Genomic DNA, 56,577 nt, shown 5'->3' with positions numbered 1-56,577 from the left:
GCCCGGGTAGACGTCGATGGTGCCCTTGCAGGTGGCGGTGGTCGCGTTCGTCGCGGTGCACTTGGCCGGCTTGTTGCCGTAGAGCATGTTCTCCGGCGCGGTGTAGGAACCCCGGTAGATGATCGGGTCGGTGACGAAGTCGCGGTCGGTGATGTCGACCTCCGCGCCGTGGGTCAGCGTGTAGGTGACCGTGGTGGCGACGTGTTTGGTCGTGCCGGCCTTGACCGCCTTGGCGATCTTGAAGTTGGAGAAGGAGACGTTCAGGGCGTACGGCTTGCCCGCGGCCCTGGCGGACGCGGCCTGACGCACCTTCGCGACGTCCGCGCGGGAGGCGCCGGAGTCGTCGGCCTGGGCGGCCGGGACGGCGAGGACGGAGAGGGCCAGTGCGCCGGAGACGGCGGCCACGGTGGCTCTGATGCGCATGCGTTCCCCTGGTACGGAAAGGGGCCCCGCTGGTCACGTCGGGGCCCGGTGATCGTGAGGCCTGTTGACCCGTGTGATCAGATACGCGACCGGGGTTGGCGGTTGTCTCGCCGGCAGGGAATCTTCGTGACCTTCGTCACGAACCCCCGGACGGCTCCCGGGAGTTCGTGACGCACGGCCTGGCGTACGGACTACTGCACGTCGACGAAGTCACCCGTGGCGTTGACCGCCGGGGTGGTCGTGGTGCCCGCGAAGCTGTAGCGGAAGTAGCCGTCGGTGGAGGCGGTGACGGTCGTCTTCAGCTCGCCCGTCGAGTTCGACTTGATGGTCTTCAGGGTGGTGTAGGTGCTGCTGCCCTTCTTGCGGAACTGCAGCTTCACCGACTGGTTGGTGTAGCCGTGGTACTTGAAGTCATCCCAGTTGGCCCTGGAGAGCTTGCCGGTGACGGTGATGGTCTTGCCCTTCTTCACCGGCTCCGGCGAGGCGTTGACCGTCAGCTTCGAGTAGCGCTGGACCTTGTGGGTCGCGTGGAGGTCGTTCCAGTAGATGCTGCCGTCGCCCGCGAGCGCGCCGGCGGTCACGTGCCAGGTGCCGGCCAGGGCGTTCATGTACAGGTCGGTGCCCGGCGCGGCCGTGATGGTGAGTTTGCAGGTCGACGTGGTGGCGCTGGAGGCGGTGCAGGTGGCGGCCTCCTCGTTCGGCATCAGCAGGCCGTCGATGTCGGTCTCGACGTCGGTGCCGTGCCACAGGTCGACGTAGGCGTCCTGGATGCCGGTGGCGTGGCTGGCGGTCACCGACACCGTGAAGGTCTTGGCGTACGTGGTGCCGACGGCCACGGCCTTGCCGGAGTTGACCGTCACCTTGGACACGACGGGCAGTGCCTCGGCAGCGGCGGCCGCGCTGAAGGCCGACCGGTTCTGGGAGCTGCCGAAACGCTCGGCGGCGCTCGTCCTGTGCGCGCTCACGTCGCTGTCATTGCCGGCCTGGGCGACCGGAACGGCCAGGGCGGAGAGGGCCAGGGCGCCGGAGACGGCGGCCACGGTGGCTCGAATGCGCATGCGTTTCTCCAGGAGGAGAAGGGGGCCCGGCCGCGTTCGTTCCGTGCGGTTCGTCGCCGATCGGGCCCAAATGATCGTGGAGCCAGTTGGCTCGGATGATCAGATCGGCGATGGCGACGAAAGGTTGTACGGGATGTGAAGAAAATATGTACGGGCCCTTCGGTCAGGGCCCGTACCCCTCCGCCTCAGTCGAACCAGCGGTCGCGCGCCAGCTCCCCCGTCCGCGACGGGTCCTCAACAAGCGCCGCGACCTCGAACCGCCGGGGCCACTGCCCCGCCGCCCAGGCCAGCCCCGCGGCGACGCCCTCCAGGGTCGCCGCGTGCAGCACACCGTCGTCGGTGAGCCGCCAGTCGATCTCGACGCCGTCCACGACGAGTTCCTCGTGCTCGACGTACGACGCGGGGGTGCGCGCCCCCAGCAGCACCCGTACCGACTCGGGTACGTCGTGCTCGGTGCCCTCGGAGTCCACCTCACCCGTGACGGACTCGCTCAGCCGCCGCACCTGGAACAGTTCGGCCAGTTCGGCGGCCCGCGCCGGCCGGACCGGGAGCAACGGGACACCCGCGGTGAACGGCAGCAGGTCGGGCGAGTCGACGACCACCGCGTCCGCCGCGTCCACCACCTCGACCCGCCCGTCCACGACGGCCCGCAGCTCGTCCGGCAGGGTCACCTGCTCGGGGTCCAGATCGGCCAACGAGCCGTAGAGGGCGTGCAGTTGGGCGGAGGTCACGGCACGCTCCGGGTCGGCGAGCCGGTCCAGCAGCTCGGCGGCACCGCCCGGCTCGTCGAGCAGCGCGGCGACGGAGGTCCGCACGCCGAGCGCCCGCAGCACCTGCTCGTCGTCGAAGCCGGTCGCGTCGGCCTCGTCGTACAGCCCGCGCAGCAGCGGGTCGCCGCCGGAGGCGAGCAGGCCCGCGGGACGGCGGCCGTCCAGCACCGGGTTCCCCCGCAGCCACCAGGCCGTGTACGGCCGTACGACCTCGTGCGTGCCGTCCGGCAGCAGGATCCGCACCTGCTGGGTCAGCGCGTCCCGCAGCGGCGGCTGCGCGAGCAGCGCGAGGGCTTGGGGCCACTTGTCGTCGTCCACCAGGTCCAGGTCGCGTACGGCGATCAGCTCGGTGGCGACCGGCGGCACGGGCGTGTCCGGGAACCGGTCGAGGATGTCCTCGCACCAGACGTCGACGGCGTCCAGCAGCCCCGCGTCGTCCGGCTCGGCGAAGTCGCCCTCGCGGGGCTCCAGTTCGTCCGGGTCGAGGACGACGTCCGTGGCGCGGACCAGGGCGAAGTTGGCGAGGACGCCGCAGGCCGCCAGCGGCTGCTCGCCCCACTTCTCGGCCAGTTCGGCGTCGACGGCGGCGAGTTCGTCCTCCCGCATGACCTCGGCGAAGGGGCTGCCGGGCAGGACCAGCTCACCGGCCGGCACCAGCTCACCCTCCTCGTCGGGCAGGGCGAGGGCGCCCAGCCACGGCTCGTCGCCGGGCTCCAGGCCCGCGTCGCGCACCAGCGCCAGGACGGTGTCGGCCAGTTCCTCGGCGTCGGGCGCGTCCTCCTCCCAGCTCAGCCCGCCGTCGTCGTCGAGGGAGGCGGCGACCGCGGCGCGCACCTGGGGCGTGGTGAGGACCGCGCGGGGTGTGGCCGGCAGCGCGCCGAGCTTCTCCAGGAGCGGGTGCGCGGCGTCCGGGTGGGCGACCTTGAGGCCGAGGCGGGCCAGGGTCCCGGGTTCGACCCGGGCCGCGTCGGGGGTGGGCAGCAGGATCTGGCGGGGGCCGATGGTGGTGCGGCGGTCGGCGAGCGGCACGGGCAGCCCCGACAGCCGGTCCGGGTCGACGCCGGCGAGGCTGTCGTAGAGCCGCCGCCACCAGCCGGGCTCCTTCTCCAGCCCGGCGAGCCGGTCGATCGCGTCGGTGAGCGGGACGCGGGCGACGCCCAGGGTGCGCAGCTCCACCCGCCGTTCGAGCCCGGCGGGCAGCAGCGTGGGCAGCACCTCGGCCAGCACCCGCACGGTGTCGGCGCCGGCGCCCTCGACGACCTCGGCGTCCCGGGGCCGCAGCGACTCGGGCAGCTCGGAGTCGACCTCGCGCGGCTCGACAGCGGGCGGCAGGAACGACGTACGCGGCAGCCGCTCCAGGATGGCCTGCCGCAGGGCCCCGTCCAGCTCGCCCTTGCCGAGCGGGCCGGGCACGAGGCCGATGACGCCCTCGCTGACCGGGCGCCAGTCGGCGAGCAGCTCGGCGAAGGCGTCGGCCGCGCGCTGCACCAGGAAGTCGGTCAGCGGGCCGGGCGCGGCGTGCCGGCGGGTGGTGTCGAGGGGGAAGGAGGCGATGAGCAGGGCGGGGACGCCGAGGGCCTCGTCGCTGGGCGTCGGCGCGTGCACGACCGGGGCGGTGCGGGGCCGGTCGGGCGTGCTGTCGGCGGCGTTGACGGGCACGGCCCAGGTCAGCGACCAGTGGGGGCGCAGCCGCTCCTCCACGGGCCGGTCGGCGAGGAGTTCGGGCGTGAGCGGGCCGTGCGCGGCGGACGTCCGCCAGTGGGTGACGCCGGCCAGCGAGTCCTCGACGACGGTGAAGGGGCCGTCGACGCGGCGGCGCAGCGTGCGCGGCTCGCCGTCCCCGACCTCGATCACGACCTCTTCCAGACCGGGCAGGGCGAGCAGCAGCGCGTCGTCGACGGCGTTCAGCAGGCGTTCGGCGAGGTCGGCGGCGGCACTGTCGCGCAGGGAGAGGATGACGGCCGTGTCGTACGGGTCGGGGGCGGTGCCCTCGGCGGCGAACGGCAGCCGGAGCAGCGGCACGTGTCCGTCCCGCCGCCGGATCTCGTCCCCCAGCCCCGGGCTGTGCCGCGCGGTCTCCTGGGCGAGCTCCCGCGCTTCGGCGAGCGCCCACCGCACACCGCCGTGCCGCCCGACGACGGCGGGCTCGTCGGTGACGGCGAGGACCGCGGCGAACCCGACGCCGAACCGGCCGACGGCGGCGGAGTCCCGCTTGGCGGAGGCGCGCAGGGTGGACAGCGACTCGACACCGGCGGCGTCCAGCGGGGCGCCGGTGTTGGCGGCGACGAGCACGCCCTCCCGGAGCGTCAGCCGCAGTCTCCCCGCGACCCCCGCACGGGCCGCGGCGTCGGCGGCGTTCTGAGCCAGCTCGACGACGAGCCGGTCCCGGTACCCGCCGAGGACGAGGTCCTCCTCGGCGTTGGCGTCCTCCCGGAAACGGGCCGGACTGGTCGCCCAGGCATCCAGCACGCCGCGACGCAGACGGGCCGTACCGAACGGGTCGGCGCCCTCGGCCGCGGGCCGCACGAACTTGCTCACATTGACTCTCCTCATCGGCGTGATGATGAAGGTACCGCCCACGGGACCCGCCCGCGCCGCCCACCGGCTCCGCTGCGGGACGGCATGCCGCGGACCGGCTCAGCTGCCGGGTCCCGGGCCTCGATGACCGCTTGGCACTGCCGGTGCCGTGCTGACGGCGGTGGGAGGCTCGAACAGCGCCGACGGGGACTGCCACGCTGCCGGAGCGTGGCGGAGCCCGGGAGTCGTATCCAGCTCCCGGGCCCCTGGGGATGCCACCCAATTGCGCACGCCGGCGGCGTTTAAGAGGACGGATCAGTCATCAGGCCGTCGTGTTCTTCCTTTGAACTACCGCACCAGGCCAGAGGTGCAGGCGAGATTCGAACTCGCATCCGACGGCGTTCGTCCGGCCTCGATCGATCCGGCGATCGGCGGCGATGCTGAGACTGGAGCGAGAGTCTGAGATTGATCGCGGCTGCCTCTGCCATATTGGGCTACCCCGGCCCGGACGGGCGTCGTCATGCCGGGGGAAGGATTCGAACCTTCACTGTCACCGCTTCTTCAGGCTGAACTTCAGCTTCAGCTTGCGCTCATCGCGCGAACCGGTCCTCAATCCCGGCCCGCGCCTGTTGCGCACCCCCGCGCTCGCACGCGGGGGCGATCGTGGATGCTACCCGCGGCCGGCGTCAGCCGAACAGGTAGCCGAACACGGCGTCGCCGACCCGCTGGTCGGTGACCTCCGCGCCATTGGCCTCCTCGCGGGCGAACTTCACGGCCTGCTGGAGCTTCTCGACCCGCTCCACCAGTTCGTTGACCCGCCGCGCCGGGAGGGACCCGGAGAACTTCACGGTCGTCCAGTACCCGATGGGCACGTCCTCGTAGTACACCTCGACCTGCGCCGGGTGCTTCTCGGTCGCCTCCGCCTTGACGTGGTTGCGCGGGACCTTCTTGGTACGGATCGTGCGGACCGGGTCCGTCTTCCACCAGTCCGTGGACGGGTCGTGCGACCAGGACTCGGCGGCATCGAGCGTGGGCAGCTTCTTGACGAAGGTGTGCAGGTCGGTGAGCTGCTTCTCCAGGAACAGGAGGTAGCTGACCGGTACGTCGGCGACGATCGTCCGTCCGTCGACCGTGACGTCGGCGCGCGCCGAGCAGTTGGCCCAGTCCTTCGTCGCGGTCACGTCGAACAGCCGGGTCAGCGAGGCGGACATCTCCCGCAGCACGTCCTCCGCCTGCACCTGCACGCGCGTGGACTCCGGCGGCAGCTGCTCGCCCTCCTCGTCCTTCGGCTGGTACGTACGCGAGATACCGGCCAGCAGGGCGGGCTTCTGCACCTTGTGGTGCGCCGCGGTGATGTCCTGGAGCGACTTGCTCTTGACACCCTTTTCGACAGCGATGATCTGGTTCAGCTTCGTCACGTGGTCCCCCTTCGAACAGGCAGGAACGTAGCCCACCAGCTCGAACACCCGCACCCCTTTTTCAGGGGGTCAGCCCCGCGACGCGTACGACACGAAGTCGGCCCAGGCCTGCGGCGCGAGCGCCAGTCGGGGGCTGGTGTCGCGGTACTTGGAGTCGCGGACGTGGATGGTGCGGGGGGCTATCGCGATCTCGACGCAGGACTCGCCGTCGGTGCCGCCGCTGTAGGTGCTCTTGAACCAAGCCAGCTCGGCGGCATCCCCCGCTGAGGCGTTGCGCATCATGTCTCTCCCAGCAGTTTCTCGATGAAGGCCAGCGACTCCCGCGGTGGGAGGGCCTGCGCCCGGATCGTGCCATACCGCAGCTCAAGGATGCGAAGCTGCCTTGGGTCAGAGACAGGCCGCCCGTTGAACTTACCGTCGGAGCGCCCTACCGCCGTACCGTCCGGGAACTTCAGCAACTCGATCCTGCCGTCCAGTCCTGGATGCGGCTCGGTGTTCGTCGGCATGACCTGAAGCCAGACGCTGTTCAACCGCCCCACCTCCAGCAGGCGTTCGAGCTGCTGCCGCCACACCATTGTGCCCCCGACCTGTCGGCGCAGCGGCGCCTCTTCCAGGACGAAGTGGACCGACGGGGCCGGGTCCCTTTCGAAGACAGACTGTCGTGCCAATCGAGCCGCCACCATGCGTTCCACGTCATCCGGTGAGTAGGGCGGCTGCGCCGCCTCGATCACGGCACGAGCGTGCTCCGGTGTCTGCAGCAATCCCGCGATGATGTTGCACTCGTATACGCCGATCTCGACCGCGGCGGCTTCCAACTTCCCCAGTTCCCGAACCTTTTTCGGATACCGGACCTTCCTGATGTCCTCCCAGGCGGCCGCGATGAGCCCACCCGCCCCCAACACCTCGTCCGCCCTGTCCAGATACTCCTGCCTCGGGATCCGCTTGCCGCCCTCGATCTTGTAGACGAGATCCTCGCCGTACCCGACCGCCGCCCCGAACTCCGCGGCCCGCAGCCCCACCGACTCGCGCCGCAGCTTCAGCTGCCGCCCGACGGTCGCGATGACCGCCACGCCCCACTCGTCGTCCGGGTCGACCTCCCAACCCGGCCCGTCCGCCTCCGTCTTGAGCTCCACCGTCATGCCCGGCCCCTCCGTCGTACCGCCGCGATGCAGCAGCGCCCTACCCACACCCAACGCCCCGACAGCCCGGACACCACCGGACAAGCTCCGGACAGTCACCGTACGTACCCGTCGAGTCACTGTTCACTGTAAGCACGCGCGACCACGCTGAGTGACGTGAACAAGCAATCCGCCGATCTCGTCACCCCCGTCCGCAACTTCAGCGTGCAGCTGTCCCCCACCCCGCGCGGCGCCCGACTCGCCCGCCTCCTGGCCACCGAGCAACTCCGCAGCTGGGGGCTGCCGTTGGATCCGGCGGCGCACATCGTGGCGGAGCTGGCGAACAATGCCGCCGCACACGGCCGTGTCCCCGGGCGGGACTTCCGCATCCTGCTCTACGTCGTCGGCGGCACCGTCCGTATCGAGGTCACCGACACCCGCGCCGACCGGCTGCCCCGCCCCGAACGACCCACCTCCGACGCGGAGTCGGGCCGTGGCCTGGCCATCGTCGAGGCGCTGGCCGACCGATGGGGCGTCTGCCAGGGGGCGGCTCCGCGCAAGACGGTCTGGGCCGAAGTCGATCTCTCACCGGAACCCGGGGAAGCGGGCTCCGGCGATACGGGCCGTCCCTTCAAGGAAACAAGCCGGTGAAAGAACCCCACCGAACCCCACCCCTCCCTCCCCCAGCACACGCTCACCTGGCTCCCGGCGTCGCCGCCTGGCTGGAGCGCGACGTCAGCCCCACAGCCGTACGCCACACCCTGACCGCCGACCTGCCGGCAGAGCCCCTGTGCCGACCGGCGGCCCTGCTGGCCCACCGCCTGGCCGCGCAGCTACCGCCCCCGCCTCCGTTCCGCGCCCCGGCACCACGGCCGACCGTCCGCCATCCCTTCCAGACCTGCGACGGCTGCGACCGTCCCTTCCGCGCACCCGGCCCCGGCCGCTGCCGCGACTGCCGAACCAACCTCTTGGAGGCCGCCTAGCATGAAAGCGACGATCCTTGCCCCTGGGCACAGACCACGAGGAGCGAGCGCCATGACCATCGCCCCGGACAACGCGCGACAGGGTGCTTCCCACCTGTACCAAGCCATGCGCGACTTCGTGGAGTCCACGGACAGCACCCTCCCTGGCAAGTTCGAGATCACCAAAGAAGGGATCGTTCACGACATGATGTCGCCGGGAGGACCTCATGAGGTCACGGCCGCGCACGTCAGCCGCCGCTTGGAGAAACTCATGCCGGATGACTTGCTGGCGCACAACGGCACACCCGATGTGGAGGATGTGCCTGAGGGCATCATGCGCCACCCCGATGTCATGGTGATCGCGTGGACCGACCTGAACGTCCAGGGATCCATCGACCCCCGAACAGTTATCGCGGCTATCGAGGTCGTCTCCCGCTCCAACCCGGACAACGACTGGGTTAGCAAAATGCGGGACTACGCCATGATCGGCATCCCCGTCTACGCCATCTTCGACCCCCGCACCGGAACCGGCGCCGTCTTCACCGACATCCACTCCACCCCAGCGGGCCCCCGCTACGCGACCCGCAAGGACTTCCTGTACGGCGAAGACGTCACCATCGCGAACTGGACCATCTCCACCGAGGACCTGCCCCGCTACAAGCCCGAGGGCGAGCAGGCGTCCTGAACGCTACGAGTGCCCCAGCTCCGCCGACTCCCCGTCCACGCCCACCGACACCGACCCCGAGTCCGGCGCCGGACGCAGCGGGAACGGGTCGACGCGGGTCTCGTCGATCACCGGCGGAGCCGGCCGCGGCGGCTTGGGCATGACCGCTGCCTCGGAGTGGCCGCCGCAGCCGTAGGTCAGGGAGACGACCCGGCCGTCCGCCGGGGAGAACTCGTTCGCGCAGACGCCGAAGGCCTGGCCGAGGGAGCCGCCGATCGGGGTGAGGAAGCCGCAGGTGACACAGGACGCCGGGGCCGCCTGGGCCATGGGGGTCTTCGCGCCGTACGACTCCTCCCAGCGGTCCGCGGCCACGTGCAGGCCGTAGCGGGACAGGACGCGGGCGCGGCGCATGCCCAGTTCCTCGGCGACCGAGGTGATCGAGCCACGGGAGGGGGCCATCGGCAGGTTCGCGGGGGCGCCGGCGGTGACCTCCGCGTCCTCCGCCTCGACCAGCTCCGCCATCTCCTCCGAGACCGGAGCGTTCGGTGCCGGCTCGTCCTCGCCGGACCAGCCGGGCTCCAGGCGCAGGTCCTCGGCGTCCGTGGGCAGCAGGTCGCCGGGGCCCATGTCGCCGGGGCGCAGCCGCTCGCTCCACGGCACCCACTCGGGGGCGAGGAGGGCGTCCGGGCCGGGGAGCAGCACCACCTCGTCCAGGGTCACGAACTTCGCCCGCGACGCCCGCGCCACCGTCACCGCCCAGCGCCAGCCCCGGTAGCCGAGCTCCTTGCACTCGAAGAAGTGCGTGACAACGCGGTCGCCCTCGGAGACCAGTCCCGCGTGCTCGCCCACGACGCCGGGCGCGGCGGCCTCCTCGGCGGCACTGCGGGCGAGGTCGACCGCCTCGGCGCACAGACGGTCGGGGGTGCGGCTTCGCGTTGTCGCTGCGCTCACAGGTATCGCTTCTCTCCTACGCCGTCTCTCGGGTGCGGCTGCCTGAAGGCGGCGGAGCGAACGGAGCGGACCTGTGGGCCGCGTCGACGTACGCGTCCGAATCGCGCTCGGGCGCACCTACGTCATCCATTGTGCGGGATGGCTGAGATACGCACGCTACCTGTTCGCGGCCGCTGGGCCTACACCGACGTTGCTTCTCGGCGCTCCGCGCTGCCCGCCGAGAACGAGAGCTTGCCCTCCATACGCGCCGTAACCGCACTACCCACCCCCATCTCGGGGCACTATTGCGTCGTGGCAACCGCGAGGTCGCCCCAAGGAGCCACCGGTGTCGGTGGACCCAAGGGAGGCCGTGACCGAGGTGGCGGAACGAGCCGGATCGGCGGCTCCCTCCGCGCGGTGGGCCGTGCCCTGCACTTCCCGCTCACCGGCCCCGCGCGCGGTATCCGCAAGGCCACGCACGCGCAGGGCGCCGGCGAGTCCGGCCTCGGCAAGCTGATCGAGCTCCACGGCGTGAACGGCGCCGGGGACATGATGATCACCGTCGCCCTCGCCTCCACGGTGTTCTTCTCGGTTCCCACCGACGAGGCCCGCGGGCGCGTCGCGCTCTACCTCGGCATCACGATGGCGCCCTTCACGCTCCTCGCCCCCGTGATCGGCCCCCTCCTCGACCGCCTCCCGCACGGCCGCCGCGCGGCCATGGCGGGCGCGATGCTGGCCCGGGCGCTGCTCGCCCTGGTGCTGTCCAGCGCGGTCGTCAGCGGCGATCTCCAGCTCTATCCGGCCGCTCTCGGGGTACTGGTCGCCTCGAAGGCGTACGGGGTCGTCAGAAGCGCCGTGGTGCCCCGTCTGCTGCCACCGCGCTTCTCCCTGGTGAAGGCGAACTCCCGGGTCACCCTGGGCGGCCTCCTGGCCACCGGTGTGGCCGCGCCCGTCGGCGCGGGGCTCCAGGCGATCGGACCGCGCTGGCCGCTGTACGGCGCCTTCGTGATCTTCATCGCCGGCACGTTCCTGTCCTTCACGCTGCCGCACAAGGTCGACTCGGCCAAGGGCGAGGACACCGCGCTCCTCGCGGCCGACGAGCAGCACCTGCACGGGCCGCACCGCCAGCCGGTCAAGCGGCCCGGGCTGCGCACGGTCGGCATCGCCGTCACGCACGCCCTCGGCGCGAACTGCGCCCTGCGCTGTCTGTCCGGCTTCCTGATCTTCTTCCTCGCGTTCCTGCTGCGCGAGCACCCGATGTCCGGCCAGAGCGCCGCCGTGTCGCTGGGCATAGTCGCGGTCGCGGCCGGCACCGGCAACGCGCTCGGCACGTCGGTCGGGGCGTGGCTGAGGTCCCGGGCGCCGGAGATCATCATCGTGACCGTCGTCGGCTTCGTGGTGGCCGTGGCGGTCACGGCCGCGATGTTCTTCGGCGCCGTCATGGTGGCCGGCCTGGCGGCGGTCGCCGGGTTCGCGCAGGCGCTGGCCAAGTTGTCGCTGGACGCGCTGATCCAGCGGGACGTGCCGGAGCTGGTGCGTACGTCGGCCTTCGCGCGCTCCGAGACGCTGCTCCAGGTGTGCTGGGTGCTCGGCGGCGCCATCGGCATCGTGCTGCCGCTGAAGGGCTCGCTGGGGCTGCTGGTCGGCGCCGCGATCGTCGCCACGGGCTGGCTGACCACCGTCAAGGGCCTGCTCGGCTCGGCCCGCCACGGCGGCCACGCGCGCCCACGGGTGAGCTGACGCGCCCGGCGGCGCGGCGACGCAGGGTCGCGGCGGCACAGTGACGCACACCCCGGCACCGTCGTGACATACGGCACGCCGCCCCCCACGTAGTCGGACGGCTGCACCCGCCCGATAGCCTTCGCCCATGACCACGCTGCAATCCGTTGTGCGACGCCGCCGCGCGCTCGCCGCCGCCGGCGCCGTTTCCGCCGGACTGCTCGTCCTGTCGGCCTGCGACCAGCCGACGCCGCTGGCCACGGTCACCGTCGGCACCGCCTCCGTGCACTCGGAGGCCACCTGCGGTGGTGAGGGCGAAACCCTCAAGACCACGGACCTGGCGAAGTGCCTGAAGAACAAGGACATCGAGTCCATCAAGGTGGACCCGGACGACACCGTGCGCTTCGGTGTCGACCCGGACATCGCCGACGAGGGCTGGACGATCCTGATGAACGGCCAGCCGCTCACCGACTCCAGCACCAAGACCTACCGCACCGTCCCGGGCAGCGTGTTCTTCAACGCCCAGTACGGCGCCAGCGGCGACTCCACGCTGGTGACCATCAAGGAGGGCGAGCAGAACGTGACGGGCCTGTGGTCCTTCAAGCTGGAAAAGGACAGCTGACCACGTCTGTCGTACGTGTTCTCGTGGCCACCGCGGTCCCCGCCGAGCGGGACGCGGTGGCCGGAGCGTTCGCGCTGCCCGGCGCCGAGGTGATCGCCGCCGGTGTCGGCCCCGCGCTCGCCGCCGCCGGCACGGCCACCGCCCTCACCCGGGCCGCCCTCGAAGGCGCCCCCTACGACCTGGTCGTCTCGGCCGGCATTGCGGGCGGCTTCGCCCCCGACGCCCCCGTCGGCTCCCTCGTCGTCGCCGACGAGATCACGGCCGCCGACCTGGGCGCGCAGACCCCGGACGGCTTCCTGCCGGTCACCGAGCTGGGCTTCGGCACCGTCACCCACCGTCCGCCGGCAGCACTCGTAGGGGAGATCGCGGCCGCCACCGCCGCGCGCCCCGGCGCCGTCCTCACCGTCTCCACCGTGACCGGCACCGCCGCGCGGGCCGCGTGGCTGCGTGAGCACCACCCGACCGCCCTGGCCGAGGCCATGGAGGGCTTCGGCGTCGCCGAGGCCGCGGGCGCGCACCGCACGCCGGTGCTGGAGCTGCGCGCGATCTCCAACCCGGTGGGCCCCCGCGACCGCGCCGCGTGGCGCATCGGCGACGCGCTGGCCGCGCTGGCGGACGGATTCGGGAAGCTCGCGCCCGTACTGGAGAGTTGGAACCCACATGACCAGTGAGCCGCTGAAGATCGCGTACTCCCCCTGCCCGAACGACACCTTCGTCTTCGACGCCCTCGCGCACGGCCGGGTCCCCGGCGCCCCCGCGCTGGACGTCACCTTCGCCGACATCGACATCACCAACGGCATGGCCGAGCGCGGCGAGTTCGACGTGCTGAAGGTGTCGTACGCCGTGCTGCCGTACGTCCTCGACGAGTACACGCTGCTGCCCTGCGGCGGCGCGCTGGGCCGGGGCTGCGGGCCGCTGGTGCTGACGCGGGAGGCGGGGGTCGATCTGACGGGCCGCACGGTCGCGGTGCCGAGCGAGCGGTCGACGGCGTATCTGCTGTTCCGGCTGTGGGCCGCCGACACGGTCCCAGGGGTCGGTGAGATCGTGGTGATGCCGTTCGACGAGATCATGCCCGCGGTGCGGGACGGGAAGGTAGACGCGGGACTCGTCATCCACGAGGCGCGTTTCACGTACCAGAACTACGGGCTCCACAAGCTCGCCGACATGGGCGAGCACTGGGAGGACACCACCGGGCTGCCGATCCCGCTCGGGGCGATCATCGCCAAGCGGTCGCTGGGAGCCGGGACGCTGGCCGGGCTCGCGGACTCCATCCGTACGTCGGTACGCGCCGCCTGGGACGACCCCGAGGCCTCCCGCGCCTACGTCATGGAGCACGCCCAGGAGATGGACCCGGCCGTCGCGGACCAGCACATCGGCCTGTACGTCAACGAGTTCACGGCCGACCTCGGCGAGGACGGCTATGCCGCCGTACGCGGGCTGCTCACGCGTGCCGCGGCCGAGGGACTGGTACCGCCCCTCGGCCCGCGTGCACTGGATTTCCTCTAGAAATCCCGGGAATCCGCCAGGTTCTGCCCGCGCTATACGTCGAGCTGGTCGGCGACCGCGCGGAGCAGACCGGCGATCTTCTTGCCGGCCGCCTTGTCGGGATAGCGGCCGCGCTCCAGCATCGGTGTGATGTTCTCCAGGAGGGTCGTCAGATCCTGGACGATGGACGCCAGCTCGTCCGGCTTCTTGCGCTGGGCGGCCGCGACGGACGGGGTCGGATCGAGAATGACGACCGAGAGTGCCTGGTCACCACGCTGACCGGCCACGACGCCGAACTCCACCCGCTGTCCCGGCTTGAGTCCGTCAACTCCGGCGGGGAGGACCGAGGAATGAACGAAGACGTCACCGCCGTCGTCGCGGGAGAGAAAGCCGAAGCCCTTCTCGCTGTTGAACCACTTGACCTTGCCGGTAGGCACGTCTGTCCTCGTCCTCGTACTCGTCGGAAAACTGCTTCTGAAAACGGCTCTTGATAGCACTACAGCGGGTCGACCACGACCCGCCGGTACCAAGGCTAATGGTCCCCGGGCGGGTGACAAGACGTCGCCCGGTAGTTCCCTCGCGCAGGGAACTACCCTGGTCCGGTGCGTGACAAAACCCAAACGAATTCCGCCGCTCCCGGCGACCGACTGATCCGTGCCGGTGCGGTCGTGTTCTTCATCGGTGCTGTGGCCACTCTGGTCACGGTGGCCCCGTTCCTGCTCGGCACGACGCCATTTCCGGCATACATGTTCGGACTGAGCATGTTGATGGGCGTCGGATTCCTCGTCGCCGGTGCCGGAGTGTTCCGATCGATCGCGGCCGGAAGGCGTCAGGCGCGCGGCGCCGCGAGGTAACCGGCGAGCCAGTCCGGGAACCGCGTGAGATCCGCGAGGACGACGTCGGCGCCGAGCGCGCCGAGTTCGTCGGCGCTGTAGGGCCCGGTCGCCACGGTGACCGCCAGGGCGTCGGCGGCGCGGGCGGCACGGATGTCGCCCTGGTGGTCGCCGACGTAGACGCTCGCGCCGTACTCGCGCAGCGCCTCGGCCTTCTGCTCGGCCCAGAGGTCGCCGATGACCGCGTCCGGGTCGATGCCGAGGTGTTCCAGGTGCAGCTTGGCGTTCGGCTCGTACTTCGCGGTGACGACGATCGCTCGGCCGCCTGCGGCGCGTACGGCGGCTATCGCCTCGCGGGCGCCGGGCAGGGCGGGCGTGGCGGTGATGGCGATCGTCGGGTACATCTCGCGGTACCGGTCGGCGATCGCGGCGGTGCGCTCCGCCGGGAACCAGTTGATCAGCTCCTCCTCCAGCGGCGGTCCGAGGCGGGTGATCGCCAGGTCGGCGTCGATGTATGTCCCGGTGCGTTCGGCCAGCGCGACGTAGCAGGCGTGGATGCCGGGGCGGGAGTCGATGAGGGTCATGTCGAGGTCGAAGCCGACGGTGAGTGCCATATGGGCCATTGTGCCCAGGTCAGCCTGCGGGCAGACGCCGGGCGGGTGTGAGGTGCGCCCAGTGGCTCGGGGCCGCTCGCGGCACGGCGGCTGCGGGTGAGCGGGGGCTCGTCGCGCAGTTCCCCGCGCCCCTTCAGGGCACTTCCGCGAGCGCCGGATGGCGAGGAGGGCCCGTGCCGCCGCGCCGTCCGGATCACCTGCGGCTGAGCGCGCCCACGCGGCGGAGCCGTGCGTCGATACAGCCCCGCGCCCCTGGGCGGCCTGCTCGCCCCCGTCGGAGAGTCACCGCTGCCTCTGCGACCGCCACACGATGAACAGTGCCGATGCCAGTGCCGCGCCCCGCAGTACCCAGGGCCAGGTCTCGGCGATCGCGGTGTTCGTGTGGCCCTCCGTGACGGGGGCGCCCCAGCGGTCGTCGGTGCGGCCCCAGAGCCAGACCACGCCCGCGGTGAGGGAGAGGGCGGGGAGGATGATCACCGCCCACTTGGTCTCGGCGTCGCTCAGCCGGCGCGAGCCCCAGGCGATGAGCCAGCCGAGGAGCAGGGCGAGGAGGTTGCCGAGGATCGCCCCGGCGACGAGCAGGGCGGCGGCGATCAGCAGGAGGGGGTTGCTCCAGCGGCCGGAGGGCAGGGCGGGCCGGCGGAGGAAGCGGCGGCGGCCCTTCGGCTCGTCCTCCTCGGCCTTCTCCAGTGCGGCCGGCTCCTCGGCGGGCTCCGGCTTCTTCGGGCGCGTCTCGTCCTTCGCGGGCGGGCGCCTCAGCATCTCCGGGATCTCGATGCCGCCGACGAATCCCGGGACGTCCTCGCCGGGACCGAAGGGGCTGCTGTCGACCCGCCACCAGTCCGGCTGGACGGCGCTGTCACCGAGGTCCGCGGTGCTCGCGAGATGGGGCGGCGCAGGCGCGTCGTCGCGGGCCGCGGTGGGCTCGGCGGGACGCGGGCGCGGCACGATCCGGCGCAGCCCCTTGCGGCGCCTGGCACCGGCGTCCTCGTCCCGGCTCGTCGGCTGCAGGGGCACGGGGGCGACCGGACTCCGCGGGGCGGTGGCGGTGCCTCCCCCGGCGGACGTGCTTCCCCCGGAGGGGGTGCCCCCCGCGGCCGTGACGACCTCGTCCGGGGTGCCGAGACGGGCGATGATGCGGCGGACGGCGGCGGGACTGTCGACGGGGGCCTCGGCACGCCGCCGGTCGATCTCGCCGCGAAGTTCGTTCACCAGGCGCATACGGGTGTTCGACGGCAGCTGCCGTTGCTGCGCCACGTCGCCGACGCGGCTCAGATACTCGTAGACGACCTGGTCGCTCTCGATCCCCACGAAGTCCCCTCCGGGGTGGGTGCGTTGGATGCCCGGTGGGACGACGTTAGCGCAGGACAGGACGGGGAAGGCGGCTCAGGCCGGGCGGCACTCGCCCGAGTTCTGCACTTCGGAACACAGGCCGTGGCCGTGATCGCGGAGGATGTCGCGCCCGCTCTGCCGAGTGAGGAAGTTCAGGAAGGCCGCGGCGACGGAGCCGGCCGGGGCCTCTCCGTAGGTGTAGGCGAACTCGGTCTGCCAGTACGGATAGTTGCTGGCCCCGACGCCCTCCGCGGTCGGTTGCCTGCCGTCGATCGTGACCTTGACCAGCCCGTCCGCGGCCCGGTGGCCGGCCACGGCGGTGGCCTCGCTGTAGCCGACGGCGCCGGGGGTCGAGGCGGTCGTGTTCAGCATGGTGTCGGTGCTGGTGACCTCGCAGCGGCCGTACCGCCTCGGGTCGAGGGCGGCGCAGTCGGTCTCGGTGAACTGGGGCGGTTCCTTGCCGGCGAGGACCTTGGCCACGAGGGTGCTGCGGGTGCCCGAACCGGGGTCGCGGTTGACGAGGTGGACGGGTACGTCGTTGCCGCCGATGTCCGACCAGTTCCGGACGCGGCCCGCGAAGACGTCCCGTATCTGGTCCAGTTTCAGGTTCTCCACACCGGCGTCCTTGTTGACGACGAGGGTGAAGACGGACAGTGCGACGGGTTCGGGGATCAGCCGGGGGTGGCCGTCGGAGGCGAGGCCGTCGGTGAAGGCGATGTGGTCGCGCAGGCCCTCGCCGACGGGGATTTCGGCCTCCTTGCCCGCCTTGTCGAGCTCGGTGACGCCGTCGGTGCTGCCCTTGAAGGTGTCGTCGGCCAGCGGGATCTGCACGTCCGCGCCGTCGCAGCGCTGGAGGTAGTCCTGGGCGGCGGCCCTGACCGCGGGGGCGAAGGCGGTGGAGCCGTGCAGGTACAGGGTGCCCTGGACGCAGTCCAGCGGGGGCCGCTTGTCCTGGCGGAGGAAGAGCGTGAAGTTGGCCTGTACGGCGACGGCCGCGATCAGGATCCAGATGACCCACCAGGCGGGCCGGGAGGCGAAGACGTGGCTCTCGGTCCTGGTCGCCTTCAGCCTCAGCAGCCGGATCAGCGGGTCGTACCAGCGCTCCTGTCCGTCGGTGCCCTGGACGACGGGGTCCGGGAAGGGGTCGGTGCTGCTGTCCTCGGGCCAGCGTTCCAGCACGACGAGCACCTTGTACTCGGCGCCCCGGGGCAGGGTCACCTTCGGGAGCCGGATGGTGCCGGTGCGGTCGCCGGTGTTGTTGTTGCGGCGGAAGCCGGGCTTGGCGACGGTGCGGACGCTGTCGCCCTCGGTGACCTCCTCGAAGAAGAAGTCGCGCAGCGCGTTGTTGCTGGGGTCGGTGAGGACCACGGCGGCGACGCGGCGGTCGCGGAAGGTGACCTTGATGCCGTACGGGTCGGCGGGGTCGGCCAGGTAGTCCTCGGAGACGATCTTGGTCGATCCGGCGTTCTCGATGCGCAGCAGGACGAACGAGGGGTCCTTGAGCTGGTGGCCGTCGTGCCGCATGTCCCCGAGCACATCGGCGTACGGCTTGTCGGCCGCGTCCGCGGCGAGGGTGTCCATCTGCACCCGGTAGCCGAGCCGCTTGCGGCCGACGACGGCGAACTCCCACAGGAACGCGGCGACGGGAAACGCGAGACTCAGGATCGCGATCCACTGCTCGGCCTGCTCACTCATCGGGTCCCCCGCAATTCCCTTGAGCTGTGAAGTAGTTGACCGAGAGCCCAGGGTGACGAGTGGGGGATGGGTGTTGCCAGGGGTGCCGGAATCCTCCGGCTGATGTTCATCCCGGGGCCATCTACGAAACGTTCTGTTTGCCCGCGCGGAGGGAGTCGGGTGCCGGGCGGGCGCCGGGACGCCGCACGCGAAACCACCCCGCCGCTGTCGGCCCGGCCGCCGGAGGCGACCCGCTAACGTGGGCAGGATGAGCGACCCGGCCACACCGCCCCGTTCCCTCGCGGAGGATCTCCGCGTGCGGGACGACGCCTCGCTGACCGTGCTTCTGCGCAGCCGGCCCGACCTCATCACCCCCGTCCCGACCGACCTGACGCAGCTGGCGACCCGTGCCGGCACCCGGGCCTCGGTGGTGCGCGCCCTGGAGCGCCTGGACCGGTTCGCGTTGCAGACGGCGGAGGCGCTGGCCGTGGCGGCGGACCCGGCGACGTACGACGAGCTGCTCGCCCTGATGGCCGGCGACGAGGGCGACCCGGCGGTCACCGGTGCGCTGCCGCACGCCCTGGGCACCCTGCGCGAGCAGGCCCTGGTGTGGGGCGCCGACGACCGGCTGCGCCTGGTGCGCACGGCGCGCGAGCTGCTCACGCCTTCCCCGCAGCACCCCTCACCGACGGGCCTCGGACCGACCGTGCAGGAGGCGACGGCCGGCATGTCGCCGGGCCGTGTCCAGGAGATCGTCACGACGGCCGGGCTGCCCTCGACCCACGACGCGGTGTCCGCGGTGTCGTCGCTCACCGCGCTGTTCACCGACCGCACGCGCATGGCGGCGCTCCTCGCCGACGCCCCGGAGGAGTCCCGGGAGGTCCTCGCCCGCCTGGTCTGGGGGCCGCCGTACGGCCAGGTCACCGCCGACCCGGCGGCCCGCCTGCGCTGGCTCCTGGACCGCGGCCTCCTGCTGCCGACGGCGCCCGGCACGGTCGTACTCCCCCGCGAGGTGGCCCTGCACCTGCGCTCCGGCCGCGCGCACCGCGCCACCGAGCCGCTGCCGCCGCCCGTCGAGCCGGCCTCGACGCACAGTCCACAGGTTGTGGACAGGACGGCGGCCGGACAGGCGTACACCGCGCTGGCCACCGTCGAGGAGCTGCTGAAGGACTGGCACGAGGGCGGCCCCGCGGTGCTGCGCGCCGGCGGTCTGAGCGTGCGCGACCTCAAGCGCACCGCCGTCGCCCTCGACGTGCCCGAGCCGGTGGCCGCCTTCTGGACCGAACTCGCCTACGCGGCGGGCCTGCTGGCCTCCGACGGCGAGGCCGACGAACGGTTCGCGGCGACCCCCGACTACGACGAGTGGCTGGAGCAGCCCGCCGCCGAGCGCTGGGCCCGGCTGGCGGAGTCATGGCTCGCGGCGACGCGGACGGCCGGCGTGGTCGGCGGGCGGGACGCCAAGGACCGTACGTTGTCGGCGCTGGGCCCCGGCCTGGACCGCTCCGCCGCGCCCGAGGTGCGGCACCGGGTGCTGACGCTGCTCGCCGGACTGCCGCAGGGCGCGTCCCCGTCGCCGGAGTCGGTGCTGGCCCGGCTGCGCTGGGAGCGCCCGCTGCGCGGCCCTCAGCGCGACGACGACCTGCGCGCCCGCCTCGCCCGGTGGACGCTGAACGAGGCGGAACTCCTGGGCGTGACGGGCCGCGGGGCACTGTCGGCGCACGGGCGGGCACTGCTGGGGGCGCCCGAGGCGGGTCCCGGCGGAAAGCCGGCGGGCGACCGGGACCGGAGTTCCGGCCCGTCGGCAACCGGCCCGACGGGGGCGACTGGGGCGACCGCGACCAGCGGCCCGACCGGGGTGACCGGGGCCACCGGGGCGACCGGCCCGACCACGGCCACCGGCCCGACCGGAGCGACCGGGGCCACCGGGGCGACCGGGGCGACCGCGACCAGCAGCCCGACCGGGGCGACCGGGGCGACCACGGCCAGCAGCCCGACCGGAGCGACCGACCCGACCGCGACCACCGGCCCGACCGGGGCGACCGGCCCGACCGCGACCACCGGGGCGACCGGGGCGACCGGGGCAACCCGGGCGACCCCGACTGCCGCGAGTGCGGCAAGTGCGGCGAGTACGGCGAGTACGGCGAGTGCTGTAACGACCCGCGGCGGCGGCCCCGCAGCCGTCACCCCGTCGGCCTCGGCCGCCGGCCCCGCGGGTCCGACCCCGCCCGGCGACGCCTCCACCGGTCCCGGCGACAAACTCCCCGTCCATCACGAGCACCCGCGCCCGGCCGGCCCGCCCGAGCCCCTCTCCGCCGCCGAGCAGGCCGTCGCCTCCGCTGCCGCCGCCCGGCTGCTCGCCCCGCTGCTGCCCGAGCCGCTGGACCACGTCCTGCTCCAGGCCGACCTGACGGCGGTGGCGCCGGGACCGTTGCGGCGGCCGCTCGCCGACACGCTGGGCGTACTCGCGGACGTCGAGTCCAAGGGCGGCGCGACGGTGTACCGGTTCACGCCCGGCTCGGTGCGCCGGGCGCTTGACGCCGGGCGCAGCGCCTCCGACCTGCACGCCTTCCTCGCCGAGCACTCGCGCACGCCGGTGCCGCAGCCGCTGGCGTATCTGATCGACGACGTGGCCCGTAAGCACGGCCATCTGCGGGTGGGCGCGGCGTCGGCGTACGTCCGCTGCGACGACGACGCGGTGCTGAACGAGATCCTCGCCGACAAGCGGGCCGCCGGTCTGCGGCTGCGCCGCCTGGCGCCGACCGTGCTGGCCGCCCAGGCGGACCCGGCGGGGCTGCTGGAGGGTCTGCGCGCGATGGGCTTCGCGCCGGCCGCCGAGTCGGCGGAGGGCGACGTCCTGATCACCCGCGCCGACGCCCACCGCACCCCGCCGCGCTCGGCCCCCGAGCCGGTCCCGGACGGCCCGCCGACGCCGGACGCCACGCTGCTGGCCGCCGCGATCCGCGCCATCCGGGCGGGCGACCTCGCCTCCACGACACCCCGCAAGCCGAGCGGGGCGGCCCCCGCGATGACCGGCGGCGAGCTGCCCCGCACCACCTCCGCCGAGACCCTCGCCACCATGCAGGCCGCCGTCCTGACCGGCGAGTCGCTGTGGATCGGGTACGTCAACGCCGAGGGCTCCGCGAGCCAGCGGGTGATCGCTCCGGTGCGGGTCGAGGGCGGGTTCGTGACGGCGTACGACCACACCGCGGACGAGGTACGGACGTATCCGCTGCACCGGATCACGGGCGTCGCCGAACTCGCGGACGACCAGATCTGACGGCCGTGCCGATTCACTCCCGCGGGCGCAGGCGACGGTCCATGCACGCCACGCCGGGCCTTTCCAACTCTTGAGGGACCTTTCGGAGCTTTCCGCATTGCGCCGCGTGACGCAGGGCAGCCACCCGGTGTCCTGATCACGCTCAAGTGAGCGCAGTAGAGAGGTAGTTGTCCCATGCGCACAGCGCGTCGTCTCGCCACCGTCCTGGCCGCCGCGGCCCTGATGGTCGGTGCCTTCACCACGCAGGCCGCCGCGGTCAGTATCGACATCGCCGGGCTGGTGGTCGAGACCCCGCAGGTCTGACGCACTCCATGGGGCCGGTCCCGGCGAACCAGGGCCGGCCCGCCCTCTCCTCCACCGAAAGGCTCTGAGGTCCCCATGCGTTTCGAGCGCACCGCCCGCAGCCGTACCGCCCTGTCCGTCGCCGCTCTCTCGGCGGCCGCGGCCCTGGTCACGGCCCTCGCGCCGGTGGCCGCCGCGGCACCCTCGCTGCCACTGCCGCTCCCGGCGGCCGGCGGGGAGCCCCTGATCACCGAGGGGCTCACCATCGAGGGACCGCTGATCAACAACGTCAGTCTGCCCACGCTGAAGTAGCGCGGCGCATCCGGTAGCTCTCGCCCTCGATCCGTACGAGCTCGGCGTGGTGGGCCAGCCGGTCCGCCATCGCCAGGGCCGAGGGGCCGCCGAAGACCTCGTCCCAGCGGGCGAGCGGACGGTCGCTGGTCACGATCAGCGAGGCCCGCTCGTAGCGGTGCGCGACCAGCTGGAAGAAGAGCGCGGCGGTCTCCGGGTCGAAGGGCGTGTAGCCGACCTCGTCGACGATCAGCAGGGCATGCGCGTCGAGCGCGGCCAGCTCCCGCGCGAGCCGTCCGGCGTCCCGGGCGGCGGCCAGCCGGGCCGCCCACTGCACGGCGCTCGCGAACAGCACCGAGTGCCCGGCCTGGCAGGCCCGCACCCCGAGCCCGACGGCGAGGTGCGTCTTGCCGGTGCCGGGCGGTCCCACGAAGACCACGTTGCGTCCGGCGGTGACGAAGTCCAGCTTTCCGAGCCGGGCGACGGCCTCCCGGTCGAAGGTGCGCGGATGCTCGGAGTCGAAGTCCTCCAGCAGCTTGCGGGCGGGGAACCCGGCGGCGCGCAGCCGCTCCTCCGCGCTCGGCTCGTCCTCGCGCGGGCCGGCCTGCGCCGGCACGAAGACCTTCGCGGCGGGCTCCTCGGGGCCGGGCTCGTGGTGGTGCGTCTGCTGATGGGCCCGCTCGGTGTGCGCGGCCATCGGCCCCGACATGTACGCCAGGATCGCCGCCGAGGCGATGAACGCCATGTGGATGACCGTGCCCCACATCAGCGAGTGGTGCGAGGTGCGGTGGACGTCCACGAACATCTGGAGCAGATGGACCGAGGAGATGCCCACGATGGCGGTGGCGAGCTTGACCTTCAGCACGTTGGAGTTGACGTGTGAGAGCCATTCGGGCTGGTCACGGTGGCCCTGGAGGCCGATGCGGGACACGAAGGTCTCGTAGCCGCCGACGATCACCATGATCAGCAGGTTCGCGATCATGACGACGTCGACGAGCTTGAGCACGGCGAGCATGACGTACGTCTCAGTGGCCTGCCCGGTCACACAGCGAAGAATTAAGGCCCAGAGTTCATTGAAGAATTTGTAGACGTACACCCCCTGCGCGGCCACGAGGCCGAAGTAGAGCGGCGCCTGCAACCAGCGGGTGGCAAACAGGGCGAATCCGAGGGTGGTGGTCGGAGGGGACGGTTCACGATCGATGGCCTGCACGTTCGGCATTCTTCGCAACCGCCGCCGTACAGGTGAAACCACACCACTCACAGGAATGAAAAGACATCCTGTAGGACTCCGCGGGACTCCTGCGGGGCTTGGGGAACGATCAGGCACACTGGACGTTTGGTCGAGTGGTGAGCGGAACGACGGACCCACGTGAACGGACCACTGATCATCCATGCGATCAGATGTGATGCACACACTAACGGACAGGTCCGAGCTGTGGAGCGGTTCACCTGGTCAACGTGGCTACGCAGACCTGCCAAGGAAGACCACCAACGTTGTCAAGGAGCGAACGGCAGGTCTGCCTTGGGAGAGGAACTGTGATCGCCAACCAAGCCATCGACCTTCTGATCCGTAGGATCGGGCAGGCGGTTGGACGGGAGCTCCGACTTCCTCCCAGCTGATCGCTGGTGGTCGTGTGCCGTGTGCAGATAAGGCCGATCGGCGGCGGCGCCGAGTGGGACGCCATGCCGGACAACGTGGAGCCGCCGAGTGCGCGGGAGGAACTGAGCGCACGTCTGGCCATCAAGAACCGCAACCGTCGGGCCGCGCTGTGATGCGCGTTATCGGCCAGTACGCGGGAGTCCTGTTCATCGTGGTGATCAGCGGCTCGTGCGGCCTGGTGATCGGCATGGCTCTCGCCATGGGCCAGTAGACGGGCCGCCCCGGACGGGCGCCAACCCCCAGCTTCCCCTTCCCCGTTCGGGGCCGGCCATCCAACCCACGCACCGACACACACAAGGAGCAGTCGCATGACGGCAACGGCGAACGATCAGAAGACCGGACGCGCGGTGGCTGGTGAGGAGCTGTTCGAGAGCCTCGCCCACTTCGTGGTCATCCACAACGGGCAGTCGCCCGACCGTGCCGAGCGGATCGCGGACCAGGCGGTGGCCTTTCTGGTCACGGCGGCCATCGCCACGGTTCCCATGGTCCCGTCGGATGACGTGGACCTCGGTCTGCACGCGCTCATCCTGCACACGAAGGAGTACGCGGAGCTGTGCGAGCGGTACGCGGGCCGCTTCCTGCACCACAACCCAAAGCCAGGCGGAGGGGCCCGCGCCCCTGAGAAGGTCGCCACCTCGGCACGCGCCATGAAGGCGGCCGGGTTCATGGTCTTCGACGACCTGTGGACCGTGGACGGCACGAACCTCGCGCAGTGCGACTCGGACTGCGGACGACCGTACGGACAGGCGTAGCACACGACAGCAGCGACGCGGCCGGCCTCGACTCGTGGTCGGCCGCGTTCGCCCGGAAGGAGAAGCGAGTTGCCCGGCTCACCCCCTGAACTGCCGATCGTGGTGCTCGACGCGCTCATGCCTACGGCTTGGCGCCTGGTCCTCAATCGTCGGGGATCCATGGTCTGGGAGGTGGAGGGCCCTCGGGGCCACCACGCCGTGAAAGTCGGCTATCCGATCGAGGCCACGGCCGACTGGCCCGCCCAGCCCTGGACTGCTCTTGCGCCTGCTCGCGAGGGTGTTGTGCTGTATCGCCTCGGCTTCGCCGACTTCGCGTACGGCGAGTGGGACCACGGGACATGGAACTTCCAGCCGTGGCGTGAGGGGCCGGACCTGTACCGACTGTGGGAGCCCTGCCGTAGGCCGGACTCCTCCATCGCACCGCACACCAGCGTGGCGTTGGGCTGCGTCGAGTCGCTGGCCGAACTCCACGCCAAGGGCTGGGCGCACGGTGACGTACAGCCCGCCCACTTCATCATCGGGCCGGAGTGGACGCACCTCATTGACCTTGCTCTTGCCCGAGGCGGCCACGTGCCCGAGGGGTACGACTTCCCGTTCCGCGGCTGCCTCGTCCACTACGAGGCACCGGAGATCGCACGCAGTGTGCTCGACACGGGAGAAGCCGAGCCGACGCAGGAAGCCGACGTGTACGCGCTCGGCGCCTCCCTGCTGATCTCCGCTACCGGTTGGCGGGCGATGGAGTACCCGGACGACGCTCCCCGCTCGGTGCAGAGAGAGGCCGTGGCGGACGGTCGGCGCCGGCTCGTGAAGGCGCCGGGTGAGCTGGGCGAGTTGATCGACGCCATGCTCAGCCACGCGCCAGGAGACCGACCCACCATCTCCGAGGTGGGCAAGGCACTGAGCTGATTCCGAAGCGCCGGTCCGTCGGCGCCTCTCACACGGCTACCGCCTTGTTGCAGAGACAGTCGAGTTCACAACCCGCGACGGTGCGGCGCTGTCGTATTGCCGCCCCTCTATCAAGGTCATCGGCCCTTGGCACAACCCCGACCAGCACGCCGCCCGACCTGAACACAGAAGAGCGGCGCCCCACCTCGTCCGTCCGGTGGGGGCGCCGCTGCGTGTGTCCGGTGACGTAGGCGTCAGCGCTGGCTGTCAGCCGCCTCGGTCTCCTGTTCGCTCTCCTTCGCCGCTGCCGCCCGCCGCATGTGCCCCTCCTCGCCGAAGTACACCGACAGACGCGACGTGTCCAGTTTCTTGCCGCCACGCCGCGCGGGTGCCACCTCCACGTAGCCGCCCGCGTTCAACAGCAAATCTCGCTTACCGGCCACGTCCGAGCGCTTCCACTGCTCGGCGTGCGTCTCTCCGGTCGGCTCCGCCTTCACGCCGCCCGGCTTCGCCGTTCGCTGCCTCTCCTTCAGGGACGCCAGACGCTCTTCCAGCTTGGCGTACTGCTCCGCGTACCGGATCGCTCCGTCGTCGCCCCTGAACAGGCCCCGGTCGTAGCGATCCTTTTGCAGGTCGGCCAACGCTTCCTCGGCCTGCCTGATCTGCGGCCGGAAGTCCTCGCCCGCCTCCTGGACCATCCGCATCACGGAAAGGTGCCCGTACTTCGCGAGGAAGTGCTCGGTGACGTGCTCCTCGGTGGTCACCCCGGCCACGGTCGGCCCGTAGCACTTCACGCCGTGCTTCTCCTCCCCCTTGGCCGCCCGCTGGCGGTACTTCAGAGGGCCGATGCACCGGTATCGAAGCTGACCGTTGCGCCCGCTGAAGGTGTACATGCGCTCGCCGCAGACTCCGCAGTGCATGATGCCGCGCAGCAGCGACGTCCCTTCCCTGCGCTTCTCGCCAGGGTTGGCCCGGCGCTCCAACTCGTCCTGGAGCGCCTGCCAGGTGTCCGTGTCGAGGATCGGCGGGCGATTGACCAGGGGAAGTCCGTCCGTCCGCAGGATCGGCTTTCCGTCCTCGATCACCTGGCCAAGCAACTGCGGATTGCCCAGCAGGCTACGCAGCGTCGTCGTGTACCACTGCTTGGAGTCGCTGCGCTTGCCGGTGGTCTGGCGTGACGTGTGGCCAGGCGAGGGGACGCCCTCCTTGTTGAGGTCGTTGATGATCTGCATGAGCGAGTCCTTGGCCAGAACCCGCTCCACGATCCGCTTGATCGTCTTGGCCTCGTCCTCGTTGACCGCAAGGACCTTGCCCGCCCCGCTCGGGTTGGGGACGACCATGTACCCGTACGGGACCCGACCGCCGGTGTAGCGGCCCTCGCGGCGCAGGTGCTCGTGCGCGCTGGACACCCGCATCCCGATGGTGTCGGACTCCAGCTCGGCGAAGACCGCGATCACCTTCGCCATGGCCCGGCCCATGGACGACGTGAGGTCGAGCGGCTCCGTCGCCGACGCGAGCGCAACGCTCTGGTGCTCGGCGAGTCGCATGATTTCCGCGAAGTCGACCGTCGAGCGCGCAAGCCGGTCGATCTTGAAGAACACGATCACGTCCAGCTCGGCGAGCCTGGTCAGGATGCGTTGCAGTCCCGGCCGGTCGAGCCCACGCGAGAAGCTCGAGACATCGATGTCTTCCTCGGCTGCCACGACCTCCCAGCCGCGTGCCTCGCACAACGCTTCACAGGCCGCGCGCTGGCGCTCGGGCGAAGTCGTCTCGTCGGTTTCGCGCGATAGGCGAACATAGATAGCGGCGCGCATCCCCGGCGCGCTGGCCGGGACGCCCTTCCGGCGTCGGGCACGGGGCATAGCCCGTGCTGTGACAGGCGTTGTTTCTGTCATGAGACGACCTTATCCCTGGAGGTATGTGTGTCCTGCCTAATCGTCCAGTCGGACAAGACCCTGCTCCTGGAGGTCGACCACGAGCAGGCCGACGCGTGCCGTCGGGCGATCGCGGCGTTCGCGGAGCTGGAGCGGGCTCCCGAGCACATCCACACCTACCGGGTCACGCCGCTGGGGCTGTGGAACGCGCGCGCCGCCGGGCACGACGCCGAGCAGGTCGTGGACGCGCTCGTGACGTACAGCCGCTACCCCGTGCCGCACGCGCTGCTGGTCGACATCGCCGACACGATGGACCGCTACGGCCGCCTCACGCTCTCCAAGCACCCCACGCACGGCCTCGTCCTGACCTCCACCGACCGGCCGGTGCTGGAGGAGGTGCTGCGCTCGAAGCGGATCGCGCCGCTCGTCGGGGCGCGCATCGACCCGGACACCGTGGCCGTGCACCCCTCCGAGCGCGGGCAGATCAAGCAGACGCTGCTGAAGCTGGGCTGGCCCGCCGAGGACCTCGCCGGGTACGTCGACGGCGAGGCGCACCCGATCGAGCTGAACGAGGACGGCTGGGCGCTGCGGCCCTACCAGAAGCAGGCCGTGGAGAACTTCTGGCACGGCGGCAGCGGCGTGGTCGTCCTGCCCTGCGGCGCGGGCAAGACCCTCGTCGGCGCCGGGTCCATGGCGCAGGCGAAGTCGACCACGCTCATCCTCGTCACGAACACCGTCTCGGCCCGGCAGTGGAAGCACGAGCTGGTGAAGCGCACGTCGCTCACCGAGGAGGAGATCGGCGAGTACAGCGGGACACGCAAGGAGATCCGGCCCGTCACCATCGCCACGTACCAGGTGCTGACGACGAAGCGGAAGGGTGTCTATCCGCACCTGGAGCTCTTCGACTCCCGCGACTGGGGCCTCATCCTCTACGACGAGGTGCACCTGCTGCCGGCGCCCGTCTTCAAGTTCACCGCCGATCTCCAGGCCCGCCGCCGGCTCGGCCTGACCGCGACCCTGGTCCGCGAGGACGGCCGTGAGTCGGACGTGTTCTCCCTCATCGGCCCGAAGCGGTTCGACGCGCCGTGGAAGGAGATCGAGGCGCAGGGGTACATCGCGCCCGCCGACTGCGTCGAGGTGCGCGTCAACCTCACCGAGTCCGAGCGGCTGGCGTACGCCACCGCCGAGCAGGAGGAGAAGTACCGCTTCTGCGCGACGACCGACACCAAGCGGAAGGTCACCGAGGCCCTCGTCCGCCGGTTCGCGGGGCAGCAGATCCTGGTCATCGGCCAGTACATCGACCAGCTCGACGAGCTGGGGGAGCATCTGAACGCCCCCGTGATCAAGGGCGAGACGTCCAACGCCCAGCGCGAGAAGCTCTTCGACGCCTTCCGTGAGGGCGAGATCAGCGTCCTGGTGGTGTCCAAGGTCGCGAACTTCTCGATCGACCTGCCGGAGGCCACGGTCGCGATCCAGGTCTCGGGCACCTTCGGCTCGCGCCAGGAGGAGGCACAGCGTCTCGGCCGCGTCCTGCGTCCCAAGGCCGACGGCCATCAGGCGCACTTCTACTCGGTGGTCGCCCGCGACACGATCGACCAGGACTTCGCGGCCCATCGCCAGCGCTTCCTGGCGGAACAGGGCTATGCGTACCGGATCGTGGACGCCGACGAGATTCTCGCGGAGGGATAGCGGGCCGGGACGGGCGCCGCCGGACGGTCGCTTGATGCGGACGGTCACTTCCGGCGACGGTCACATCCGGCGACGGTCACATCCGGCGACAGTCACGTCCGGCGGACGGTCACATCCGGCGACAGTCACATCCGGCGGACGGTCGCATCCGGCGACGGTCACATCCGGCGGACGGTCACATCCGGCGACGGTCACATCCGGCGACAGTCACGTCCGGCGGACGGTCACATCCGGCGACAGTCACATCCGGCGGACGGTCACTTACGGCGGACGCCCGCTTCCTCTCCGTACTCTCCGAGGACGATCACGTCGAAGGCCGCGCCTGCGAACACCCTGACGGCGCGCAGGGCTTCGCCGAGGCGATGACGGTGGCTCCCCTGGAGCGCGGTCGCTCCGCGGGGGCCCGCGGGGGCTGGGTGAATGGTTGCTGCGCTCATGTCTTCCATGATGCGTTCGCGGGCATAAAGGCCGCATCGGCCTGCGGACCGAAGCCGCACACCGTCCGCGTACGTCTTGGGACGGACCGCGTACCCCCAAGGAGGAGGCCGCGTCCCCTAGGGGGCGGACCATGCGTACGGGGTTCGGAGGGGCCGGTAATTCATTGGCGTCCGGCTCGCGCGCTCACCTAAAATCTCCGCTCTTGCCCGCCTCCGTTCACGGAGTGCTGCCGACCGGACGGAAACCGGCCGGCTCTCTCACCCACCACGCAGGTCCTCCGGAGGCACCCCCTTGTCCACGCCCGTCGACGACCCCCTGGATCCGCTGTCCCGAGAGCGCTCCCACCTCGCCGGTTCCCGCGCCGCCCTGCGCGCCATGCGGGAGGACGTCGAGTCGCTCGACATCAGCGACGTCACCGCGAACTGGGTCAACGCCGAGGTCCTGACCCGCCAGATCGACGAGCGCATCAAGGCGCTGGCCGACCTCAGCGACACCCCGCTGTTCTTCGGCCGCCTCGACTACCTGCACGCACCCGGTGCCGAGCAGGCCGAGGGGGCCGAGGGCGAGCGCTTCTACATCGGGCGCCGGCATGTGCACGATGCCGAGGGCGACCCGATGGTCATCGACTGGCGGGCGCCGGTGTCACAGCCGTTCTACCGGGCGTCCAAGAAGGACCCGTTGGACATCGGGCTGCGCCGCCGCTTCGGATACACCGGCGGCGATCTCACGGCGTACGAGGACGAGCACCTCTCCGGCCCCGCGGCTGTGACACTGTCCGGCTCCGCCGGGGAGGCCCGCACCAGCAAGCTGCTCCAGCAGGAGATCGAGCGTCCGCGAGTCGGCCCGATGCGCGACATCGTGGCGACGATCCAGCCCGAGCAGGACGAGATCGTACGGTCCGGGCTCGGCGGGACCGTGTGCGTGCAGGGCGGCCCGGGGACCGGGAAGACGGCGGTCGGCCTGCACCGGGTCGCCTATCTCCTCTACGCCCACCGCGAGCGGCTCGCCCGCACCGGCACCCTCGTCATCGGGCCGAACAAGTCCTTCCTGCACTACATCGAACAGGTGCTCCCGGCGCTCGGTGAGTTGACGGTCCGCCAGGCCACGGTCGACGACCTGGTCGCCCATGTCGAGGTGCGCGGCGCTGACGACGCGACGGCCGCCGTCATCAAGGGGGACGCGCGGATGGCGGAGGTACTGCGGCGCGCCGTCCATGCGCATGTGAGCATGCCGACGGAGCCGGTCGTCGTCGTACGGGGATCTCGGCGGTGGCGGGTCCCGGCATACGAACTCGAACAGATTGTGCGGGAGTTGCTGGACCGGGGCATCCGGTACGGCGCCGCCCGCGAGGCCCTTCCGCAGCGCATCGCGCACGCCGTGCTGGTGCAGATGGAGCGGTCGGGTGAGGCGCCGGACGACCGGGTGCAGGACTCGGTGGCCCGCAACAGTGCGGTGAAGGCGGCCGTGAAGGCGATCTGGCCGCCGGTGGACCCGGCGAAGCTGGTGCTGCGGCTGCTGTCGGACGGGGATTTCCTCGCCGAGCACGCCGCCGGGATCCTCTCCGAGGACGAGCGGAAGGCGATCCTGTGGGCGAAGCCGGTGCGGTCGGTGAAGTCCGCGAAGTGGTCGGCGGCGGACGCGGTGCTGATCGACGAGGTGAACGACCTCGTGTCCCGGACGGCCTCGCTCGGCCATGTCGTCCTCGACGAGGCGCAGGACCTCTCCCCCATGCAGTACCGGGCGGTGGGGCGCCGCTGCACGACCGGTTCGGCGACGATCCTCGGCGATCTGGCGCAGGGTACGACGCCGTGGGCGACGCGCAGTTGGGACGAGGCGCTGGCGCACCTCGGGAAGTCGGAGGGGGTCATCGAGGAGCTGACGGCCGGGTTCCGCGTCCCGACGGACGTGATCGCGTACGCGTCCCGTCTTCTCCCGCACATCGCGCCGGGGCTGGCGCCGGTGGCGTCGATCCGTGAGAACCCCGGGTTCTTCGAGGTCCGCGAGGTCTCGGGGGCGGCCGAAGTGGTCGCCGCCTGCGGGGAGTTGCTGCGCCAGGAGGGGTCGATCGGTCTGATCGCCGCGGACGCGCGGATTCCGGCGCTGTCGGAGGCGCTGGCCGAGGCGGGCCTCACGTACCTCGCCCCCGGCGAGGAGACGACCCGGCAGACCCGGCTGACCCTGGTCCCCGCGTCCCTCGCGAAGGGCCTGGAGTACGACTACGTCCTCCTGGACGAGCCCCAGGCGGTGGTGGACGGCGAGCCGGACGAGCGGACGGGGCTGCGACGGTTGTATGTCGCGCTGACGAGGGCGGTGTCGGGGTTGGTCGTGGTGCATGGGGCGGGGTTGCCGGTGCAGTTGGGGTGACGGGGGGTGGGGGGGGCGGGTGCGGGGCGTTGTCGGGTGCGGGTGGTGGTCGGGTGCGGGTGAGTGGGGGCTGATCGCGCAGTTCCCCGCGCCCCTGAGGGGGTTGCCCGGCCCTCGGCTGATTGGCTGGGCTTGCCCGGGCTGGCCGTGCGCGGTTCCCCGCGCCCCTGAGGGGGTTGCCCGGCCCTCGGTTGATTGGCTGGGCTTGCGAAGGCTCCCCTGAGGGGGTTGTGGCCTGGCCCGGTCGACCAGCCCTCCAGCGCAGTCCTTCCCCTCTACTCGACGCCGTCCAGTACCGCTCGCCACTCCGCCACCGCCGTTACCGATACCGGGCCGTCCCAGCCGTCCGGCCTGGCGGCGCCGCCGATGTGGAAGGCGTCGATGCCGGCGTTCAGGAGGGTCGGGACGTGGTCGAGGCGCAGGCCGCCGCCGACCAGGATCCGCTGCTCGTACCCGGGCTCACCGCCCCTGGCCGCCTCGGCGAGCAGGGTGGGCAGACCGTCGTCCACGCCCTCGGCCGCGCCGGCCGAAAGGTAGGTGTCCAGTCCCGGCATCCCGTCCAACTGCTTGCGCAGGGCGTCCCGGTCGGCGGCACGGTCGATCGCACGGTGGAAAGTCCACCGGCACCCGTCCAGTACCCCCACGACCCGCTCTACGGCCTCCAGATCGACCCCGCCGTCGGCATCGAGGAACCCCAGCACGAACTGGTCGGCCCCGGCATCCCGCATGGCGTGCGCCGTCCGCACCACCCGCTCGACGTCCCCCACCGCGAACCCGTCCGCCAGCCGGAGCATCACGCGCAGGTCGATGTCGACGGCGGCACGGATGCCGGCGAACGTCTCCACCGGCGGGGTCAGCCCGTCGGCCGCCATGTCGGTGACCAGTTCGAGCCGATCCGCACCTCCGGCCTGGGCGGCGACCGCGTCCTCCACTCCGAGGGCGATCACCTCCAGGACTGCACGCTTGCTCATGGGACCCCATTCCTCGGCATTAGACGACGCTGAAGGTCTAGCCCAAACAGGTCTAGTCCAATCCCACCCTACGCCCCGAACAATCACCCGACGGCCCTGCACCGCCTCCAAAGGGGCGCGGGGAACCGCGCACGGCCGGCCCTGGCAAGTTCGAGCAATCGACCGACGGCTTTACAACCCCCTGAGGGGCGCGAGGAACCGCGCACGGCCGGCCCGGGCAAGCCCAGCCAATCAGGCCGAGGGCCGGGCAACCCCCTCAGGGGCGCGGGGAACTGCGCGATCAGCCCCCACTCACCCGCACCCGACCACCACCCGCACCCGACCACCACCCATCCACCCGCGCCCACCCGAACACGCCCCCCACCACCCCCGACCCACCACAATGACCCCATGCCCGACCTCGACACAGACGCCCTCCGCGCCCGCTTCACCCGCACCCTCGACGCGGCCCGCTCCCCCCTCACCACCCCCGACCCCACCCCCTACGCCGACAGCCTCCTGGTCCGCTGGCAGGAACCCCAGCGCCGGTACCACACCCTCACCCACCTCACCGCCGTCCTCGACCGCGTCGACGAACTGGCCGGGCACGCCGACGACCCGGACGTCGTACGTCTCGCCGCCTGGTTCCACGACGCCGTCTACCTCCCCGACCGCTCGGAGAACGAGGAACGCTCCGCCCGGCTCGCCGAACGCGCGCTCGCCGAGGCCCGCGTCCCCGCGGACCGCACCGCCGAGGTCGCCCGGCTCGTGCGCCTCACCGTCACCCACGACCCCGCGCCGGACGACCGCGACGGCCAGGTCCTGTGCGACGCCGACCTCGCGATCCTCGCCGCGCCGCCCTCCGCGTACGCCGCCTACACGGCCGCCGTCCGCGAGGAGTACCACTTCGTCCCGAACGACGCCTTCCGCGAGGGCCGTGCCGCGATCCTGCGACAGCTCCTGGATCTGCCCAGCCTGTTCCGCACCCCGCACGGCAGGACGAAGTGGGAGGCCACGGCCCGCTACAACCTCGCCGGCGAGCTGGAAATGCTGTCGCCCTGACCGGCCGTGGCCCGTAGCCTGCCGCACATGCGACACATGGGCGGGGAACGCGTGACCGAGGCCGTGACCGACGCCGTGACCGACGCCGTGGCGGTGCTCCGCACGGCGGCGGACCGGGACTGGGCCGGGGTGAAGGCCGGACGGCTGGACTGGACCTGCCGGTACACGGCCGAGCACATCTGCAGTGATCTCATCGCGTACGCGGGGCAGTTGGCCGGACGGGCGCAGAGCGCGTACGTCCCGTTCGAGATCACGCTCGACGAGGGCACCGACAACGAGGGCCTGCTGCACGTCATCGAGACGACCGGCGCCCTGTTCACGGCCACGATCCGCACCACGCCCCACGAGGTCCGCGCCTTCCACCCGTACCCGTTCCGCAGCGCGAACCGCGAGGGCTTCGCCGCGATGGGGATCGCCGAGGTGCTGCTGCACACGCACGACATCGCCGAGGGCCTGGGGCTGGCGTACGAACCACCCGCCGAACTCCCCGAGTTCGTCCTCACCACGATCTTCCCGCACGTCCGCCCCGGCCCCGACCACTGGCGCACCCTGCTGTGGGCCACCGGCCGCGGCGACCTCCCGGGCCGTGCCCCCGTCACCGAGTGGCGCTGGAACAACAACCTCGTCCTCCCCACCGACCGCCTCACCCTCCAGGGCGTCACCCCCGCCGCCGCCACCGACCTGCACACCGGCGGCGACGGCGGCTTCGAGTGGGTCGACGGCGGCCCCTTCCAGGGCACGCGGGACGCCGCGGGCACGGTGGTGAAGGCGTACGGGGAGGGAGTGCACCGGCCCGAGTGGGGACTGTTCGTTCTCGTACGGCGGGAGGACGGCCGCGCGATCGGCGGCATGGGCTTCCACGGTGTGCCCGACGAGGACGGCCACGCCGAAGTGGGCTACGACCTCACCGAGGCCGCCCGCGGCCAGGGCTACGCGACCGAGGCCCTGCGCGCCCTGTCCGACCACGCTCTGTCCGACCACGCCCTGTCGGGCGACGAGGTACACGCGCTCATCGCGGCCGTCCACGAGGACAACGCCCCCTCGCAGGGCGTCGCCACCCGCGCGGGCTATGTCCGGGCGAGCGTCGAGGAGGAGCGCACGGCCTACGAGGAACGGGACATGGACCGCGAGCTCAGGCTCTACGTCCGCCGGAGCACCCGACGGCAGAGGCGGTGACCCAGGTCACATTTCTTCCGGTCACAACCAGCCGGACCCCTCCGTCATAGCTGTGTAACCACCCACAACGGCTACCAGCAACGGCTGAGGAGTTCACCATGAGCGCACGTCTGAACGCCCTTGAGATCCCGACCGTCGGCAAGTTCGTGAAGCACATCGCCTCCGCCGGCAAGGTGATCCACGACTCGTCACTGCCTGCCGCGACGGCGAACATGGTGACCCTGCGCGCCAGCCAGATCAACGGCTGCGGTTTCTGCACCGACATGCACTTCAAGGACGCCGTCGCCGCCGGCGAGGACACCGTCCGTCTCAATCTCGTCGCCGCCTGGCGGGAGGCCACCGTCTTCACCGAGGCCGAACGCGCCGCGCTGGACCTCACGGAGGCGGGCACCCGTATCGCCGACGCGGCCGGCGGCGTACCGGACGACGTCTGGGAGAACGCCGCCAAGCACTACGACGAGGAACAGCTCGGCGCGCTGGTGTCCCTGATCGCGCTGATCAACGCCTTCAACCGGATGAACGTCATCGTCCAGCAGCCGGCCGGCTCCTACCAGCCCGGCCAGTTCGCCTAGCGGGCCCCGGCCGAGGACGCACGGACCGAGGGGGCGTCAGCCCAGGCCCGTCCCTTCGGCCTCCGCAGCCCCGCCGCCTGCAACAACCGCACCACCTCACGGCTGCTGACCTCCACCGCGCCGGCGCGCACCGCGTCGGCGTACCGGTGCGAGGGGATGTCGTAGTGGTCCCGCTCGAACGCGCGGCGCGGCACACCCAACTCCTCGGCGAACGTGTGCAGTTCGTCGTACGAGACGTCGCTGACGAGGTGCGACCACATCCGGCCGTGCCCCGGCCAGGTGGGCGGGTCGATATAGATCACGAGGCCGGCGTCCCGCCCCCGGCGACCGGCCCCAGCGAGCCCACCGCCGCGACCTTCACGCCCGCCTGGTGGCACACCCAGTGCGGATCGGGCCCCAGTTCCGGCTCGACCTCCAGCGCGTGCGGGTCACCGCCGGAGCACACCGGACAGAGCGGCCAGCGCCCGTAGCGGTCCAGCAGCGCGTCCTGTACGTCCTGGGCGACCAGCCCCGCCACGTACTCCACGCCGTCCGGCCACTGCTCCACCCACCAGCGCCGCTGTACGACCGACTCCTCGACCAGTGACACGACGTCCGCCTCGGCCACCTCGCCCGCGACCAGGTCGGCGAGCACGAGGGCGCGGGCGGTGTGCAGCGCCTGTTCCAGCGGAGTGACGGGTTCCATGCTCCTATTGTGCGCACTCTTGACCACGGACCGGTCTGAAAATACCTTTCAATTGTGCCTCATGAAGTGAAGGAAACTTTCGACCGCGCTCCCGCGCCCGCCGCCCTCGCGGCCAAGGTCCGCACGCTCGCCCCGTCGATGACCCGCTCCATGCAGCGCGTCGCCGAAGCGGTCGCGAACGACCCGGCGGGCTGCGCGGCCCTCACGGTCACCGGCCTCGCCGAACTCACCGGCACCAGCGAGGCCACGGTCGTGCGCACCGCCCGTCTCCTCGGCTACCCCGGCTACCGCGACCTGCGCCTGGCCCTGGCGGGCCTCGCCGCCCAGCAGCAGTCGGGCCGCGCCCCGGCCATCACGACCGACATCGCGGTGGACGACCCCATCGCGGACGTCGTCGCCAAGCTCGCCTACGACGAGCAGCAGACCCTCGCCGACACGGCCGCCGGGCTCGACACGGTCCAGCTGGGCGCGGCGGTGTCGGCCGCCGCCGCGGCCCGCCGGATCGACGTGTACGGCGTCGGGGCCTCGGGTCTTGTCGCGCAGGATCTGGCGCAGAAGCTGCTGAGGATAGGTCTGATAGCCCACGCGCACAGCGATCCGCATCTCGCCGTGACGAACGCGGTGCAGCTGCGCGCCGGTGACGTGGCCATCGCCATCACGCACTCCGGGTCCACCGGTGACGTCATCGAGCCGTTGCGGGTCGCCTTCGAGCACGGGGCGACGACCGTCGCGATCACCGGGCGGCCGGACGGGGCGGTGACTCAGTACGCCGACCACATCCTCACGACGTCGACGGCCCGGGAGAGCGAGTTGCGGCCCGCCGCGATGTCGTCCCGGACCAGTCAACTGCTCGTCGTGGACTGCCTGTTCGTGGGGGTCGCCCAGCGGACGTACGACACGGCGGCGCCGGCGCTGGCGGCGTCCTACGAGGCACTGGCACATCGCCACCGTCGTTAGACCGTGGAACCTTCGGTCGTGGGTCTTCCGCGGGTCCGTCGTGGCCGGTCGCGCCCGCGCGGCGGGAGCCGCACATTGAACACAGCCCCGCGCCCCCGAAAGGTCGGACAGGACACCGCACATCAGAAAGAGCCGTCTGCTCATGACCTCTGCACCCACCCCCCGCAACCTCCGCGCCGAGTTGGACACCCTGACCACCGAGGCGTTCCGGCCCGAGCTCGCCGAGATCGATCAGCTGCCCACCCTCGACATCGCCCGGCTCATGAACGGCGAGGACGCCTCCGTACCGGCCGCCGTCGCCTCGCGGCTGCCCGAGATCGCCGCGGCCATCGACGCCGTCTCCGAGCGCATGGCACGCGGCGGGCGGCTCGTCTACGCCGGTGCCGGTACCGCCGGCCGCCTCGGGGTCCTCGACGCCTCCGAGTGCCCGCCCACCTTCAACACCGACCCCACCGAGGTCGTCGGCCTCATCGCGGGCGGCCCGGAGGCGATGGTCACCTCGATCGAGGGCGCCGAGGACTCCAAGGACCTGGCCCGCACCGACCTCGACGCCCTGGTGCTCACGCCCGACGACACGGTGGTCGGCATCTCCGCCTCCGGCCGCACCCCGTACGCCGTCGGCGCCGTCGAACACGCCCGCCGGCAGGGCGCGTTGACCATCGGCCTGTCCTGCAACCCGGACAGCGCACTCGGCGCGGCGGCCGAGCACGGCATCGAGGTCGTCGTGGGCCCGGAGCTGCTGACCGGCTCGACCCGGCTGAAGGCCGGCACCGCCCAGAAGCTCGTGCTGAACATGCTGTCGACGATCACGATGATCCGGCTCGGCAAGACCTACGGGAACCTCATGGTCGACGTCCGCGCCTCCAACGACAAGCTCCGCGCCCGCTCCCGCCGCATCGTCGCCCTCGCCACCGGCGCGACCGACCCCGACATCGAACGGGCCCTGACGGAGGCGGGCGGCGAGGTGAAGACGGCCATCCTGATCCTTCTCGCCGACACGGACGGACCCACCGCGACCCGGCTCCTGACCGACTCCGACGGCCATCTGCGAGCGGCTCTCAAATCCGCGGGGGAATGACCGACTCCGCTGTTAGCGTGGCCGCATGACGGCATCGGAGACGTTCCTCGTCGGCGGCGACCTGGAAGTACGACGGCTCGGGTTCGGGGCGATGCGTCTGCGGCCGGAGTCCCCCGAGGACCGTGCCGCGTGCATCGCGGTCGCCCGGCGGGCCGTGGAACTCGGCGTCACGCTGATCGACACGGCGCACATGTACGGCTGGGGTGCCAACGAGGATCTCCTCGCCGAGGCCCTGCACCCCTACCCGGACGGCCTCGCCATCGCCACGAAGGTCGGGTTCCGGCAGACCGCCACCGACGAGGGCTGGCGGTACGCCGGCGCCCCCGACGAACTGCGCGAACAGGTCGACGAGGCCCTGCGCCGCCTCCGCCTCGACCGGATCGACCTGCTCCAGCTGCACCGCCTCGACCCCGCTGTCCCCCCGGCCGATCAGCTCGGCGCCCTGCGCGACCTGCGCGACGAGGGCAAGATCGCCCGGATCGGTCTCTCCGAGGTGAACGAGGCCGAACTCGCCGCTGCCCGCGCCGTCGTGGACATCGCCAGTGTCCAGAACCGGTACAACCTCCTCGACCGCGAGCACGAGCCCGTCCTCAAGGCGTGCGAGGAGGCGGGCATCGCCTTCCTGCCCTGGCGTCCGGTGGCGGCCGGCGCCTCGGGAGCGCAGTCGGAGGAGATCGCCACGATCGCGAAGGAACTCGACGCGACCCCGACCCAGGTCGCCATCGCCTGGCTCCTCGCCCACTCACCGGTGATCGTCCCGATCCCCGGCACGTCGAGCATCGCGCACCTGGAGGAGAACCTCCGCGCGACCGCCGTACACCTCGGCCAGGACCAGTACGACCGCCTAACGCGGTAGTCTCCCGGCCCGGTTGACCCGCCGGACCCGTTCCAGCAGCTCGTCCTTGGTCGGCGCCGGCGCCACCGGTTCCCCGCGCAACACCGCCACCGGCCGCTCCGCCGTGCGCACATTGCACCGCCCCAACTGCACCAGGGCGAACGGCTCCTTGCCGGCGCCGGTCCCCGGGTCCACGCACAGGGACGGCAACACGACTCCCACACCCCCGAGGGCCTCCCTCAGCAACGCCACGACTTCTTCGCCGGCGCGAGGCGTCCCCGCAGAGGCCGGCGCGAGGCGTCCCCGCAGAGGCCGGTGGGTGCTGGGGCCCGGACCGGACTCCCTGGTAACTTGCTGCGGACGTTTCGGCCACGTCGGCCGGATCGGCGTATGCCGACCGCTACAGCTTGGAGTGTCCAGTGACCTCGGCGACTTTCACGCGTACGCGCAAGATGTCGGGCCGGCGGATGCGGGTCGTGGCCGCGGCCGCGACGCTGGCGGGCGCCCTCGCGCTGACCGCGTGCAGCGGTGACGGCGACTCCGACGGCGACGCGGCCCCCAGCGGCTCCGCGAGCGCGAGCGCCGACACCGGCGGCGGTACGGGCGGCGGGTCCGCCTCCGCGTCCGGTGCACTGGAGGGCAGCTGGCTCGCCACGACCGACGGCAAGGCCGTCGCGCTGGTCGTCACCGGCAAGCAGGCCGGTCTCTTCGCGACCGGCGGGACCGTGTGCAGCGGGACCGCCGGCGAGGAGGACGGGATGCGGATGATCCGGCTGAAGTGCACCGACGGCAGCAAGGACCGGGCCACCGGGATGGTCGAGTCCCTCGACAAGACCTCGCTGAAGGTGACCTGGGAGGGCGGCATGGGCGCGGAGACGTACACCAAGGCGGAGGGAGGCAAGCTCCCGACGGGCCTGCCCACGGCGAATCTGGGATCGTGAGCCTTGATCCGGTGACCGCCCGCGATCACCGACGTGACTCCATGACTCCCCGAAGGACTCCATGCGCGCCACCTCCCTCACCGTCGCCGCCCTCACCGCGGCCCTCGTCCTGACCGCCTGTGAGAGCGGCGGGAGCGGGGACGACACCCAGGACAGCAAGGCCGACGCGGTCTGCGTCGACAAGCTGGCCGTGGAGTTCGGGCCCGGCAACGCCGCCCCCGCCGCCGGGGACACCGGCAACGTGCCGGTCACCGTCACCAACCGGGGCGGCGGCGACTGCACCCTGGACGGGCTGCCGGCCTTCGCGTTCGTAGCGGGCGGCACTTCGACGGCCGTCGCGCCCGACCAGGCCGCTGCGGCCGGCAAGACGACGCTCACGAAGGGCGCCTCCACCTCGTTCACGCTCACCTACGTGCTGGGCGAGAAGGGCGGCAAGGGTCTCGCCCCGCAGAAGGCGAAGGTGACGCTGCCCGGGGCCGGCAAGACACACAGCTTCAAGTGGTCGTACGGCGTCGTCGCGCTGAAGAGCGACGGGAAGACGCCGGACGCCTCCGTCAGCGGGTTCCAGCGGGCCGGGGACTGATGGCCCCGGACTCCACGGTCCGCAGATTCCAGCGAGCCGGGCACTGACGGCCCCGGACTCCACGGTCCGCAGATTCCAGCGAGCCGGGCACTGACGGCCCCGGAGTCCCCCGGCGGATCAGCGCAGCGGTCGGCGCGGAGCCATCTGCGCCCGGTCGGCCGCCTCCGCGCCCTCCATCCAGCCCGCCTCGTCGGTGACGCCGCGCAGGCGGGTCGTGGTGGTCTCCGGGAACATGCGGTCCAGGCGGGCGGTGACCGCGACTTCGCGCGAGGCGAGGACCGGGAGCAGGTCCTCGGTCACCGGCGTGCGCGCCGCCGCGGTCAGCCGGGTGCCGATGCGGTGGGCGTAGGCCGCCAGGAACGACTGCCGGAAGGTCTTGGTCCGCTTGCGGCCGCCCGCGCGCTGGGCGGCCTCCGCCCTCGTCATCGCGGTCTGTGCCTGCACGAGGAGCGAGGTGTGGAGCAGTTCGACCACCTCCAGATCGGCCTCGAAGCCGACGACCGTGGAGAAGGCGAAGGGTTCGTTCCACACGGCACGGCAGTGGTTGGCGGTCGCCACCGCGTCCAGCAGAACGGCCTTGGCCTGCTCGTACGGCGGCTCCACCCCGATCCGGCAGGCGCCGGGCGCGTTCTTCGCGTCGGGCGTACGGGACGCGAGCAGGGCCTCGTCGATGCTGTGCCGGGCCATCAGCTCCTGCGCCTTGGCGCTCAGCGCCTCCGCCTCCTCCGGGAACCCGGTGGCCTCCGCCTTCGCCAGCAGCGCGCGGATACGGGTGAGCATGCGGGACTCGGGCCGGGCGGGTCCGCCGACCGGATCGACCGCCTCGTCCAGGGGCTCCAGCACGGGCAGCCGCAGCAGGAGGCGGTACAGCTCCAGGACCGTGGTCGCGTGCGAGAACCGGTCGGTGCGGGGCGGGGCCTCGGCGGGCAGGTCGTCGACCTGCGCCTGCCAGCGGGGGCCGCGGGGGCGGTCGTGCGGGACCTGTGCGCGGATCAGCGCGGCGAGCAGCCGTATGTGTACGTCCTCCAGCTCGCGCCGAACGAGCCGTACGACATCCGCCGGCTGCCAGCCGCGCCGCCAGGCCGCCGCGACGAACTCCTGGCCGCGCCGGTCGAGTTCGGCGTCGGCGCCCGGGTCGGAGGCGAGGAGGGAGGCGCCGGTGTCGAGCGTGGTGTGCTCGGTGTCGTAGAGGGCCGCCTCGAAGGCGCGGTCGACGGTGCTGGGCTTGCTCACCCAGGGATCGTAGAACCGGTGTGCGCGGGGCGTGGATCGCGCGCGGGTCGCACTCAGATGTCAACCTCGGGTTGACACCCCCCATGTGTCAACCTACGGTTGACACATGTCGACGAACCCATCGATCACGTCATCCGTACGTCTCGACGAACTCATCGCGGCCATCAAGAAGGTCCACCCCGAGCCGCTCGACCAGCTCCAGGACGCGGTGATCGCCGCCGATCACCTCGGTGAGGTGGCCGACCACCTGATCGGTCACTTCGTGGACCAGGCCCGGCGATCGGGTGCGTCCTGGACCGACATCGGCAAGAGCATGGGCGTCACCCGGCAGGCGGCGCAGAAGCGGTTCGTGCCGAAGGAGGGGACCGACCTCGATCCCCAGCAGGGCTTCGGCCGCTACACGCCGCGTGCCCGCAACGTGGTGATGGCCGCCCACAACGAGGCCGTGGCCGCCCGCAACCCCGAGGGCCGCCCCGAGCACCTGGTCCTCGGCCTGCTGGCCGAGCCGGACGGCATCGCCGCGAAGGCGATCACGACCCGGGGCGTCCTCCTGGATTCCGTGCGCCAGGCCGCCACCGCCGCGCTGCCGCCCGCCGCCGACGAGGTCCCCGAGCTCATCCCCTACGGCTCCGACGCCAAGAAGGTCCTGGAGCTCACCTTCCGCGAGGCCCTGCGCCTCGGCCACAACTACATCGGCACCGAGCACATCCTGCTGGCCCTGCTGGAGTTCGAGAACGGCACCGGGGTCCTGTACGGCCTCGGCATCACCAAACAGGAGGTGGAGCAGTACATCGTCGAGCTCCTGGCCCAGTTCCTGCAGAGCGGCGAGGAGAGCACCAGGCAGGCGCGCGACGAAAGGGAGGAGAGGGACGGGAGGGACGGGAGGGACGGGAGGGAGGAGCAGGGCTGAGGGCACGCCTCGGAGCGGAGCCGAGTGCCTGGGCCCACGTCGGCCGGCGGCAGGAGCGGGAGCGGCTCGTGAGCAGGGCTGGGAGCGAATCCGGGCTGGGCTGGGAGCCGTTCGCGGGCGGGACTGGGAGCCATGCACGGGGCAGGACGGGGAGCGGATCCCGGGCGGAACTGGGAGCCGTTCGCAGGCAGGACGGGGAGCGGATCCCGGGCAGGACTGGGAGCCATGCACGGGGCAGGACCAGAAGCCGTGCACAGGCAGGGCTGGGAGCCATGCACAGGCAGGGCTGGGAGCCGTGCGCGGGGAGGGTTGGGAGCCGTGCGCGGGCGGGAGGATCGAGTCCCGGGCCGGGCCCGCCGTGGCACGCGGGCAGAGCCGACAGCGGTTCATCGGCCGGACTCCGAGCGGTGCCCGGGCAGGTCCGAGGGCGTTGTCAGACCCGGGTGCCACACTCGCAGCATGACCGACCGGTGGGCTCTCGCTCCGGCCGAGGACGGTGGCGCGGAGGTCGCCCCCCTGGGTCCGGACGGGCTGCTCGCCGGACCGGTGCGCAGGGAGCCGGACCTGGCCGGGGCCGTGCGCGGGCGGCCGGAGGTCGCGCGGTGGGTGTGGCGGTCCACCGCCGAGGTCTATCCGAGGCTGCTCGCCACGGGGGTGCGAGTGGAGCGGTGCTACGACATCGAGGACGCCGAGACCCTCCTGCTCGGCCACGAGGGCCGGCACGGCGAACCGAGATCGGCCGCCGCTGCACTCGCCCGGCTGCGCGGCGGCCCCGTGCCGTCCGACCCGCCCCAGCGCGCCGCCGAACCCGGTTCGCAGTCCCCGCTGTTCGAGCCCCAGGCGGTCCACGTGCCGCTCACCGACCTCGTCGAGGTCTACTCCGAACAGCAGCGGCGGCACGACAGGACCGCGCACCCGGACCGGATGCGGCTGCTCACGGCGGCCGAGTCCGCGGGGATGCTCGTAGCCGCCGAGATGAACCGGTCCGGGCTGCCGTGGAGCGCGGACGTGCACCGCGCGCTGCTGCACGAAATGCTGGGCGAGCGCTATGCCGGTGGAGGAGAGCCGCGCCGGCTGGCCGAACTGGCGGACGAGGTGTCGGCAGCGTTCGGGCGCCGGGTGCGACCCGATCTGCCGGCCGATGTGATCAAGGCGTTCGCCCAGGCCGGGATCAAGGTCAGATCGACCCGGCGCTGGGAGATCGAGTCCGTCGACCACCCGGCCGTGAAGCCGCTCGTCGAGTACAAGAAGCTGTACCGGATCTGGGTGGCGCACGGCTGGTCCTGGCTCCAGGACTGGGTGCGGGACGGGCGGTTCCGGCCGGAGTTCCTCGCCGGCGGGACGGTGACCGGGCGGTGGGTGACCAACGGCGGGGGCGGGTTGCAGATCCCCAAGGTCATCCGGCGTGCGGTGGTCGCGGACCCGGGCTGGCGGCTGGTGGTGGCCGACGCCGACCAGATGGAGCCGCGCGTGCTCGCCGCGATCTCCCGTGATCCCGGGCTGATGGAGGTGGCCGGCCGCGAGAGCGACCTTTACCAGTCGGTGTCCGACCGCGCCTTCTCCGGAGACCGCGCCCAGGCCAAACTCGCTGTGCTGGGGGCCGTGTACGGACAGACGTCCGGCGACGGACTCAAGAACCTCGCCGCCCTCAGACGCCGCTTCCCCAAGGCGGTGGCCTACGTCGACGACGCGGCGCGGGCCGGTGAGGAGGGGCGGCTCGTCCGGACCTGGCTGGGACGGACCTGCCCACCGGCGGCCGGCGCGACGGCCGACGCCGGTGAGGAGGCCGGCATCCCGATCCAGGACGCGGACGAACCGGCCGAGGGCTCCGGGCCCCAGGAGTGGGGACGGGGCTACGGCTACGCCTCCACCAACGCCCGCGCCCGGGGCCGCTTCGCCCGCAACTTCGTCGTGCAGGGCAGCGCCGCCGACTGGACACTCCTGCTGCTCGCCGCGCTACGGCAGTCCTGTGCGGGGTTGGCGGCGGAGCTGGTCTTCTTCCAGCACGACGAGGTGATCGTGCACTGTCCGCAGGAGGAGGCGGAAGCGGTGGTCACGGCGATCCGGGAGGCGGCGGAGCTGGCGGGGCGGCTGACGTTCGGGCGGACGCCGGTGCGGTTTCCGTTCACCACGGCGGTGGTGGAGTGCTATGCGGACGCGAAATGAGCAGGGCAGCCGAGACGGCCGGTTCAGGAGGTCCGAGACGGCCACGCTCCAGCTCACCGTGCCTGCCTCTGCTGACGTCCCTGGCCGCCTGACGTACACCTGACGTACACCTGACGTGGTTGCCTGAGGTGACAGTCGCGTGTCGCGGAACACAACTTGCGACAGGTCTGCGATCTGCCGGCATGGCTTAATCTGATCACTACAACGGATCCGGCCCGACGGCGCGCGCGTAGGACGCGCAGCTCGGGGGAGCGTCGCCGCCGTGGCCGGATCCGGGGACGCGTTGGTCCCGGTCGGCGGAGGTGAGCCACCGGGACCGGCGTCCCGTTCTCCGTTGCTCTCGGCGGCCGTTGCTCTCCTCGGCCGTTGCTCCCGACCAGGGAACCGTCACGGCAGCCGGCGCCCTACTTGCCGCGGTTCTCCCGCCGTCGTACGAACTTCAGGCCCGACCAGTCCTCCCCCAGCGCCGCCACCTTGACGTCGACCACGCCGAGGGGGAGGAAGAGATCGCGCAGGGAGTTCTCGGTGATGTCACTGACATGGCCGGCCGCACGCCGGGGCCAGACGATCCACAGCATGGCAGGGTCGGCGAGGTCGCGGACCAACGCGGGTCCCTCGGCGACGAGTTCGGCGTACGACCGATAGAAGGCGAGGGCGACGTCGGCACCGCGCGACCCCCCGTCGGCGACCTCACAGCCGTCCGGCAGGCCGGGGATGTCCCAGCGGGCGGGGGCGTGCAGGAGCCGGACCCGGTGACCGGCCTTGATACCGATCTTCCGGGCGAGGGGTGTGCCCGGGGCACCGGACGTACCGGGGGCACCGGACGTACCGGGGGCACCGGATGCACCGGACCTCCGGTCGGATTCGCCCATGCCGGACCCTCCGCCTCTCTCCGCACCGCCCGCACGGTCCCGGTGTCATCTTCACTCACGGACATCCGACTCGCCCGTTCGCCCGGCGACAGTTAGACCGTATGAAGCGTCGGTAGCCGTGGCTGTCCGGGAGTTGAAGACCGATGCCCCTCGCGTAAGTTGACGCGGGTTGCCCTCCGGTGGGCACGGTGGCGGGTAGTGCCGCAATTACCGGGAGGCACCGGATGTTTTCCGAGCGTACTTCGGTCGGCCTGGATGTCCATGCCCGCTCCACCACGGCCTGGGCACTGGACTACGAGACCGGTGAAGTGTTCAGCGAGCGCCTCGTTGCGAACACCGCCGATGTGGTGGCCTGGGTGGCGGCTCTGCCACAGCCGGCCGCCGTCGCTTATGAGGCCGGGCCGACCGGCTTCGTGCTGGCCCGTGCGTTGGACGAGATCGGCGTCCGGTGTGTGGTGGTGGCTCCGTCGAAGATGGAGCGGCCGTCCGGGGACCGGGTCAAGACCGACAAGCGTGATGCCCAGCGGCTGGCGAAGCTCCTGCACCTGGACGAACTGCCCGCGGTCCGGGTGCCCGCAGTCGAGCAGGAGGCCGCCCGGGATCTGACCCGGGCCCGTGACGATGTGCGGGCTGATCTGATGCGCTCCCGCCACCGCCTGTCCAAACTGCTGCTGCGCCAGGGCATCGTCTACACCGACGGCAAAGCCTGGACCGCGGTCCACCATCACTGGCTGACCGGCCACCACTTCGATCAGCTGGGACTGCGGGTGGCCTATGACGAGGCGCTGGAGACGGTGCTGGCCCTCGAAGCACGCCGGACCCGGCTGGACGCGGCCATCACCGAGCTCGCCGGGCAGCCCGCCTGGGCACCCGTCGTGGCCCGTCTGGCCTGCCTGCGCGGGGTCAGCACGCTCACAGCCTTCGGCCTCGCCGTCGAGATCGGTGACTGGCACCGTTTCACCGGCTCGACCATCGGCGCCTTCCTGGGGCTGGTGCCCTGCGAGGATTCCTCCGGCGGCCAGCGCCGGCAGGGCAGTATCACCAAGACCGGCAACACCCACGCCAGACGGCTGCTGGTGGAGGCGGCCTGGCACCACCGTCGGCCCTACCGGCACCCCGGTGTCGCCCTGCGCGCCCGGCTGGGCCAGGTCCCCGCCCCGGTCCGGCAACGCGCCGAGCAGGGCAACCGCCGTCTGCACCAACGCTGGACCAACCTGGACGCGCGCCGCAAACGCTCCACTGTCAGCGCAGTGGCGGTCGCCCGGGAACTGTCCGGCTGGTGCTGGAGCCTGGCCATCATGGAGGACTGACACAGCATCAACATGCTCCCACGAACCGCCGGTGGGAGCATGTCCGGGGACCGTGCAGCGCGAGGAACGACCCGCGGTAGCCCTATGGGCAACCTGCTTCCGCAGGCCACGCCCGATGTTAGACAAGCGGCTCGTTCCCGACACACATTCGGTCATGCGGTAGCCAACCCGCGCATATCAGGCTGACCGCGCGTCGTCGCCACGACACGCACACCCCGGACACGCCCCGCCGGCCCCACACCACAGCCCCTCCCGCCCCGGAAGAGGCCGATACGCACGCCCACTTGACAAAACGGCCTACATATCAGGGCTGAGGCCCGGGGAAACGAGGCGGGCGCGCAGCGGGCCGAGACGGCCTCGGACACCGGCGCCCGCACCCGCCTCAGCCTCCTGCCCCCACCCGCAACGGATTGAAGCGCTTGGCCGCCATCAGGTACCAGGCGGTCGCCCCCACATGCCGGTACGGGTAGTACCCGAACCCGAACCCGGTGTCGAGCGGACTGCTGGCCGACACGACGCCGGCCCGCGCGGGAAGCGCACGTCCACCGACGGTCTGGGCGCCGCCGAGCAGTTCCTGCGCCCGCTCGATGGAGTCGATCAGCCGTCGGGCGTGCGCCTCGTCCCCCCGTCCGTGCCGCGCGCGAAGGGCGAGCGCGAGATGGGCGGTGCCTTCGAACCAGACACCGTTCCGGTCCGGCTTGGGCTGGGAGTCGGCGATGGGCGCATCCTCGTCGGCGAGCAGACTGGCGGAACTGAAGGTGACACCGTCGTACGACTGCCCCGCCGGCACCGTGCTGTTGCGCCGCTCGGCGTGATCGAGGACGGCGAGCTCCCGCGCGGCCCAGTCCAACGACCGTGCATGCGCACGGGAGTCGAGGGCGAGGTGGGTCCAGGTCTGGGTGTCCTCGGGAATCGGCGAGGTGTTGATCGTCACGCCGTCATTGGTCCCGGTGTAGAAGAACCCACGGTCCGGCTCCCACATCTTCAGGACGAACTCCCGGGCACGGACACGCCGTTCCCACCACACCCGGTCCCCCGTGAGCCGGGCGAGCCGCCCGAAGAGACAGACAAGGTCGGTGTTGTGCTCGGTGGAGGTGAAGGGCAGCTTCTGGTCCCCGCCGTCGACGCCGAACTTGTACCCGCCGAGCGGTTCGTCGGTACGTCCGTTGCGCTCGACCCATTCCCCGATCCGCACGGCACCTCGCAGGAACCGCCGCTCCCCCGTCCGCCGCGCGAGCGCACCGAGCGCGATCCCGGCCCAGGCCATGTCCCCCACGGCCGTCCCGGTGAACCCGAACTGCGACCCCACATTGACGGTTCCGTCCGCCCGCACGAACCCGTCCGGCTGCCGCGAGCCGTCGTAGAAGGTGTACGGCCCGACGTTGTACCCCTGCCGGAGCCGACCGTCGGCATGAACCGGATCATGCGTCTGCGCATACAGCAAGGCGTCCCCGAGCGACACGGCCCTGCGCCGCGCGTCGGCCGTACGGACGGCGAGCAGGGCGAGAATCGCGAGGGCGTTGTCGTAGGTGAAGGCGGTACTGAAGAGCCCGGCCTGATCGGCGTAACTCTGAGCGAGCCGGATGGGGCCGTGGTCGGGGTAGGCATCGGTGGCGGCGGCCAGGAAGGCGACGGCGCGATGCTGGGCGGGCGTCCGCGTCGAACCGGATGCAGCGGCGGAGGCGGGCACGGAGTCTGAGGCGTTCGCCGATCCCACACCGCCCGCGGCAAGCACCGCGGCACCGATACCGGCCCCAATGAGCGTACGGCGGCTGAACGCCGGATCGGGTCTACCGGGCATACCGTTCATGGGCCTCCCTCACCACGGTTTGAGAGCGCTCTCACAGGGCGCGAGGCCATTCTGCTGGCACGAGTTGGGCGGGTCAACGGGTGCGGGATCGTCAGTGGTCGGCTCCGGATGCGACACGAGGCACCACCTCAGGCCTTCCGCCTCGTCATCCCCCTCACTTCATGATCACCCTCAGCAGTGAGTCGACCCAGAAAGTGCAACTGCCCTATGTAGGGCCCGGTTGCCTCAGGTGTTCATCAGGAGATCATCGGAAAGGGACAGCCTTGCTCGGGCAGCACCTCACGCGCCTCGCCTCGGCCCTGACCATGACGGGAGCCCTCGCGTTCGCCGCCCCCACAGGCGCACACGCCGGCGCGATCGGCTCTGCTCCGGTGCGCAGGTTCGAGTACAGCGTGGGCGGCGTAACCATGTAAGTGCCGACCGGCTGCATGTTCACGCACGTCGTCCGGGGCAACAGCCGGAAGATCACGTATCAGAACGCAGGTGTCGCGGATGTGTCTGCCGTAGTCCAGTCCTTGCGGGCGCGGGCCGCCTCGCACTGGTCGAGTACGAGCCGTACGAGGCTGTCGGCAACGCCGTGCACGGGCGTACGCCCGGGTTGTGCGGGACCAGTGACCACGAGCACCGCCTGGGCGGTCGAATCGCTTCATGCGCTCCAGTACTTGGTCCGCGTCCGGAGCCTGAATCTCGTCGACGATACGGCCGTCGGCCAGGAAGACCACACGGTCTGCGTACGTCGCGGCGGCGGGATCGTGCGTGACCATGACGATCATCTGCCCCATCTGCCGCACCAACTGACCGAGCAGGGAAAGGAATACCGGCCACGCTTGGCCAGGTCGTACCCCGTGGTACGGCTGAGGGACAGGGCGCGATTCGCCGTCTCCAGGTCTACGGCCGCAGGCAACTCGAGCAGTTCCTCACGCGTCAGCCCACGGGATGCGTCGTCACGCTTGGTGATCACAGAGGATCTGTACCCGGCGAGGTAATCAGCCAGCTACCCTGCCCAAGCCACAAAGCCACAAAGCCGCAGAATCCGCCAGCAGTGTGACGCCGGGTCAGCGGCGGGATCCGACTGCAGCCGTTCGGCACAGCTCTGTCCAACGACCTGGGCGTCCGATGTCAGTGCACTGACGTACGCTGACTTCCGCACGGTCCGGACCGCCGGTAGCACCGGAGGCACCAGCCGCGGCTCACATCCCTCCCCGTCCGGGAGCGCGCCAGCACCGCGCTCACCAGCGGAAATCTCCCTTTCGCATGCACATCCGCAAGGTTGTGCACCCAAAACCAGGCGCTCAGAGGACCGCACGGGCCCGGTGGACCGTCGGCTCACGGCGTCGGGGCCACGCCGCCCGCCCTGGCCGGGGGTTGGGGCCGCCCTAACCGTCGCCGCCGAACGGGAGCGTTGGACGACAGCCCTCTTCGGCCAGCCAGGCGCGGGCCCGCCCGAGCCGTCGTTCATCGCTGAGCCGGTGAAACCGGCGCCAGGCGCACTCGTCACGGGCGAGGACATCCTTGAAGCGCCGAAAGGCACCTCGGCCACTGATGGCGGTCCGCAGCCGATCGGCGAGGGCGGTGTCACCGAGAATTTCGATGAACAGCTCCATGTCCTCGTAACCGTCCCGGGAACCCAGCGCCGGCACGGACAGCCACCGGTCGGGATCGTCCGCCTCCTCGAACCCGGTATCCAGCTCATCGGCGACGGCCAGTCGGCACTCCCCGGTGGACAGATCGAGCCGACCACCGGACCCGATCAGGTCGCCCTCCAGCAGCATGGCGAGCATCTCCAGATCGACTGAGAGCGGACGAAGGGCGGGCTTCACCACGTGCCCCACAGACCCGCGCAACACGTCCGCCAGTTCCTCATCGCCCCGGAAACCGCGCTCCCGCAATGCTCCGAGGAACGTGGCAGCCATCTGCGCGGCACCCGGCAGACCCAGAGCAGCGGTACCTGCCACACCGTCACCGGCAAGTTGCAGCACCTCGCTCACGTGTCCGCGGCGCAGCGCGGCAAGCAGCGCCGTCCCGTCCGCCCCGTGCAGCGCGCCGCGCACGGCCCGCAGCCCGTCCTCGTCCCATCCCTCGGCCATGGCCCAGCCACTAACGCGCGTCACCGAGTCGTAGAACCGGCCGACGGACCGGACGGTCGCCCGGTGCCGATCGGTGTCACCCTGTCACCGGCGCCGCCTGCGCCCGCCCCTGCCCGTGGAACGCCCACGCCCGCGGACGCCGCGGTGACGAACTGCGGACGTACGCCAGGCCCTGGCCGCGAGGTGTCGGAGTTCCTCAAGCCCGGCCCGGTCCGGGTGCGCGGAGTCCAGCGCGGCGGCGACCGCGTCCCTGGCCTCGACGCCCTGGGCGCGCAGTGCCTCCTCGCCGCCGCCCGCACCGCCCGCCAGCTCCACGAGCTGGAGCAGGCTCTCGGCGAGCACCAGCAGATGCTCGGCGTCGGTCATGTCCTCGGGGGACAACAGTTCACGGTGCGCCAGCGCGCTCAGCGCGAGCGGAGCCAGTACGGCGTCACCGCGCAGCGCACGCAGCAGCCGCTCGCCCTCGCCTTCGGGCAACGCCACCGCCAGCACGTCGAGCATCGCCTGTGCCCGCGTACGGAAGGATGCACCCGCCATGGCTCGTACGGCGTCGGTCAGTTGCCGCAGTGCGGCATCCCGCTCCGCGCGGGCCGAAATCCAGCCGGTCAGTTCCGCGCGTGCGGCATCCGGGTCGTAGTCCTCGGCCAACACCCCCAGCAGACCGGCCGCCGGTGCCTGGACCAGCTCACCGACCAGCGGTGCGTCCCGGCCGTCCGCCAGCAGCCGCCGCCGTACGGCCCGGGTGCCCAGTTCGGTGAGGCGGATGAGTTCGACGGGCCCGGCGGTCAGTTCCTCACGCAGACGGCGGTCACGCTCCCGCGCCTGAGCCGGATCCGCTGCCGCCCCCATGGCGCCCAGCAGCTCCGCGAGTTCCTGCGGCATGCCCTCGGGCGGTTCGGGTCCGGAATCCTCCAGATCGGAGAGATCGGCCTCCAGAAACACCGGATCGACCATCCCTTGCTGCCGCTCGACCGCGCCCAGGTCCACCAGCACGTCAAGCACCGAACGCAGGTCCCGGTCAGCGTGCTCGAACCACATCCGGTGTCGCAGGTCCGAGCCGACGCCCAGTTGGAAGTGGGCCCGGTAGCCCAGGTGAACAGAGTCACGAAGCCGCGGCCAGGGCATCGGGTACGGCAGGCTGTAGAGCGTGTTCAGCACGTCCTCGAGCATCTCGTCGTAGATGTCGAAGAGCATGGACTCGACGTGCCAGCCACTGGGCGTCCCGATCAGGGCCTGCCGCAGTTCGAAGAGTGCGTCGAAGGCACGCGACCAGAGGTGAAGCGGGTCGGCCAGCACCGGCCGGGCCTTGGCCACCGCGTACAACCGGCCCTTGGCGACCCGGACCAGCCGCGCCTTCTTCGCCCACTCCACCAGCAGTCCCAGCCGCGGCAGGTCGGCCGAGGAGCGCACCCCCTCGGTCCTGTCCCCGGTGCCCAGCACGCCCACCAACTCGCGGGCGTCGGCCATCCGCAGCCGCCCCGCGGCCGTCACCACCCGCCCCTCGCGCCCCGCCCACTCCGCAAGCCCCCGCAACTGCGCCACAGTCGTCGACGCCTCGGCCCGTAGCCGCAGTTCACCGTCCGGAGGGAGCACAACCGGCAGCTGCGGCTCGGCCCGAGTTCCGTCGGCCAACACACGGCCGTTCAACCGCCGATCCATGATCGCGTCAAGAGCTCGCTGATCGTGAGCGACCTCCCCGCGCTGAGCGCGGTCCGCGAACCGCTGCAACGCCGCCCCGTCCATGACGTCCACGCCCTGCTCAGCAGCGGTCACCGCCCAGAACTTCGCCAGGCCCCAGCGAGTACGGTCCGCCATCGCCGCCGGATACCGCTCCTCGGCCGCGTCCACCGCGCCGAGGGATTCACCGATTGCGGGACCGCGTGGGTCCGCCAACTGCGCGGCATGAAGAAAGCGCAGGAGGGTGCGCAACGTGCCCGGACCGTCGCCGCGTTCCTCTCCGGGAAGCTCCGTGACCTGCTGGGGGAGCCAGTGCAGCAGCAGTTCGTCCACATGCCGCGGCTCCCACAGCCCCAACCGACCGTCGGCGGTCGCCCGGTGCCGGTAGTCCAGCGCCGCCTCGGCCATGAACGCGTCCACCGGAGTCCCCTGCTCCCCGGCCCACCGGACCAGCCGGTCGACCAACAGTCCACACACCGCCTCGAACTCGTCCTCGGCTCCGGCTTCGCACCGCATCCGCATGAAATCCGCCCCGCCTGTCCGCAGCCTTGCTCGCCTCGCCTCGCCTCGCCACGCCACGCTACCGCCGAATCGCGACGTACCACTCTCGGCCGAGGATCCGGCGCCCATCCCCGACATGTCGTGGTGGCGGCCCGCGCTCACCCTGACCGTCCGACGACGGATCGCTCATGGTCGTACGAGCCCGCGCCCTACCTCTCCGAAGAGCCCGGACTCCTCATACGGGCCCGCCGGCCGGTGCGGCCGACCGGTCCCCCGCGCCGCAGATCGAGAGTCATTCGCCGTGGTAGAGGCGGAGCAGGTCGATCAGCTGGATCGTGGGGTCGTTCTTCGCGAGGTGAGTCAGTTCATCGGTGAAGCCGGTGCCGCTGAAGCAGTAGAGCCTCGTTGCCTCGGTAGCCGTGCCGCTCCTGGTCAGGAGGGAACGGATGTGCCGGAGGCGTTCCAGGTGGCCGGCTCCCATCACGTCACTCCACTTCGCTTCGCCGATGGCGAGCAGCACCTGGCGGCCGTCGTGGGTCTCACCGTGGACGGCGACGTCGACTTCGTGGCTGGTCCGGGCGGCGGAGTCGTTGACGGTGCCGCCGGCGACCCGTGTGGAGTGTCCGCCGTGGGTGTCGGGTGCCGCATGCCAGCGGGCCCATTCCCGGCAGACCTGCTCGAAGTGCGGACCGACGACTTTGCTGCGGAAGGTGGACTGGGTTCGGCGCCATACGTCGGGCGCTCGCCCGGGACGTTCCAGATCGCCCCAGGCCGGGCGCATGACCGCGTGGTAGAAGGTGACGAGCGGTTCGGCAATGCGGTAGGCGGAGCGGTTGCGGCGAAAGGCGTCGGCCTCGTGGGTGATCATGCCCACGTCCTGGAGAACGCTCAACGGGTGGGCAAGGTCGGTGGACTTGCGCCCCAGGTAGTCGGCGATGCCGCCACGCGCGGCGTTACCGGCGGCGATGGCTGCCAGTACCGAGTGATACAAGGCGGTGTCGTGAAGTTCGGGCTCCTCGGCGAGAAGGTAGCGAGCCTCCCGGAAGAGCGGACGCGCCGGGTTGAGCACCGCACGCACGACCCAGGCATCGAAGTCGTCCGGCCCGGCAGGAGTGTCCCCCTGGGTGAACTCACGGCGGTAGGCGGGCGTACCCCCGACGATGGCATTGGTCAGCAACGCCGTGCGCGGGTCGTCGATCTGCCAGAACTCGGCCGCGAGCCGGAAGTCCAGGGTCGGGACCACGAGTTCGAGACCGGCTCGGCCACGCAGCGGAGCATTGCCGGACAGCAACCGGCCCATGAACGACAGCGCGGAGCCGCACAGCAGCAGACGCACGGGAGTGTTGGTGTGCTGGGCAGCAGGGTCCAGAGCGCGCTGGATGTTCGAAGGCAGGGAGGGAGACGCCTTGGCGAGGAAGGGGAACTCGTCGATGACCGCCACGGTGGGGCCGCCCGCGTCGGCGATGCGCATAAGTTCCGCGACCGCCTCGTCCCAATGCGCGAAACGGAACGGAGTGGACTGCCCGCGATAACGGGCCAGTGCCTCACCGAACTGACGCAGGGCGTCGGCCTCGGTGGTCTCGGTGGCTGTGAACATGAAGCCGCCACTGGCACGAGCGACGGCGTCGAGCAGGAAAGTCTTGCCCTGCCGGCGGCGACCGGAGACCACGCCCAGCGTGGCCCGCGGGCCCGGCAGGGTGGCGAACCGGGTCAGCTCGGCCCATTCGAAGACGCGGTCGAACATCTCGGCAGGCTTGTCCACAACACCAGCTCCCATATATAGATGCAGTTATTATAGCTGCACTTATTGGCTGCACTGATCGACCAAACCGACTCCGGATCTCGCGAGGCGAACACCTGCTGCCGCTGCCTCCAGCCGTTGTGCCAATTGAAGGATTCCGGCTCGCTCCACAGCCGTTCCGGGTTCGTGCCGCTGGGCCGCCCCTGAGCCCTTCCGGCCGGGTGAAGGTTCGGGCGGGGGTGGACCACGTCCACGGAAGCGGCGGATCGCGCGCGCCGCAGAACCCCGAGAGCACGACGGCACACCTCGCGCGAACGGCATTCACACCCTCGCCCCCACCCCGGACGGCACCACCGGGCCGACGAATCCGACCGCACCCACCTCCCTGCACACGATTGTCCGACATCGACAACCTGGCCGGAGTCATCACTTCACGCTCGACCGCCCGCCATCAACGCCAGCCGCCGCACTGCCGTTGCACCGGTGCGCTCCCCTCCCGCACTCCATCGCCAACCAGAACCGATCAGGCAGCGGCGAACTCTCGAAACCACAAGGCCAGAGGGACATCCGCACGCACACCCCGGGGAACCACACCGCCACGAACCTCCGACCTACGCATTGCGCATGCCCAGGTCAACCGCCGCAGCCCAGCCCGGACGACACAGCATGAATAACAGAAAACCCCAGGTCAGAGACCTGACCTGGGGTTCAAAAAGAGCCGCCTTCGGGATTCGAACCCGAGACCTACGCATTACGAGTGCGTTGCTCTGGCCATCTGAGCTAAGGCGGCGCGCCGTCCGCACTATGGTGCGATCGGCAACGTCGGTAAGTCTACACAGTTTCCGAGGTGCTCCGTACCAGCCCCCCACCGGCCCCCCACCGGCCCCTTCGATGGCCGTGATCAAGGCTATGAGCAGCGCTTTCCTCCGGTTGGCGGGGTCCCCCGGAGGAGGTACGCGTTGATCGTGTCGTCGATGCAGTCGCTGCCCCGGCCGTACGCCGTGTGGCCGTCGCCGTCGTAGGTGAGGAGGCGGGACGAGGAGAGCTGGCGGGAGAGGGCCTGGGCCCAGCGGTACGGGGTGGCGGGGTCGCGCGTCGTGCCGACCACGACGATCGGGGCCGCGCCCTTCGCCTCGATGCGGTGCGGCTCCCCGGTGGCGGCCACCGGCCAGTACGCGCAGTTCAGGGTCGCCCAGGCCAGCCCCTCGCCGAAGACGGGGGACGCCTTCTCGAACGCGGGGAGGGACTTGCGGACTTCGTCGGGCGTGGAGAAGGCGGGTGGGAGATCCACGCAGTTCACGGCCGCGTTGGCGAACATCAGGTTCGTGTAACGGCCGTCGCCGTCGCGCTCGTAGTAGCTGTCGGACAGGGCGAGCAGGCCCGCTCCGTCGTTCTCCCGCATCGCCGAGGTCAGTCCGTCACGCAGCGCCTCCCAGGCTCCCTCGTCGTACATCGCCGCGATCACGCCGGTCGTGGCGAGGGATTCGCCCAGCTCACGGCCGTCCGGGTCGCCGGTCGGGATCGGCCGGGCGTCGAGCTCGGCGAAGAAGGCCTTGAGGTTGCGGCCGACCTCGCTTGCCCTGGTGCCCAGCGGGCAGTCCCGTTGCCGCACGCAGTCCTTCGCGAACGCCCGGAACGCCGTCTCGAACCCGGCCGTCTGGTCGAGGTTCATCCTGCGGGCCGGCAGAGAGGGGTCCATCGCGCCGTCCAGGACCAGCCGGCCCACCCGGTCCGGGAAGAGCCCGGCGTACGTCGCCCCGAGGAACGTGCCGTACGACGC

The 56,577-nt window shown here is 71.4% G+C and carries 52 protein-coding genes, 1 tRNA gene and 2 pseudogenes (2 of these 55 running past the window's edge); 27 read left to right on the top strand and 28 right to left on the bottom strand.

Annotation, left to right across the window (positions count from 1 at the left end; genetic code table 11):
- The 6 genes from AC3ETA_RS17900 to AC3ETA_RS17875 form a co-directional block, all read right to left on the bottom strand.
- Positions 1–423 carry the 5' portion of a hypothetical protein gene (locus AC3ETA_RS17900; RefSeq protein ID WP_432193885.1) on the bottom strand. 468 nt of this gene lie to the left of the window's left edge, so only the first 423 of its 891 coding nucleotides appear in the window; its start codon is at positions 421–423; its stop codon lies beyond the left edge, outside the window.
- Between the two features lie 191 nt (positions 424–614).
- Positions 615–1,481 carry a DUF5707 domain-containing protein gene (locus AC3ETA_RS17895; RefSeq protein ID WP_432193884.1) on the bottom strand — a complete coding sequence of 289 codons (867 nt, stop codon included), beginning with the start codon at positions 1,479–1,481 and terminating at the stop codon, positions 615–617.
- Positions 1,482–1,666: 185 nt separating this feature from the next.
- Positions 1,667–4,789 (bottom strand): sacsin N-terminal ATP-binding-like domain-containing protein, encoded by a 3,123-nt coding sequence (locus AC3ETA_RS17890; RefSeq protein ID WP_432193883.1) that lies wholly within the window; start codon positions 4,787–4,789, stop codon positions 1,667–1,669.
- A 665-nt stretch (positions 4,790–5,454) separates the two neighbouring features.
- The gene (locus tag AC3ETA_RS17885; protein ID WP_030967569.1) at positions 5,455–6,186 is read right to left on the bottom strand and encodes a DUF7873 family protein; all 732 of its coding nucleotides are present in this window, start codon (positions 6,184–6,186) and stop codon (positions 5,455–5,457) included.
- Between the two features lie 69 nt (positions 6,187–6,255).
- The gene (locus AC3ETA_RS17880; protein ID WP_432193882.1) at positions 6,256–6,468 is read right to left on the bottom strand and encodes a DUF397 domain-containing protein; all 213 of its coding nucleotides are present in this window, start codon (positions 6,466–6,468) and stop codon (positions 6,256–6,258) included.
- Positions 6,465–7,325 (bottom strand): helix-turn-helix domain-containing protein, encoded by an 861-nt coding sequence (locus AC3ETA_RS17875; protein WP_432193881.1) that lies wholly within the window; start codon positions 7,323–7,325, stop codon positions 6,465–6,467. Before AC3ETA_RS17875 ends, AC3ETA_RS17880 begins: the two co-directional genes overlap by 4 nt.
- A gap of 156 nt (positions 7,326–7,481) precedes the next feature.
- Between AC3ETA_RS17875 and AC3ETA_RS17870 the strand changes: the two genes are divergently transcribed.
- From AC3ETA_RS17870 to AC3ETA_RS17860, 3 genes and pseudogenes are all read left to right on the top strand, one after another.
- Positions 7,482–7,955, top strand: coding sequence for an ATP-binding protein (locus AC3ETA_RS17870; RefSeq protein ID WP_432193880.1), 474 nt, complete (start codon positions 7,482–7,484; stop codon positions 7,953–7,955).
- 41 nt (positions 7,956–7,996) lie between these two features.
- Positions 7,997–8,287: pseudogene (locus AC3ETA_RS17865) on the top strand (helix-turn-helix domain-containing protein); the annotation flags it as partial.
- A gap of 52 nt (positions 8,288–8,339) precedes the next feature.
- Complete coding sequence (locus tag AC3ETA_RS17860; RefSeq protein WP_432193879.1) at positions 8,340–8,951, top strand: Uma2 family endonuclease; 612 nt, start codon at positions 8,340–8,342, stop codon at positions 8,949–8,951.
- Between the two features lie 3 nt (positions 8,952–8,954).
- Here AC3ETA_RS17860 and AC3ETA_RS17855 read toward each other — a convergent pair whose 3' ends face one another.
- Positions 8,955–9,881, bottom strand: a complete 927-nt coding sequence (locus AC3ETA_RS17855) for a DUF3027 domain-containing protein (RefSeq protein ID WP_432193878.1) — start codon at positions 9,879–9,881, stop codon at positions 8,955–8,957.
- A 291-nt stretch (positions 9,882–10,172) separates the two neighbouring features.
- On the opposite strand from AC3ETA_RS17855, the gene AC3ETA_RS17850 reads away from it, so the two are divergent.
- The 4 genes from AC3ETA_RS17850 (at position 10,173) to AC3ETA_RS17835 (ending at position 13,707) form a co-directional block, all read left to right on the top strand.
- Positions 10,173–11,600: an MFS transporter gene (locus AC3ETA_RS17850; protein WP_432193877.1), complete on the top strand. Its 1,428-nt coding sequence runs from the start codon at positions 10,173–10,175 to the stop codon at positions 11,598–11,600.
- 127 nt (positions 11,601–11,727) lie between these two features.
- A complete protein-coding gene (locus tag AC3ETA_RS17845; RefSeq protein WP_432193876.1) occupies positions 11,728–12,201 on the top strand; it encodes a DUF2771 domain-containing protein in 474 nt (157 codons plus the stop codon).
- A 23-nt stretch (positions 12,202–12,224) separates the two neighbouring features.
- Complete coding sequence (locus AC3ETA_RS17840; RefSeq protein ID WP_432193875.1) at positions 12,225–12,872, top strand: futalosine hydrolase; 648 nt, start codon at positions 12,225–12,227, stop codon at positions 12,870–12,872.
- Positions 12,862–13,707, top strand: coding sequence for a 1,4-dihydroxy-6-naphtoate synthase (locus AC3ETA_RS17835; RefSeq protein ID WP_432193874.1), 846 nt, complete (start codon positions 12,862–12,864; stop codon positions 13,705–13,707). The genes AC3ETA_RS17840 and AC3ETA_RS17835 overlap by 11 nt, the downstream gene beginning before the upstream one ends.
- Before the next feature lie 32 nt (positions 13,708–13,739).
- Here the strand turns inward: AC3ETA_RS17835 and AC3ETA_RS17830 are convergent, their stop codons facing one another.
- A complete protein-coding gene (locus AC3ETA_RS17830) occupies positions 13,740–14,123 on the bottom strand; it encodes a cold-shock protein (RefSeq protein ID WP_030958134.1) in 384 nt (127 codons plus the stop codon).
- A gap of 165 nt (positions 14,124–14,288) precedes the next feature.
- On the opposite strand from AC3ETA_RS17830, the gene AC3ETA_RS17825 reads away from it, so the two are divergent.
- Positions 14,289–14,540 carry a hypothetical protein gene (locus AC3ETA_RS17825; RefSeq protein WP_432193873.1) on the top strand — a complete coding sequence of 84 codons (252 nt, stop codon included), beginning with the start codon at positions 14,289–14,291 and terminating at the stop codon, positions 14,538–14,540.
- On the opposite strand, the gene AC3ETA_RS17820 is transcribed toward AC3ETA_RS17825, so the two are convergent.
- The 3 genes from AC3ETA_RS17820 to AC3ETA_RS17810 form a co-directional block, all read right to left on the bottom strand.
- Entirely contained in the window at positions 14,516–15,142 is a 627-nt protein-coding gene (locus AC3ETA_RS17820; RefSeq protein WP_432193872.1) for an HAD family hydrolase, read from the bottom strand. The two genes, AC3ETA_RS17825 and AC3ETA_RS17820, sit on opposite strands and share 25 nt — an antisense overlap.
- Positions 15,143–15,415: 273 nt before the next feature.
- Positions 15,416–16,444 (bottom strand): hypothetical protein, encoded by a 1,029-nt coding sequence (locus AC3ETA_RS17815; RefSeq protein ID WP_432193871.1) that lies wholly within the window; start codon positions 16,442–16,444, stop codon positions 15,416–15,418.
- 75 nt (positions 16,445–16,519) lie between these two features.
- The gene (locus AC3ETA_RS17810; RefSeq protein ID WP_432193870.1) at positions 16,520–18,160 is read right to left on the bottom strand and encodes a substrate-binding domain-containing protein; all 1,641 of its coding nucleotides are present in this window, start codon (positions 18,158–18,160) and stop codon (positions 16,520–16,522) included.
- A gap of 247 nt (positions 18,161–18,407) precedes the next feature.
- On the opposite strand from AC3ETA_RS17810, the gene AC3ETA_RS17805 reads away from it, so the two are divergent.
- The 3 genes from AC3ETA_RS17805 (at position 18,408) to AC3ETA_RS17795 (ending at position 22,010) form a co-directional block, all read left to right on the top strand.
- Positions 18,408–21,416: a helicase-associated domain-containing protein gene (locus tag AC3ETA_RS17805; RefSeq protein ID WP_432193869.1), complete on the top strand. Its 3,009-nt coding sequence runs from the start codon at positions 18,408–18,410 to the stop codon at positions 21,414–21,416.
- 174 nt (positions 21,417–21,590) lie between these two features.
- Positions 21,591–21,719 (top strand): hypothetical protein, encoded by a 129-nt coding sequence (locus AC3ETA_RS17800; RefSeq protein ID WP_432193868.1) that lies wholly within the window; start codon positions 21,591–21,593, stop codon positions 21,717–21,719.
- Between the two features lie 75 nt (positions 21,720–21,794).
- Positions 21,795–22,010: a hypothetical protein gene (locus tag AC3ETA_RS17795; RefSeq protein WP_432193867.1), complete on the top strand. Its 216-nt coding sequence runs from the start codon at positions 21,795–21,797 to the stop codon at positions 22,008–22,010.
- Here AC3ETA_RS17795 and istB read toward each other — a convergent pair.
- On the bottom strand, positions 21,988–23,208 hold the full coding sequence (gene istB, locus AC3ETA_RS17790) for an IS21-like element helper ATPase IstB (protein ID WP_432193866.1): 1,221 nt from the start codon (positions 23,206–23,208) through the stop codon (positions 21,988–21,990). The genes AC3ETA_RS17795 and istB overlap by 23 nt on opposite strands.
- A 422-nt stretch (positions 23,209–23,630) precedes the next feature.
- On the opposite strand from istB, the gene AC3ETA_RS17785 reads away from it, so the two are divergent.
- From AC3ETA_RS17785 to AC3ETA_RS17775, 3 genes are all read left to right on the top strand, one after another.
- The gene (locus tag AC3ETA_RS17785) at positions 23,631–23,762 is read left to right on the top strand and encodes a hypothetical protein (RefSeq protein ID WP_432193907.1); all 132 of its coding nucleotides are present in this window, start codon (positions 23,631–23,633) and stop codon (positions 23,760–23,762) included.
- A 195-nt stretch (positions 23,763–23,957) separates the two neighbouring features.
- On the top strand, positions 23,958–24,401 hold the full coding sequence (locus AC3ETA_RS17780) for a glycine-rich domain-containing protein (RefSeq protein WP_432193865.1): 444 nt from the start codon (positions 23,958–23,960) through the stop codon (positions 24,399–24,401).
- 69 nt (positions 24,402–24,470) lie between these two features.
- Positions 24,471–25,307, top strand: coding sequence for a serine/threonine-protein kinase (locus tag AC3ETA_RS17775; RefSeq protein WP_432193864.1), 837 nt, complete (start codon positions 24,471–24,473; stop codon positions 25,305–25,307).
- A gap of 233 nt (positions 25,308–25,540) precedes the next feature.
- On the opposite strand, the gene AC3ETA_RS17770 is transcribed toward AC3ETA_RS17775, so the two are convergent.
- On the bottom strand, positions 25,541–27,100 hold the full coding sequence (locus AC3ETA_RS17770; RefSeq protein ID WP_432193863.1) for a recombinase family protein: 1,560 nt from the start codon (positions 27,098–27,100) through the stop codon (positions 25,541–25,543).
- Between the two features lie 108 nt (positions 27,101–27,208).
- Between AC3ETA_RS17770 and AC3ETA_RS17765 the strand changes: the two genes are divergently transcribed.
- Complete coding sequence (locus AC3ETA_RS17765) at positions 27,209–28,849, top strand: DNA repair helicase XPB (protein ID WP_432193862.1); 1,641 nt, start codon at positions 27,209–27,211, stop codon at positions 28,847–28,849.
- A 257-nt stretch (positions 28,850–29,106) separates the two neighbouring features.
- Here the strand turns inward: AC3ETA_RS17765 and AC3ETA_RS17760 are convergent, their stop codons facing one another.
- On the bottom strand, positions 29,107–29,286 hold the full coding sequence (locus AC3ETA_RS17760) for a hypothetical protein (protein ID WP_393522794.1): 180 nt from the start codon (positions 29,284–29,286) through the stop codon (positions 29,107–29,109).
- 292 nt (positions 29,287–29,578) lie between these two features.
- Between AC3ETA_RS17760 and AC3ETA_RS17755 the strand changes: the two genes are divergently transcribed.
- Positions 29,579–31,651 carry a HelD family protein gene (locus tag AC3ETA_RS17755; RefSeq protein ID WP_432193861.1) on the top strand — a complete coding sequence of 691 codons (2,073 nt, stop codon included), beginning with the start codon at positions 29,579–29,581 and terminating at the stop codon, positions 31,649–31,651.
- Between the two features lie 275 nt (positions 31,652–31,926).
- On the opposite strand, the gene AC3ETA_RS17750 is transcribed toward AC3ETA_RS17755, so the two are convergent.
- Positions 31,927–32,622, bottom strand: coding sequence for a copper homeostasis protein CutC (locus AC3ETA_RS17750; RefSeq protein WP_432193860.1), 696 nt, complete (start codon positions 32,620–32,622; stop codon positions 31,927–31,929).
- 390 nt (positions 32,623–33,012) lie between these two features.
- On the opposite strand from AC3ETA_RS17750, the gene AC3ETA_RS17745 reads away from it, so the two are divergent.
- From AC3ETA_RS17745 to AC3ETA_RS17735, 3 genes are all read left to right on the top strand, one after another.
- The gene (locus AC3ETA_RS17745; RefSeq protein WP_432193859.1) at positions 33,013–33,663 is read left to right on the top strand and encodes an HD domain-containing protein; all 651 of its coding nucleotides are present in this window, start codon (positions 33,013–33,015) and stop codon (positions 33,661–33,663) included.
- A 27-nt stretch (positions 33,664–33,690) separates the two neighbouring features.
- Positions 33,691–34,839 (top strand): GNAT family N-acetyltransferase, encoded by a 1,149-nt coding sequence (locus tag AC3ETA_RS17740; RefSeq protein ID WP_432193858.1) that lies wholly within the window; start codon positions 33,691–33,693, stop codon positions 34,837–34,839.
- Positions 34,840–34,937: 98 nt separating this feature from the next.
- Positions 34,938–35,411 (top strand): carboxymuconolactone decarboxylase family protein, encoded by a 474-nt coding sequence (locus AC3ETA_RS17735; protein ID WP_432193857.1) that lies wholly within the window; start codon positions 34,938–34,940, stop codon positions 35,409–35,411.
- On the opposite strand, the gene AC3ETA_RS17730 is transcribed toward AC3ETA_RS17735, so the two are convergent.
- Together AC3ETA_RS17730 and AC3ETA_RS17725 are read right to left on the bottom strand one after the other, a co-directional pair.
- Positions 35,408–35,713, bottom strand: a complete 306-nt coding sequence (locus tag AC3ETA_RS17730; protein ID WP_432193856.1) for a DUF4031 domain-containing protein — start codon at positions 35,711–35,713, stop codon at positions 35,408–35,410. The two genes, AC3ETA_RS17735 and AC3ETA_RS17730, sit on opposite strands and share 4 nt — an antisense overlap.
- A complete protein-coding gene (locus AC3ETA_RS17725; protein ID WP_432193855.1) occupies positions 35,710–36,096 on the bottom strand; it encodes a hypothetical protein in 387 nt (128 codons plus the stop codon). The genes AC3ETA_RS17730 and AC3ETA_RS17725 overlap by 4 nt, the downstream gene beginning before the upstream one ends.
- A gap of 54 nt (positions 36,097–36,150) precedes the next feature.
- On the opposite strand from AC3ETA_RS17725, the gene AC3ETA_RS17720 reads away from it, so the two are divergent.
- From AC3ETA_RS17720 to AC3ETA_RS17710, 3 genes are all read left to right on the top strand, one after another.
- Positions 36,151–37,053: a MurR/RpiR family transcriptional regulator gene (locus tag AC3ETA_RS17720; protein WP_432193854.1), complete on the top strand. Its 903-nt coding sequence runs from the start codon at positions 36,151–36,153 to the stop codon at positions 37,051–37,053.
- A gap of 142 nt (positions 37,054–37,195) precedes the next feature.
- Positions 37,196–38,131, top strand: a complete 936-nt coding sequence (gene murQ / locus AC3ETA_RS17715) for an N-acetylmuramic acid 6-phosphate etherase (protein WP_432193853.1) — start codon at positions 37,196–37,198, stop codon at positions 38,129–38,131.
- Positions 38,132–38,156: 25 nt separating this feature from the next.
- On the top strand, positions 38,157–38,987 hold the full coding sequence (locus tag AC3ETA_RS17710; protein ID WP_432193852.1) for an aldo/keto reductase: 831 nt from the start codon (positions 38,157–38,159) through the stop codon (positions 38,985–38,987).
- Here the strand turns inward: AC3ETA_RS17710 and AC3ETA_RS17705 are convergent.
- Positions 38,976–39,218, bottom strand: a complete 243-nt coding sequence (locus AC3ETA_RS17705) for a hypothetical protein (RefSeq protein WP_432193851.1) — start codon at positions 39,216–39,218, stop codon at positions 38,976–38,978. The two genes, AC3ETA_RS17710 and AC3ETA_RS17705, sit on opposite strands and share 12 nt — an antisense overlap.
- 215 nt (positions 39,219–39,433) lie before the next feature.
- Between AC3ETA_RS17705 and AC3ETA_RS17700 the strand changes: the two genes are divergently transcribed.
- Complete coding sequence (locus AC3ETA_RS17700; protein ID WP_432193906.1) at positions 39,434–39,907, top strand: hypothetical protein; 474 nt, start codon at positions 39,434–39,436, stop codon at positions 39,905–39,907.
- 61 nt (positions 39,908–39,968) lie between these two features.
- Complete coding sequence (locus AC3ETA_RS17695) at positions 39,969–40,490, top strand: DUF4232 domain-containing protein (protein WP_432193850.1); 522 nt, start codon at positions 39,969–39,971, stop codon at positions 40,488–40,490.
- A 117-nt stretch (positions 40,491–40,607) separates the two neighbouring features.
- Here the strand turns inward: AC3ETA_RS17695 and AC3ETA_RS17690 are convergent, their stop codons facing one another.
- Positions 40,608–41,723, bottom strand: coding sequence for a DUF2786 domain-containing protein (locus tag AC3ETA_RS17690; protein ID WP_432193849.1), 1,116 nt, complete (start codon positions 41,721–41,723; stop codon positions 40,608–40,610).
- A 106-nt stretch (positions 41,724–41,829) separates the two neighbouring features.
- On the opposite strand from AC3ETA_RS17690, the gene AC3ETA_RS17685 reads away from it, so the two are divergent.
- Positions 41,830–42,633, top strand: a complete 804-nt coding sequence (locus AC3ETA_RS17685) for a Clp protease N-terminal domain-containing protein (RefSeq protein ID WP_432193848.1) — start codon at positions 41,830–41,832, stop codon at positions 42,631–42,633.
- A gap of 459 nt (positions 42,634–43,092) precedes the next feature.
- Positions 43,093–44,799, top strand: a complete 1,707-nt coding sequence (locus AC3ETA_RS17680) for a bifunctional 3'-5' exonuclease/DNA polymerase (RefSeq protein WP_432193847.1) — start codon at positions 43,093–43,095, stop codon at positions 44,797–44,799.
- Positions 44,800–45,203: 404 nt separating this feature from the next.
- On the opposite strand, the gene AC3ETA_RS17675 is transcribed toward AC3ETA_RS17680, so the two are convergent.
- The gene (locus AC3ETA_RS17675; protein WP_432193846.1) at positions 45,204–45,671 is read right to left on the bottom strand and encodes a DUF3052 domain-containing protein; all 468 of its coding nucleotides are present in this window, start codon (positions 45,669–45,671) and stop codon (positions 45,204–45,206) included.
- 224 nt (positions 45,672–45,895) lie between these two features.
- Between AC3ETA_RS17675 and AC3ETA_RS17670 the strand changes: the two genes are divergently transcribed.
- Positions 45,896–46,981, top strand: coding sequence for an IS110 family RNA-guided transposase (locus AC3ETA_RS17670; RefSeq protein ID WP_432193845.1), 1,086 nt, complete (start codon positions 45,896–45,898; stop codon positions 46,979–46,981).
- Positions 46,982–47,363: 382 nt separating this feature from the next.
- Here AC3ETA_RS17670 and AC3ETA_RS17665 read toward each other — a convergent pair whose 3' ends face one another.
- From AC3ETA_RS17665 to AC3ETA_RS17630, 8 genes and pseudogenes are all read right to left on the bottom strand, one after another.
- Positions 47,364–48,791, bottom strand: a complete 1,428-nt coding sequence (locus AC3ETA_RS17665; RefSeq protein WP_432193844.1) for a Tat pathway signal sequence domain protein — start codon at positions 48,789–48,791, stop codon at positions 47,364–47,366.
- 617 nt (positions 48,792–49,408) lie between these two features.
- Positions 49,409–49,603: pseudogene (locus tag AC3ETA_RS17660) on the bottom strand (ABC transporter ATP-binding protein); the annotation flags it as partial.
- Positions 49,561–49,752: a hypothetical protein gene (locus tag AC3ETA_RS17655; RefSeq protein WP_432193843.1), complete on the bottom strand. Its 192-nt coding sequence runs from the start codon at positions 49,750–49,752 to the stop codon at positions 49,561–49,563. The gene AC3ETA_RS17655 and the pseudogene AC3ETA_RS17660, both read right to left, overlap by 43 nt.
- Positions 49,753–50,167: 415 nt before the next feature.
- Positions 50,168–50,878 carry a UPF0158 family protein gene (locus AC3ETA_RS17650; protein ID WP_432193842.1) on the bottom strand — a complete coding sequence of 237 codons (711 nt, stop codon included), beginning with the start codon at positions 50,876–50,878 and terminating at the stop codon, positions 50,168–50,170.
- Positions 50,879–50,962: 84 nt separating this feature from the next.
- Positions 50,963–53,071, bottom strand: a complete 2,109-nt coding sequence (locus tag AC3ETA_RS17645; protein ID WP_432193841.1) for a hypothetical protein — start codon at positions 53,069–53,071, stop codon at positions 50,963–50,965.
- 277 nt (positions 53,072–53,348) lie between these two features.
- Positions 53,349–54,800, bottom strand: coding sequence for an AAA family ATPase (locus tag AC3ETA_RS17640; RefSeq protein ID WP_432193905.1), 1,452 nt, complete (start codon positions 54,798–54,800; stop codon positions 53,349–53,351).
- Positions 54,801–55,513: 713 nt separating this feature from the next.
- A tRNA-Thr gene (locus AC3ETA_RS17635) sits at positions 55,514–55,587 on the bottom strand.
- Between the two features lie 117 nt (positions 55,588–55,704).
- A protein-coding gene (locus AC3ETA_RS17630) for an alpha/beta hydrolase (protein WP_432193840.1) crosses the window boundary here: on the bottom strand, positions 55,705–56,577 show its 3' portion. It continues 777 nt past the right edge of the window; 873 of the gene's 1,650 nt are visible here — the last part of the coding sequence; the start codon falls outside the window, past its right edge; it ends in the stop codon at positions 55,705–55,707.

This window comes from Streptomyces sp. bgisy027 (assembly GCF_057710365.1).
Note: the sequence above shows the minus strand (reverse complement) of the source record. Positions and strands in the feature narration are given on the sequence as shown.

Coding starts and splice junctions, on each gene's coding strand:
- AC3ETA_RS17725 (WP_432193855.1), bottom strand. CDS start 36,096: ATGGAACCCGTCACTCCGCTGGAACAGGCGCTGCACACCGCCCGCGCC.
- AC3ETA_RS17645 (WP_432193841.1), bottom strand. CDS start 53,071: ATGCGGTGCGAAGCCGGAGCCGAGGACGAGTTCGAGGCGGTGTGTGGA.
- AC3ETA_RS17820 (WP_432193872.1), bottom strand. CDS start 15,142: ATGGCCCATATGGCACTCACCGTCGGCTTCGACCTCGACATGACCCTC.
- AC3ETA_RS17770 (WP_432193863.1), bottom strand. CDS start 27,100: ATGCGCGCCGCTATCTATGTTCGCCTATCGCGCGAAACCGACGAGACG.
- AC3ETA_RS17895 (WP_432193884.1), bottom strand. CDS start 1,481: ATGCGCATTCGAGCCACCGTGGCCGCCGTCTCCGGCGCCCTGGCCCTC.
- AC3ETA_RS17735 (WP_432193857.1), top strand. CDS start 34,938: ATGAGCGCACGTCTGAACGCCCTTGAGATCCCGACCGTCGGCAAGTTC.
- AC3ETA_RS17680 (WP_432193847.1), top strand. CDS start 43,093: ATGACCGACCGGTGGGCTCTCGCTCCGGCCGAGGACGGTGGCGCGGAG.
- AC3ETA_RS17845 (WP_432193876.1), top strand. CDS start 11,728: ATGACCACGCTGCAATCCGTTGTGCGACGCCGCCGCGCGCTCGCCGCC.
- AC3ETA_RS17805 (WP_432193869.1), top strand. CDS start 18,408: ATGAGCGACCCGGCCACACCGCCCCGTTCCCTCGCGGAGGATCTCCGC.
- AC3ETA_RS17860 (WP_432193879.1), top strand. CDS start 8,340: ATGACCATCGCCCCGGACAACGCGCGACAGGGTGCTTCCCACCTGTAC.
- AC3ETA_RS17710 (WP_432193852.1), top strand. CDS start 38,157: ATGACGGCATCGGAGACGTTCCTCGTCGGCGGCGACCTGGAAGTACGA.
- AC3ETA_RS17795 (WP_432193867.1), top strand. CDS start 21,795: ATGCGTTTCGAGCGCACCGCCCGCAGCCGTACCGCCCTGTCCGTCGCC.
- AC3ETA_RS17800 (WP_432193868.1), top strand. CDS start 21,591: ATGCGCACAGCGCGTCGTCTCGCCACCGTCCTGGCCGCCGCGGCCCTG.
- AC3ETA_RS17810 (WP_432193870.1), bottom strand. CDS start 18,160: ATGAGTGAGCAGGCCGAGCAGTGGATCGCGATCCTGAGTCTCGCGTTT.
- AC3ETA_RS17760 (WP_393522794.1), bottom strand. CDS start 29,286: ATGAGCGCAGCAACCATTCACCCAGCCCCCGCGGGCCCCCGCGGAGCG.
- AC3ETA_RS17780 (WP_432193865.1), top strand. CDS start 23,958: ATGACGGCAACGGCGAACGATCAGAAGACCGGACGCGCGGTGGCTGGT.
- AC3ETA_RS17650 (WP_432193842.1), bottom strand. CDS start 50,878: ATGGCCGAGGGATGGGACGAGGACGGGCTGCGGGCCGTGCGCGGCGCG.
- AC3ETA_RS17875 (WP_432193881.1), bottom strand. CDS start 7,325: ATGACGGTGGAGCTCAAGACGGAGGCGGACGGGCCGGGTTGGGAGGTC.
- AC3ETA_RS17750 (WP_432193860.1), bottom strand. CDS start 32,622: ATGAGCAAGCGTGCAGTCCTGGAGGTGATCGCCCTCGGAGTGGAGGAC.
- murQ (WP_432193853.1), top strand. CDS start 37,196: ATGACCTCTGCACCCACCCCCCGCAACCTCCGCGCCGAGTTGGACACC.
- AC3ETA_RS17740 (WP_432193858.1), top strand. CDS start 33,691: ATGCGACACATGGGCGGGGAACGCGTGACCGAGGCCGTGACCGACGCC.
- AC3ETA_RS17700 (WP_432193906.1), top strand. CDS start 39,434: ATGCGGGTCGTGGCCGCGGCCGCGACGCTGGCGGGCGCCCTCGCGCTG.
- AC3ETA_RS17745 (WP_432193859.1), top strand. CDS start 33,013: ATGCCCGACCTCGACACAGACGCCCTCCGCGCCCGCTTCACCCGCACC.
- AC3ETA_RS17675 (WP_432193846.1), bottom strand. CDS start 45,671: ATGGGCGAATCCGACCGGAGGTCCGGTGCATCCGGTGCCCCCGGTACG.
- AC3ETA_RS17670 (WP_432193845.1), top strand. CDS start 45,896: ATGTTTTCCGAGCGTACTTCGGTCGGCCTGGATGTCCATGCCCGCTCC.
- AC3ETA_RS17640 (WP_432193905.1), bottom strand. CDS start 54,800: ATGTTCGACCGCGTCTTCGAATGGGCCGAGCTGACCCGGTTCGCCACC.
- AC3ETA_RS17880 (WP_432193882.1), bottom strand. CDS start 6,468: ATGATGCGCAACGCCTCAGCGGGGGATGCCGCCGAGCTGGCTTGGTTC.
- AC3ETA_RS17665 (WP_432193844.1), bottom strand. CDS start 48,791: ATGAACGGTATGCCCGGTAGACCCGATCCGGCGTTCAGCCGCCGTACG.
- AC3ETA_RS17695 (WP_432193850.1), top strand. CDS start 39,969: ATGCGCGCCACCTCCCTCACCGTCGCCGCCCTCACCGCGGCCCTCGTC.
- AC3ETA_RS17835 (WP_432193874.1), top strand. CDS start 12,862: ATGACCAGTGAGCCGCTGAAGATCGCGTACTCCCCCTGCCCGAACGAC.
- istB (WP_432193866.1), bottom strand. CDS start 23,208: ATGCCGAACGTGCAGGCCATCGATCGTGAACCGTCCCCTCCGACCACC.
- AC3ETA_RS17685 (WP_432193848.1), top strand. CDS start 41,830: ATGTCGACGAACCCATCGATCACGTCATCCGTACGTCTCGACGAACTC.